The organism is Streptomyces sp. NPDC001507 (assembly GCF_042894765.1).
Taxonomy (GTDB): domain Bacteria; phylum Actinomycetota; class Actinomycetes; order Streptomycetales; family Streptomycetaceae; genus Streptomyces.
Window position 1 is genome coordinate 328,893 of sequence record NZ_JBIAVV010000008.1, and the last position, 56,706, is coordinate 385,598.

Sequence of the window (56,706 nt, forward strand, 5' to 3'; positions counted from 1 at the left end):
GCGAGCCAGTGCATGGGGCGGGTGTCGGTGTGAGCGAGCTCCGGGACCACGGATTGCTGCACTAGGAGTGTCTCCTGTGAGGCCTGTGCCGGTGGGGGTGGCCTGCATCGTGCCACACGTCACAGCGGGCAGGGAACGGCGGGGTGGGCTTTCGTGGCCGGTGGGGTGCCGCACTGTGACGGGTGGCGTCAACGGGTGAGCGCCGCCGCCGAGTTCCGTGGTGTCGGGGAACTCGGTGGCGGCGCTCGTACGTTGAAGGGGGTGCGGGGCCGGGCTCAGCGGCCGGCGCCGCCGTCGGCGTTGGGGCCCTCGTAGTCCTCGCCGTAGGCGCCCTTGGCGGGGCGGCGGCGGCGCATGGGCGGCTCGACGCCGTCGGCGAGGCGGCGGGCGGTGAGCAGGAAGCCGGTGTGGCCGATCATCCGGTGGTCGGGGCGGACGGCGAGGCCTTCCACGTGCCAGTTGCGGATCATCGTCTCCCAGGAGGTCGGCTCGTTGAAGCAGCCGATCTCGCGGATGGACTCGACGGTCCGGGCGAGCTGGGTGGTGGTGGCGACGTAGCAGCACAGGATGCCGCCGGGGACGAGCGCCTTGGAGACGGCCTCCAGGCACTCCCAGGGGGCGAGCATGTCGAGGATGACGCGGTCGACGTCGGTGTCCGAGAGGTTGTCCTGGAGGTCGCCGACGGTGAGCTGCCAGGCCGGGTGCGGGCCGCCGAAGTAGCGCTCGACGTTCTGCTGGGCGATCTCGGCGAAGTCCGCGCGGCGCTCGTAGCTGTGCAGCATGCCCTGGTCGCCGATGGCGCGCAGCAGGAAGCTGCTGAGCGAGCCGGAGCCGACGCCGGCCTCGACGACGCGGGCGCCGGGGAAGATGTCGGCGAAGGAGAGGATCTGCCCCGCGTCCTTGGGGTAGACGACGGCTGCCCCGCGGGGCATGGACAGGACGTAGTCGGGGAGCAGGGGGCGCAGCGCGAGGTAGGCGACGTTGCCGGTGGTGCGGACAACGCTGCCCTCGGGAGCGCCGATCAGTTCGTCGTGCGGGAAGGAGCCCTTGTGGGTGTGGAAGTTCTTCCCGGCTTCGAGCGTGAACGTGTAGTGGCGACCCTTGGGGTCGGTCAGCTGTACCTGGTCCCCGACCTTGAAGGGCCCGCGCCTGCGGGCGGCACCGGTCGGTTCGGACATGTGAACAGCCTACCGGTTCCCTGCGGGGGGCCTGACCGACAGGGGGGCGGGGGTGGGTGCGTCGGGTGCGGGCCGTCTGTGGTTGCTCGCGCAGTTCCTCCCCCAGCCTTCGGCCGGGGGCACCCCCAGCGCCCCTTCGGGTCGCGGGGTGCTGTCAGGCGGGCCTTGCCATTGCTTTGACGAAGGCGCGTTCTACGTCCGCCGCCGACAGGACGCCGTAGATTTCGCCGGTCTCCTCGACGACCAGGTACTCGGTCGCCGGGGTGGCGCGCAGGACGTCCAGGAGGTCCTCTCCGGCCAGCTCTGCGGAGATGCGCATGCCGTCGGTGAGGTCCTGGGCGAGGCCGCTGACGGCGACCCAGGGGCGGCGGTGTTCGGGTACGCCGACGATGGCGGCCTCGCGGACGAGGGAGAGCGGGTTGCCGTCGGCGTCGACGACGACCAGGGCGCGGGCGCCGGCGGCGTTGGCGCGGCGCAGGGCCTCGGAGAGGGGGGTGTCGGTCTCGACGGGGACGGCGCGGCGGGTGAGGGTGCGGGCGCGCAGTTCCGGGAGGTGTTCGCGGAGCCGGGCCATGCGCAGGCTGTTGCCGGCGCCGGTCCAGATGATCGCGGCGAGGATGGCGGCGAGCAGGGCGTCGGTGACGGCGTCCATGCCGCTGCTGTCGTCGGTGCTGCCGCCGAAGGCGCCCCAGTGGTTGAGCAGCGGGAGGCCGATGAGGACGGAGACGGCGAGGGCGCGGCCGACCCAGGCGGCGGCGACGGTGCCGCTCATGGGTTTGCCGGTGATCTTCCAGACGACGGCGCGGAGCATCCGGCCGCCGTCGAGGGGCAGGCCGGGCAGCAAATTGAAGGCGGCGACGATGAGGTTGGAGACCATCAGGCCGGCCAGCAGGACGCCGGGGACGGTGCCGGGCTCGACGGGCTGCATGGCGAGGTAGAAGAGGCCGGAGAGGACGAGGGAGAGCAGCGGGCCGACGAAGGCCAGCACGAATTCCCGGCCGGGGGTCTCCGCTTCCTTCTCGATCTCCGAGACACCGCCGAAGAACTGGAGCTGGATGCGGCGGACGGGGAGTTTGAAGCGGATCGCGGCGACCGTGTGGGCGAGTTCGTGGATCAGGACGGAGGCGTAGAAGGCGATGGCGAAGAAGAGGGAGACGAGGTAGCGGGCGGCGCCGAGTTCGGGCAGTACGCGGTCGAGCTGGCCGCCGAAGACCCAGGTGATCAGTGCGGCGACGACGAACCAGCTGGGGGCGACGTACACGGGGACGCCGAAGGGCCGGCCCATGAGCAGTCCGCCGCCGGGTTCCTTGGGCCGCTGCGGCGGCTGTCCCTTGGCCATGCCGGACTGCGCGGGGGCCGGCCCGTCGCCCGGGTCGGGGGCGCCGGTGGGTGGGTCGGGTGCGTCCTGGCGGGCCGGTGCCCCGGCCGTCTCCGGTTTCTCCGGGGCCGGCGTGGTCTGCGGCTGCTCCTGCTGTTCGGGGTGGTCCGGTGTCTGCGGGGCCGGGGCCGGGGGCGCGGGCTCCTCGCCGGTCGTCTGCTGCGCCGGTTCGGCGTTGTCCGACCGGGGCTGCCCGCTGCCGCCGCTCACGTCCACGGTGTCCCCTCGTTAGATGCGTCGTCTCCGGTCGATGGTATGCGGCCGTCGCGGTGCGTTCTGCCCCGGCACCCCCTGTGTTGGCCGGGGCGTCGTGCGGGTTGGGTGACTGTCAGTGGCGGGCCGTATGGTCTGTGGTCATGGACAGCAGCATCGAGGACGCCGCGCAGGATCGGGGCGCGGTCGTCGCGCAGGGGGACGGGCCGGTCACGGCGGTGGCGGGCAGGGCGGCCGGGCCGCCCGCGTCGCTGTCGCCGTCGCGGGCCAGTGACTTCATGCAGTGTCCGTTGCTGTACCGGTTCCGGGTGATCGACCGGCTGCCGGAGAAGCCGAGCGAGGCGGCGACGCGGGGGACCCTGGTGCACGCGGTCCTGGAGCGGCTCTTCGACGCGCCCGCCGCGGAGCGGACGGCGCCGCGGGCCAAGGCACTGATCCCGGGGCAGTGGGACCGGCTGCGGGAGTCCAGGCCGGAGCTCGGTGAGCTGTTCGCGGAGGACCCGGAGGGCGAGCGGCTGGCGCGCTGGCTGGGTGAGGCGGAGCAGCTGGTCGAGCGCTGGTTCACGCTGGAGGATCCGGTCCGTCTCGAGCCCGTGGAGCGGGAGCTGTTCGTGGAGACGGAGCTGGAGTCGGGGCTGCGGCTGCGCGGGATCATCGACCGGGTGGACGTGGCCGCGACGGGTGAGGTGCGGATCGTCGACTACAAGACGGGCAAGGCGCCGCGGCCGGAGTACGCCGAGGGTGCGCTGTTCCAGATGAAGTTCTACGCGCTGGTGGTGTGGCGGCTGAAGAACGTGGTGCCGAGGCGGTTGCAGCTGGTCTATCTCGGCAGCGGTGACGTGTTGACGTACGACCCGGTCCTCGCCGATCTGCAGCGGGTGGAGCGCAAGCTGCTCGCGCTGTGGGAGGCGATCCGGCAGGCGACGGAGTCGGGCGAGTGGCGGCCGCGGCCGACGAAGCTGTGCGGGTGGTGCGACCACCAGGCGCACTGCCCGGAGTTCGGCGGCACTCCCCCGCCGTATCCGCTGCCGGTGAGGTCGGCGGCGTCCGGGGACGTGGCGCAGGGCAGAATGAGCGCGGACTAGCAGAAGGAGACTCATCGTGGCCATCCGCGTCCTACTGGTCGACGACCAGCCGCTGCTGCGTACCGGGTTCCGGATGATTCTGGAGGCCGAGCAGGACATCGCGGTCGTGGGCGAGGCCGGAGACGGCCTGCAGGCACTCGACCAGGTGCGCGCCCTCCAGCCCGACGTCGTGCTGATGGACATCCGGATGCCGCGGATGGACGGTGTGGAGGCGACCCGGCAGATCACCGGTCCGGGCCGGGACGGTCCGGCGAAGGTGCTGGTCCTGACCACGTTCGATCTGGACGAGTACGTGGTGGAGGCGCTGCGCGCGGGGGCCAGCGGCTTTCTGCTGAAGGACGCGCCGGCCAACGAGCTGGTGCAGGCGATCCGGGTGGTGGCGAACGGCGAGGCGATGCTGGCGCCGAGCATCACGCGCCGGCTGCTGGACAAGTACGCGACGCATCTGCCGTCCGGTGAGGAGCCGGTGCCGGACACCCTGCACACGCTCACCGACCGTGAGGTGGAGGTGCTGAAGCTGGTGGCGCGCGGGCTGTCGAACGCGGAGATCGCCGCGGACCTGTTCGTCAGCGAGACCACGGTGAAGACGCATGTGGGGCATGTGCTGACCAAGCTGGGGCTGCGGGACCGGGTGCAGGCGGCGGTGTACGCGTACGAGAGCGGCCTGGTGCGCCCCGGCGCGCAGTAGCCGACGGCCGCCGGGCGTATACGACAGGAGGGGCGCCCCGCTTCACGAGCGGGGCGCCCCTCCTGTCGTATGACCGGGCGTCAGCTGCTGGAGCCGCGGCCCAGCTCCCACAGCTGGAGGCTGGCGGAGGAGTTGAGGGCGTAGGCGACGCCGGTGATGTCGTCGCGGGCGGCGACGTACTGCTTGCCCTGCCACAGGGGCAGCACCGGGACGTCCGTGGCGACGTCGTCCTGGATCTCGGTCAGGCTGCCGGTGGCGCTGGCCCGGTCGGCCTCGCGGCGGGACTCGGGGATCAGCGTGTTGATGATCCGGGTGTTGGCGTAGGGCGACTTGAGGAAGTTGTCCTTGTCGAGGAACGGCGCGAGGAAGTTGTCGGCGTCCGGGAAGTCGGGGAACCAGCCCATGCCGTAGACGTCGTAGTCGCCCTTGCGCTCGGACGTCTGGTAGGTCGACCAGGGGGTGCCCTCGATGCTGACGTCGAACAGCCCGCTGCCGTTGAGCTGCTGCTTGAGGACCTCGAACTCCTGCTTGGTGGCCGGACCGTAGTGGTCGGTCGTGTAGTGCAGGGTGAGCTTCACCGGGGTGGTGATGTTCGCCGCGGTCAGCAGGCTCTTGGCCTTGGAGACGCTGGGGTTGCCGTACTTGTTGAAGAAGGAGTTTGAGTGGCCGGTGACGGAGGCCGGGACCAGCGAGTACAGCGGCTCGGCCTGCTGCCCGTACACCTTGGCGACGAGTTCGTCGCGGTTGATGAGCTGAGCCATGGCCTGGCGGACGGCCTTGGCCTTGACGGAGGGCGCGTCGGTGTTGAAGCCGAGGTAGCGGATCTCCAGGCCGGACATGTCGACGAGGCTGACGTTCTTGTCGGTGCCGGCGTCGAGCTTGTTGATCTGGGCCGGCGACATGGAGCGGGTCATGACGTCGATGTCGCCCTTGTCGATCGCCTCGCCCATGGCGTCGGCGTCCTTGAAGGAGCGCAGGACGACCTGCTCGTTGTTCACCTTCACGCTGCCCTTGTAGTTCGGGTTCTTGGTGAAGGTGGCGGAGACGAACTCGTCGTTCTTGACGTCGGCCTTGAAGGTGTAGGGGCCGGAGCCGTCGATGTCGAAGCCGTCGCGGAGCTTGTCCTTCTCGTAGTCCTTGGGGTTCAGGATGCCCGCGACCGGGGTGGACAGCTTGTACGGGAAGGTGGCGTCGGCGGTCTTGAGGTGGAAGATGACCTCGCGGTCGCCCTGGGTCTCGACGGTGTCGATGTTCGTGAGCAGGCCGTAGACGCCACTGTCCGACTTGATGCGCAGGGCGCGCTCGATGGACCACTTGACGTCCTGGGCGGTGACGGCGTTGCCGTCGGAGAACTTCAGGCCGTCGCGCAGCTTGCACGCGTAGCGCTCGCTGCCGCTGTCGGTGAAGGAGCAGCTCTCGGCCGCGTCCGGGACCGGGTCGCCCTCGCCCTTGGGCTGGGACATGAGGGTCTGCACGGTCTGGCGCAGGATGTTCCAGCCGCCGACGTCGTAGGAGTAGGCCGGGTCGAGGGGCGCCGGGGCGTCCTTCGTGGCAGTGAACCCGTCGGTGGTGCCTACGACGATCGCGTCGCTGCTGCTGCTCCCGCTGTTGGATCCACCGCAGGCGGCGAGCACCGGAGTGAGCAGGCCGACCACGGCCGGCAGCACCAAAGTCTTACGGTTCATGCTCGAAGTTCTCCAGAGCTGTTCGTGTCCGTGTATCCCGCATACATGGGGTGTCGAAGCGGATCACGGGGGTTACGGCGATGTTCTCGCGACGAGATTAGTCGGCGCCCGCAGGACGGTTGGCAGCGGCGTGAGTTGAGGGCCCATCACGCAGGGGAACCGGTCGTGGACGGACCGAAAACCCGACAGCGGCAGGATTAGTGCAGCGTCTCCCCAATCGGGACACAAGGTAGCCCGGTTTCCCCCCGAACGGGGGTGGGCGGCACAATCGGGCAACGTTGTCGAGCATCCTCACACGTGGGGAACGTCACACGCGCATTCCGGTGATGCGGTATCGGAATTCAGCCGGTTGAACAGTTGCGAATTCCGTTGAATGACCACTGCCGGGATTTCGACCAATGGACTTTGCACGCTGGGTGAACGGCTAGACCATTTCCGTCATCAGGCCGCGCAGAAAAGCGAGGTCGACCTCTTCCAGGGAGGTCACCACGGTACGCCGTGCGGCCGGGGCGATCGGTGCGACCGACGGGACGGCGACCACCTGGCAGCCGGCCGCCTCGGCGGCGGCGACCCCGGTCGCGGTGTCCTCGACCACCGCGCATCTGGCCGGATCCACCCCCAGTCCGGCGGCCGCGAGCAGGTACGGGTCCGGGTAAGGCTTGGTGCGCGAGACCTCGTCGCCGGCGATGGACAGGCTGAAGTGCCGGGGGCCCAGCGAGGTCAGGACGCGGTCGATGATGCGCCGGTGCGAGGCGGAGACCAGGGCGGTGGGGATCTGCTGCTCGTACAGCTCGGCGAGCAGCCGCTGTGCGCCCGGCATCAGCGGCAGGGCGGTGCCGATCCGCTCCTCGAAGCCCGCGTTGAGCAGCACGCTGAGCTCGGCGAGGGTGATGGCGGCGCCGGTGGCCTCGATGAGGAATCCGGCGCTGCGGGTCATGGGGCCGCCGACCACGACATGGCGCCAGGAGTCGTCGAGGGTGTGGCCGAGGCGGGCGAAGACCTCGACCTCGACGTCCCACCAGAAGCCCTCGGTGTCCACCAGGGTGCCGTCCATGTCGAGGAGCACCGCCTGGAGGGCCGAGCCTTCCGCCGTACGGGTTCCGAGCGCGGGGACCGTGCTGGTCAATCCACACACCTCCTTGAGGGACGACCAGGCCGGTTCCCATGCGGGGAACCGGCCTGCTGTGGACCGACCAGTGTACGACTTATCCGATCAGTGTGCCGTGTGGGACACGTCTCGGCGCCGGCGCACCGCTCAGCGGGCGTTGAAGTACTTCGCCTCCGGGTGGTGGATCACGATGGCGTCGGTGGACTGCTCGGGGTGCAGCTGGAACTCCTCGGACAGGTGGACGCCGATCCGCTCGGGCCGGAGCAGGTCGGCGATCTTGGCGCGGTCCTCCAGGTTGGGGCAGGCGCCGTAGCCGAGGGAGAAGCGGGCGCCCCGGTACTTCAGGGCGAACATGTCCTCGATGTCGCTGGGGTCCTCGCCGGCGAAGCCCAGTTCGGAGCGGACGCGCGCGTGCCAGTACTCGGCGAGGGCCTCGGCCAGCTGGACGGACAGGCCGTGCAGTTCGAGGTAGTCACGGTAGGAGTTGGCCTCGAACAGTTTGGCGGTCTGCTCGCCGATGCGGGAGCCGACGGTGACGACCTGGAGGCCGACCACGTCCGTCTCGCCGGACTCCTCCGGACGGAAGAAGTCGGCGAGGCAGAGCCGGCGGCCACGGCGCTGGCGGGGGAAGGTGAAGCGGGTGCGTTCGTTGCCGCGTTCGTCCAGGATGATCAGGTCGTCGTCCTTGGAGACGCACGGGAAGTAGCCGTAGACCACGGCCGCTTCCAGCAGGTTCTCCGTCTGGAGCTGGTCGAGGAGGCCGCGCAGCCGGGGGCGGCCCTCGGTCTCGACGAGTTCCTCGTACGACGGTCCCTCGCCGGTGCGGGCCTGCTTGAGGCCCCACTGGCCCTTGAAGAGGGCGCCTTCGTCGAGCCAGCTCGCGTACTCCTTGAGCTGGATGCCCTTGATGACGCGGGTGTCCCAGAACGGCGGGGTGGGCACCGGGTTGTCGACGGCGACGTCGGAGCGGACGTGGCCCTCCTCGGGCCGCTCCTCGGCCTCGACGGCGGCGGTCTGCCGGACCCGGCGCTGCTTCAGCTCGGGCAGTACTGCGCCGGGCACCCCGCGCTTGACGCCGATGAGCGCGTCCATCAGGCGCAGGCCCTCGAAGGCGTCGCGGGCGTAGCGGACCTCGCCCTCGTAGAGCTCGTGCAGGTCCTGCTCGACGTAGGCGCGGGTGAGGGCGGCGCCGCCGAGGATGACCGGGTAGGTGGCCGCGAGGCCGCGCTGGTTGAGCTCCTCCAGGTTCTCCTTCATGATCACCGTGGACTTGACGAGCAGTCCGGACATGCCGATGACGTCGGCCCGGTGCTCGTCGGCGGCTTCCAGGATCGCGGAGACGGGCTGCTTGATGCCGAGGTTGACGACGTTGTAGCCGTTGTTGGACAGGATGATGTCGACGAGGTTCTTGCCGATGTCGTGGACGTCGCCGCGCACGGTGGCAAGGACGATGGTGCCCTTTCCTTCCGCGTCCGACTTCTCCATGTGCGGTTCGAGGTGGGCGACCGCGGCCTTCATGACCTCGGCGGACTGCAGGACGAACGGCAGCTGCATCTGGCCGGAGCCGAACAGCTCGCCGACGACCTTCATGCCGTCCAGCAGGGTCTCGTTGACGATGTCCAGGGCGGGGCGGGTCTGCAGGGCCTCGTCGAGGTCGGCCTCCAGGCCGTTGCGCTCGCCGTCGATGATGCGGCGCTTGAGGCGCTCGTCCAGCGGGAGGGCGGCCAGTTCCTCGGCCTTGCCGGCCTTGAGGGACTTGGCGGTGGCTCCCTCGAAGAGCTGCATGAGCTTCTGGAGCGGGTCGTAGCCCTCGGCGCGGCGGTCGTGGATGAGGTCGAGGGCGGTCTGTACCTCCTCCTCGCTGAAGCGGGCGATCGGCAGGATCTTGCTCGCGTGCACGATCGCCGAGTCCAGGCCCGCCTTGACGCATTCGTCGAGGAAGACGGAGTTCAGCAGGATGCGGGCGGCCGGGTTGAGGCCGAAGGAGATGTTGGACAGGCCGAGGGTGGTCTGGACGTCCGGGTGGCGGCGCTTGAGTTCGCGGATGGCCTCGATGGTGGCGATGCCGTCCTTGCGGGACTCCTCCTGACCGGTGCAGATGGTGAAGGTCAGGGTGTCGATGAGGATGTCCGACTCGTGGATGCCCCAGTTCCCGGTCAGGTCGTCGATCAGCCGCTCGGCGATCTCGACCTTCTTCTCGGGGGTGCGGGCCTGGCCCTCCTCGTCGATGGTCAGCGCGATCAGCGCGGCGCCGTGCTCCCGCGCCAGCTTGGTGACCTTCGCGAAGCGGGACTCCGGGCCGTCGCCGTCCTCGTAGTTGACGGAGTTGATGACCGCGCGCCCGCCGAGCTTCTCCAGACCGGCCTGGATGACGTCGACCTCGGTGGAGTCGAGGACGATCGGCAGGGTGGAGGCGGTGGCGAAGCGGCCGGCCAGCTCCTCCATGTCGGCGACGCCGTCCCGGCCGACGTAGTCCACGCAGAGGTCCAGCATGTGGGCGCCCTCGCGGATCTGCTCGCGGGCCATCTCCACGCAGTCGTCCCAGCGGGCCGCCAGCATGGCCTCGCGGAACTTCTTCGAGCCGTTGGCGTTGGTGCGCTCGCCGATGGCCAGGTACGCGGTGTCCTGGCGGAACGGGACCGTCTGGTAGAGGGAGGCGGCGCCGGGCTCGGGGCGCGGGCTGCGCTCGGGCGGGGTGACCCCGCGGACCCGCTCGACGACCTGGCGCAGGTGCTCGGGGGTGGTGCCGCAGCAGCCGCCGATGAGGGAGAGGCCGTAGTCGCGGACGAAGTTGTCCTGGGCCTCGGCCAGGCCCTCGGGGCCGAGCGGGAAGTGGGCGCCGTCCTTGGTGAGGACCGGCAGACCGGCGTTCGGCATGCACAGCAGCGGGATGCGGGAGTGCCGGGTGAGGTAGCGCAGGTGCTCGCTCATCTCGGCGGGGCCGGTCGAGCAGTTCAGGCCGATCATGTCGATGCCGAGCGGCTCCAGGGCGGTGAGCGCGGCGCCGATCTCGGAGCCCAGCAGCATGGTGCCGGTGGTCTCGAAGGCCATGGAGACCAGGAGCGGGACCTCGGTGCCCAGGGCATCCATGGCGCGGCGGGCGCCGAGGACGGAGGCCTTGGTCTGCAGGAGGTCCTGGGTGGTCTCGACGATCAGGGCGTCGGCGCCGCCGGCGAGCAGGCCCTCGGCGTTCTGCTGGAAGCCGTCCCGGATGGTGACGTACGGCACGTGGCCGAGGGTGGGCAGCTTGGTGCCGGGGCCGATGGAGCCGAGGACCCAGCGCTGCCGGCCGTCCCGGGCGGTGAAGTCGTCGGCCGTCTCGCGGGCGATGCGGGCACCGGCCTCGGACAGTTCGTGGACGCGGTCGGCGATGTCGTACTCGGCCATGGCCGCGTGGTTCGCCCCGAACGTGTTCGTCTCCACGCAGTCCACGCCCACGGAGAAGTACGCCTCGTGGACGGAGCGGACGATGTCGGGGCGGGTGAGGTTGAGGATCTCGTTGCAGCCCTCGAGCTGCTCGAAGTCCTCCAGGGTGGGGTCCTGCGCCTGGAGCATGGTGCCCATGGCTCCGTCGGCGACCACCACGCGTGTGGCGAGCGCCTCCCGGAGCGCGGACACCCGGGTCCGGCTGTCGGCGGAAGGGGACGGCGGCGACGAGGCCATGAAGGGCTCCCTTGGATGCGACGGCTGTCGGCTATGCGGTTTCCCCGGGCGGACCCGGCTATGGACGCACGGCGCCAGCGTAACCGGGAGTGGGCTTGGATGGGCAGGGCGTCCATGTGGCGGACGAGTGAGCGGCGGGGCGGGCAGTATGACGCCGGCCATGGTGTTCTGGCCGCTCACGGGCCATGGTGCGGGGCGAAGGTGTGTGGCGGGACACCGAAGGGCGGGCCACGCGTGAAGTAACGGATGTCGACCGCCCATTAGCGGAGAGTCGGCATGGACCGGTAGTGTTCGGCATTGCCGAACGATGGTTACGGCGCCGTGACGGTGAGGGTCACAGGGGACGGAGGCAGAACGGCGATGGCACGGAACATCCAGTCGCTCGAACGGGCGGCCGCGATGCTGCGGCTGCTCGCGGGCGGCGAGCGACGGCTCGGCCTGTCGGACATCGCCTCGTCGCTGGGCCTCGCCAAGGGCACCGCCCACGGCATACTGCGCACCCTCCAGCAGGAGGGGTTCGTCGAGCAGGACGACGTCTCGGGCCGCTACCAGCTGGGCGCCGAGCTGCTCCGGCTCGGCACCACCTACCTGGACATCCACGAACTGCGGGCGCGGGCGCTGGTGTGGACGGACGACCTGGCCCGCTCCAGCGGGGAGAGCGTCTACCTGGGCGTGTTCCACCAGCAGGGCGTGCTGATCGTGCACCACGTCTTCCGGCCCGACGACAGCCGGCAGGTGCTGGAGATCGGCGCCATGCAGCCGCTGCACTCGACGGCTCTCGGCAAGGTGCTGTCGGCCTACGACCCGGTGGCGCACAGCGAGGCGCTGGAGGCCGACCGCAAGCCCTTCACCGACCGCACCACCTGCGACCTGGACGCCTTCGAGCACATCCTCGACATCACCCGGGCCCGCGGCTACGCGGCCGACGTGGAGGAGACCTGGGAGGGCGTGGCCTCGGTCGCGGCGCCGATCCACGACCGCCGCCGGATGCCGGTGGGCGCGGTGGGCATCACGGGCGCGGTGGAGCGGCTCTGCACGGACGGGGAGCTGCGGCCCGACCTGGTCGCGGCGGTGCGGGACTGCGCCCGCGCGGTCTCCCGGGACCTGGGCGCGGGCCGGTTCTGACGGCGGGCCCCTGATCGACGACCGAGGCCGGTTCGCGTGTGGCGGACCGGCCTCAGCCGTACCCTGAGATGGACATAACAGGGCAAATGCGCAGATCAGTGGAGTTACCGCTGGACACCCGGCGGACGACCCGACTCACCGATAACCCGCAGCAATCAATAACGATCGCGCTTTCGATAACAGAACTCTTGACGCACGCGTAACGCCGGAGCAAGACTCCCGTCCATCGGTCGGCATTGTCGAACACCTACCGGCAATACGCGCTAGAGTGTGACAACGCCAAAGGCCGACATCGCTCTCACCCCCGAGGGCGCCAACACCCCGAAGGGACTCGGGGTTCGGCTTCCCTGGACGAAGGACAAAGGAGTCGCGGGTGTCCAGCTCCGACATCTTCATCGGCGAGACCATCGGTACCGCCATACTCATCCTGCTCGGCGGTGGCGTCTGCGCCGCCGTGACCCTCAAGGCCTCCAAGGCCCGCAACGCCGGCTGGCTCGCCATCGCCTTCGGTTGGGGCTTCGCCGTCCTGACGGCCGTCTACATCTCCGGACCGCTGTCCGGTGCCCACCTCAACCCGGCCGTCACCGTCGCTCTCGCCATCAAGAACAGCGACTGGAGCAACGTCCCGGTCTACTTCGCCGGACAGCTGCTCGGCGCGATGATCGGCGCCTCCCTGGTGTGGGTCGCCTACTACGGCCAGTTCCACGCGCACCTCACCGACAAGGAGATCGTCGGCGGCCCGGGCGCGCAGGCCACCACGGCCAAGGCCGTCGAGGCCCAGGAGAAGGGCGCGGGCCCGGTCCTCGGCATCTTCTCCACCGGTCCCGAGATCCGGAACGCGGTCCAGAACCTCGCCACGGAGATCATCGGCACCGTCGTGCTGATCCTCGCGGTCCTCACCCAGGGCCTCAACGACAAGGGCAACGGCCTCGGCGTGCTCGGCGGCCTCATCACCGCCCTGGTGGTCGTCTCGATCGGTCTGTCGCTCGGCGGCCCGACGGGCTACGCCATCAACCCGGCCCGTGACCTCGGCCCGCGCATCGTGCACGCGCTCCTCCCCCTGCCCAACAAGGGTGGTTCCGACTGGAGCTACGCCTGGATCCCGGTCGTCGGCCCGCTGATCGGCGGAGCCATAGCCGCGGGTATCTACAACGTCGCCTTCGCTTAGAGCAGCAGGCCTCGCCGAAGTACAGACGTAACAGACGTACCGCCACACACCACGGACCTCTGAGGAGCAGACAGTGACCGACGCCCACACCGCAGGCCCCTTCATCGCCGCGATCGACCAGGGCACGACCTCCAGCCGCTGCATCGTCTTCGACAAGGACGGCCGCATCGTCGCGGTCGACCAGAAGGAGCACGAGCAGATCTTCCCGAAGCCGGGCTGGGTCGAGCACAACGCCAACGAGATCTGGACCAACGTCCAGGAAGTCGTCGCCGGGGCCATCCAGAAGGCCGGCATCACCCGCGACGACATCAAGGCCATCGGCATCACCAACCAGCGCGAGACCACCGTGCTGTGGGACAAGAACACCGGTGAGCCCGTCCACAACGCCATCGTCTGGCAGGACACCCGCACCGACGCCCTCTGCCGCGAGCTCGGCCGCAACGTCGGCCAGGACCGCTTCCGCCGCGAGACCGGCCTGCCGCTGGCCTCCTACTTCGCCGGTCCCAAGGCCCGCTGGCTGCTCGACCACGTCGACGGCCTCAAGGAGCGCGCCGAGGCGGGCGACATCCTCTTCGGCACCATGGACACCTGGGTCATCTGGAACCTGACCGGCGGTGTCAACGGCGGCAAGCACGTCACCGACGTGACCAACGCCTCCCGCACCCTGCTCATGAACCTGCACACCATGCAGTGGGACGAGAAGATCGCCGAGTCCATCGGTGTGCCGCTGCAGATCCTGCCCGAGATCCGCTCCTCCGCCGAGGTCTACGGCGAGGTCACCGGCGGCAAGCTCGGCGACCTGCTCGGCGGCATCCCGGTCGCCTCGGCGCTCGGCGACCAGCAGGCGGCCCTGTTCGGCCAGTGCTGCTTCTCCGAGGGCGAGGTCAAGTCCACCTACGGCACCGGCACCTTCATGGTGATGAACACCGGTGACAAGATCATCAACTCCTACGCGGGTCTGCTGACCACGGTCGGCTACAAGATCGGCGACCAGCCGACCCAGTACGCGCTGGAGGGCTCGATCGCCGTCACCGGCTCGCTGGTGCAGTGGATGCGCGACCAGATGGGCCTGATCTCCACCGCGGCCGAGATCGAGACGCTCGCGCTCTCGGTCGAGGACAACGGCGGCGCCTACTTCGTACCGGCCTTCTCCGGCCTGTTCGCCCCGCACTGGCGCTCCGACGCCCGCGGTGTGATCGCCGGCCTGACCCGGTACGTCACCAAGGCGCACCTGGCCCGCGCCGTCCTGGAGGCCACCGCCTGGCAGACCCGCGAGATCGCGGACGCCATGGTGAAGGACTCCGGCGACGAGCTGGTGGCCCTCAAGGTCGACGGTGGCATGACCGCCAACAACCTGCTGATGCAGACCCTCGCCGACGTCCTGGACGCACCCGTGGTGCGCCCGATGGTCGCCGAGACCACCTGCCTCGGCGCCGCCTACGCCGCCGGCCTCGCCGTCGGCTTCTGGGCCGGCACCGACGAACTGCGCGCCAACTGGCGCCGGGCCGCCGAGTGGACCCCCCGCATGGACGCGGAGACCCGCGACCGTGAGTACAAGAACTGGCTCAAGGCCGTCGAGCGGACCATGGGCTGGATCGACGACGAGAGCTGACGAGAGCGCGCACCGCTCTCACGATCGAGCTCTGACGAGGAGTAAGAACCCGACATGACCAGTCAGTCCACCCTGCAGTCCGTACCTGCCCTGGGGACGCACCCGGCCTCCGGCTCGAACCCGAGCCGGGCCGAGACCAGGGAGCAGCTCTCCAAGGCGTCGTACGACCTTCTCGTGATCGGCGGCGGCATCCTGGGCATCTCCACCGCCTGGCACGCCGCGCAGTCCGGGCTCAGGGTGGCACTGGTCGACGCCGGCGACTTCGCCGGCGCCACCTCCTCCGCCTCCTCCAAGCTTCTCCACGGCGGTCTGCGCTACCTGCAGACCGGCGCGGTGAAGCTGGTGGCGGAGAACCACTTCGAGCGCCGTGCGGTCTCCCGCCAGGTGGCCCCCCACCTGGCGAACCCGCTCACGTTCTACCTCCCCGTGTACAAGGGCGGTCCGCACGGCGCCGCGAAGCTCGGGGCGGGCGTGTTCGCCTACTCCGCGCTCTCCGCGTTCGGTGACGGCGTCGGCCACCTGCTCTCCCCCGCGCGGGCCCAGCGGGACGTGCCGGAGCTGCGCACCGAGAACCTCAAGGCCGTGGCCGTGTACGGCGACGACCAGATGAACGACGCGCGCATGGCGCTGATGACGGTCCGCGCGGCCGTCGAGTCGGGCGCGGTCGTCCTCAACCACGCCCAGGTCACCGGGCTGCGCTTCACCCGGGGCCGGGTGACCGGCGCCGACCTGAAGGACGCGGTCTCCGGCGAGGAGTTCGGCGTCAACGCCCGTCTGGTGCTCAACGCGACCGGCCCCTGGGTCGACCACCTGCGCCGGATGGAGGACCCGAACGCGGCCCCGTCCATCCGCCTCTCCAAGGGCGCCCACCTGGTCCTGAAGCGCACCTCCCCGTGGAAGGCCGCGCTCGCCACCCCCATCGACAAGTACCGGATCACCTTCGCCCTCCCCTGGGAGGACATGCTGCTGCTCGGCACCACCGACGAGGAGTACGAGGGCGACCCGGCGGACGTCTCCGTCACCGAGAAGGACATAGCCCAGATCCTGGACGAGGCCGCGTTCTCCGTCCGGGACCAGCAGCTCCAGCGGGACCTGATCACCTACGCCTTCGCCGGCCTGCGGGTGCTGCCGGGCGGCCCCGGCGACACCGCCAAGGCCAAGCGGGAGACCGTGGTCACCGAGGGCCGGGGCGGCATGCTGTCCGTCGCGGGCGGCAAGTGGACCACCTTCCGGCACATCGGCCGCACCGTGATGGAGAAGCTGGAGGCGCTGCCGGGCCACCCGCTCGGCGACGACTTCGAGCCCATCGCCTCGCTGCCGAAGAAGCTGCCGCTGCCCGGCGTCGCCAACCCGCGTGCCGTCGCCCACCGCCTGCTGGTGGACAACCCGGCCCCGGGCCCGCGGATGGCCGCCGACACGGCCAAGCACCTGGCCACCCACTACGGTTCGCTGGCCTTCGACATCGCGCGGCTCGCGAACGAGGACCCGCTGCTCGCCGAGCGCGTCCACCCGGACGCCCCGGAGATCTGGGCGCAGGTCGTCTGGGCCCGCGACCACGAGTGGGCCGAGACCGCGGACGACGTGCTGCGCCGCCGTACCACCCTGACCATCCGGGGCCTCGCCACGGACGACGTCCGGGCCAGGGTCCAGGACCTGCTCGACAAGAAGTGAGCCGTTGAGGGGCGGCTCTCCCTCTCAGGGGAGCCGCCCCTCCGGCATGCCCGCCGCGCGGCCTGACCAGGCCGCATAATGGGGCCGAGACATCGGATGTCTGGGCGACAGGGAGGCCGGTATGGCAGTCACCGATGAGGCGATCGAGAAGATCAAGGACATGATCGTCTCCGGTGCGCTGCGCCCCGGAGAACGGTTGCCCAAGGAGAGCGAGCTCGCCGCCGAACTGGGCCTGTCCCGCAACTCGTTGCGGGAGGCGGTACGGGCCCTGTCGCTGATCCGGATCCTGGACGTCCGGCAGGGCGACGGCACGTATGTCACGAGCCTGGACCCGCAGTTGCTTCTCGAGGCGATGAGCTTCGTCGTCGACTTCCACCGCGACGACACGGTCCTGGAGTTCCTCGCGGTGCGCCGCATCCTGGAGCCGGCCGCGACCGCGATGGCCGCCTCCCGGATTAGCGAGCAGCAACTGGACGCGCTGGACGCCCAGTTGGACGCGCTCGGCGCCGAGCCCTCGGTGGAGGAACTGGTCGCCTGCGACCTGGAGTTCCACCGGGGCATCGTGCAGAGCTCGGGAAACTCGGTGCTGTGCTCGCTCCTTGACGGGCTGTCGGGACCGACCACCAGGGCGCGGATCTGGCGCGGTCTGACCCAGGAGGACGCGGTCGCCCGGACCCTGCGGGAGCACCGGGCGATCCTGGCCGCGCTGCGCGACCGGGACGCCGAAGCGGCCCGGTCCTGGGCGACCGTGCACATCGCGAGCGTGGAGCAGTGGCTGCGCAGCAGCCTGTGAAGCGCTTACCGGCTTCCTGGAACCAGTGGTGTTCGAGGGTGGCGAACGGGGCAGTGATCCGTTCACTCCCCCGTGCAAGGGGGCTGCGGGCGCCCCCGCCTCACGCCGTAAGGTTGGGGCGTACGCGAGGGCACGTCGGAAGGAGGCACTGGGTGATCGAGCTGGAGGGGGTTCCCGAGCTGATCGACCCAGTCATGGTGGCCGCGTTCGAAGGCTGGAACGATGCCGGCGACGCCGCTTCCACCGCGGTCGCGCACCTGGAGCGGGAGTGGAAGGGCGAGGTGTTCGCGGCGCTCGACGCCGAGGACTACTACGACTTCCAGGTGAACCGCCCCACGGTGTGGATGGACGCGGGCGTGCGCAAGATCACCTGGCCGACGACACGGCTGTCGGTGGTCCGGGTCGGCGGCGACAAGCCGCGGGACCTGGTGCTGGTCAGAGGCATCGAGCCGTCCATGCGCTGGCGCTCGTTCTGCAACGAGCTGCTGGGCTTCGCCCACGAGCTGGGCGTCGAGCTGGTGGTCGTGCTCGGCGCGCTGCTCGGCGACACCCCGCACACGCGTCCGGTGCCGGTCAGCGGGGTCACCTCGGACGCGGACCTGGCGCAGCGGATGGACCTGGAGGAGACCAAGTACGAGGGCCCGACGGGCATCGTCGGGGTCCTCCAGGAGGCGTGCACGCATGCCGGTGTGCCGGCGGTCTCGCTCTGGGCGGCCGTCCCGCACTACGTCTCCCAGCCGCCCAACCCGAAGGCCACGCTGGCGCTGCTCAACCGCCTGGAGGACCTGCTCGACCTGCGGATCCCGCTGGGCGAGCTGCCCGAGGACGCGCGCGCCTGGCAGGTCGGGGTGGACCAGCTGGCCGCGGAGGACAGCGAGGTCGCCGAGTACGTGCAGACGCTGGAGGAGGCCCGGGACACCGCCGAGCTGCCGGAGGCCTCCGGCGAGGCGATCGCCCGCGAGTTCGAGCGCTACCTGCGGCGCCGGGACGTGAACCCGCCCGGCGGGCACGCCACCGCGGACGGCAGCGACAGCGCGTCGTACCTGCGGGACAACCCGGGGAACCCGGGTGGCAAGGCACGGCCGCCGCGGCCGGCGAAGCCCGACACGCCCGGGAATGCCGGCAATACCGGGGAGGACGCAGACACCGGCGGGGACTCCGGAACGGACGGCGAGGACACCTCCGAGGACTGAGACAGGGGCGGTACGCGTAGTGCGTACCGCCCCTGTTCGTCCGGTGCCGGCCGTCGGGTGTCGGCCGTCGGGTGCCGGCCTCGCGCCGGTGGGGGCCGAGCGCGCAGTTTCCCCGCGCCCCTGGAAAACGGGGCGCGGGTGGCGGCGCTTCTTTAGAGGGCTACGCCCAGCAGGGCGTCCACCGCTCGGGACACGACACCGGGGGCGCCGGTGTCCGTGCCGCCCTGTTGCTGCTGGAGGGCCGCCCAGCGGTCCACCGCGGCCAGGGCGGCCGGGGCGTCCAGGTCGTTGCTCAGGGCCTCGCGGATCTCCTCCACGAGGGACTCGGCGGGCGGGCCGTCCGGGCGGGAGACCGCCGCGCGCCAGCGGTCCAGGCGGGCCACCGCGTCGGCCAGTACCTGGTCGGTCCACTCCCAGTCGGAGCGGTAGTGGTGGGAGAGCAGGGCGAGGCGGATGGCGGCCGGGTCGACGCCGTCCCGGCGGAGCCGGGAGACGAAGACCAGGTTGCCCTTGGACTTGGACATCTTCTCGCCGTCGAGGGCGACCATGCCGGCGTGCACGTACGCCTTGGCCATCGGGAACTCGCCGGTGAGCACCTGGGCGTGCGAGGCGCCCATCTCGTGGTGCGGGAAGGCGAGGTCGGAGCCGCCGCCCTGGACGTCGAAGGTCATGCCGAGGTGGTCGAGGGCGATCGCCACGCACTCGATGTGCCAGCCGGGGCGGCCGCGGCCCAGGGAGCCGCCGTCCCAGCTGGGTTCGCCCTCGCGGGCGGCCATCCACAGCATCGGGTCGAGCGGGTTCTTCTTGCCGGGACGGTCGGGGTCGCCGCCGCGCTCGGCGGAGAGCAGCCGCATGGCGGCCGCGTCGAGGTTCGAGACCTTGCCGAAGTTCGGGTCGGACTCGACGGAGAAGTAGATGTCGCCTTCGAGTTCGTAGGCGGCGCCGAGGTCGCGGAGCCGCTCGACCAGCGGCACGATGCCGGGTATGGCCTCGACCGCGCCTATGTAGTCCTGCGGCGGCAGCATCCTGAGGGCGGTCATGTCCTCCCGGAAGAGGGCCGTCTCCTGCTCGGCGAGGGCGACCCAGTCGACGCCGTCGCGCTCGGCGCGCTCCAGGAGCGGGTCGTCGACGTCCGTGACGTTCTGGACGTAGTGCACCTGCCGCTTGGTGTCGAGCCACACGCGCTGAACGAGGTCGAACGCGTTGTAGGTCGCCGCGTGCCCCATGTGGGTCGCGTCGTACGGCGTGATGCCGCAGACGTAGATGCGGGCGACGGGACCGGGGTCGAGGGCGACCAAACCGCCGGTCGCGGTGTCGTGGATCCTCAGGTCGCGGCCCTGACCAGGCAGGGCGGGGACCTCGGAAGCGGGCCAGGCATGCATGTACATGAGCGTAACCGGACCCGAGTTCGGTATACGAACCGGACGGCCGGGAAGGCAGTCTTGATCTCGGGGCCGGAATGTGCTGGTGGGGGCTATACGGGCGGCCAGGGGATGGCCGGCCACTCGCCGCTGGGTTCCGGGTGCTTGCCGGCGGTGAGCAACGTCTCCACACGCGCGCGCGTGGCGTCCAGTTCCGCTGGGGTGATCAGTTCGGCCAGCCGGGTCCCCAGCGGTCCGCCGAGGGCCTCGCGCAGGCCCCTGAGGACCTCGACGGCCTCGCCGGTCAGGTCCTCCCCCGCCCAGCCCCACAGCAGGGTGCGGAGCTTGTTGTCGACGTTGAAGGTGACGCCGTGGTCGATGCCGTAGAGGCGGCCGTCGGCGGTGGGCAGCAGGTGTCCGCCCTTGCGGTCGGCGTTGTTGATGACCGCGTCGAGGACGGCGAGCCGGCGCAGCCGTTCGTCGTCCGCGTGCACCAACAGCGCGGTCCTGCCCTCGCCGACCTCGGCGAGCCCGATCGCCTTCCAGCCGGGCTCGGGCTCCTCCGCGTCCACCAGGGCGAGCAGTTCGGCGCCCTCGGGGTCGACGTCGATCCACAGCTGGACCATGCCCTCGCCGTACGGGCCGTCGCGCAGCACGGTGGGCGGGACCAGGTCCCAGCCGGTGGCCGCGGCGACCTCGTAGGCGGCCACCTCGCGCTGGGCGAGGGTGCCGTCGGGGAAGTCCCACAGCGGGCGCTCCCCCGCGACCGGCTTGTAGACGCAGGACGCCTCCCGGCCGTCGTGCGCGACCGTGCAGAACAGTGCCGCGTTGGAGGCGTCGCGGATGCGGCCGCGTACCTTCAGCTCACCGTGGGCGAGCAGCTCGGCGGCGGTCACGCTCCGCGGCGGTATCCGTTCTGGCGCGGACATACGTGTCCTTCCGGGTCGAGCGGGAGGCTGCACAGCGGGCACGGCGGCCGCCCGGCGTTGACGACGTCCAGGGCGCGCTTGGCGAAGGCCCTGGCCTGCGCGCCGGTCAGCCGGACCCGCAGCATCGGGGGCCCGTTCTCCTCGTCCTGCAGGAGCCGCTCCTCGGCCTCGGCGAGGTCCTCCTCGGAGTCGGCCTCCAGCTCCACGAGGGCCTGCGCCTCGACGATCATGCGTTCTTCCTCGCCGTCCCAGGCGAGCGCCATGGTGCCGACGCGGAACTCCTCCTCGATGGGGGTGTCGAGGGGGGCGCTGTCGCTGATCTCGGTGGGCGCGACGGCGGGCACGGCCGCGTTGCCGCCGCTGCGGCGCACGACCTCGTCGAGGAGTTCGTCCATGCGCTCGGCGAGTGCGGCGACCTGGGTCTTCTCCAGGGCCACGCTGGTCGTCCGGGGGCCGGCCGTGGCCTGGAGGAAGAACGTACGGCGTCCGGGCATTCCGACCGTGCCCGCGACGAAGCGGTCCGGCGGATCGTAGAGGAACACCTGACGGGACACGTCCTGTCTCCATGAGTCGAGAGTGCGTGGGTTTCGGGCGGGCGACGACGCGGCCGGGGGGCCGCTTACGTGGATCGCTTCACCCTACTGCGGCTGACGATCACGGCGCGCCGGCGCCGCCACCGACCGGGGCGTCTTCCCCGGGGGGTTCCTCGCGGGGGGCAAGGGAGGCGAAATCGCCGGTGTCCCCGAGACGAACAAGAAACGGCCTGAGGCGGGTGTAACGGATCGCGGTGATGGAACACGGTTCGACGGAGATCCGCTGGAAGAGGTCGAGATGCAGACCGAGCGCGTCCGCGACGAGGGACTTGATGATGTCACCGTGCGAGCACATGAGAAAGACGGCGTCGGGGCCGTGGTCGCGCTCCACGCGCGCGTTCCATTCGCGGACCGCCTCGGCGGCGCGGGTCTGCATGGCGCGCATGGACTCGCCGCCGGGGAAGGCGGCCGCCGACGGGTGGGCCTGGACGACCTCCATCAGCGGCTCGTCCTTGAGTTCGGCGAGCTTGCGGCCGGACCAGTCGCCGTAGTGGGCCTCCCCGATCCGCTCGTCGGTGTGGGCGGTGAGCCCGGGGCGGGCGTCGAGCAGCGGGCGGACCGTCTCCTGGCAGCGCTGCAGCGGGCTGGTGACGAGCTCGGAGATGGGCAGCCCGGCGAGCCGGCCGGGCAGCGCGGCGGCCTGGGCGGCCCCCCGCTCGTCGAGGGCGACGCCCGGCGTCCACCCGGCGAGCACACCCGAGGTGTTGGCGGTGGACCGTCCGTGCCTTACGAGGATCAGCGTGGGCATGCGGCCCAGGGTAGGCGCACCCCGAAGTGCGCAGTCGGGCCGGCGACGGGAGAATACGCTCCGTGATCGTCGATTGCGCCATCTACCGGGACGGGGAGCGGACGGAGACGCCGCAGGACTTCTCCGACGCCCTCGCCGAGGCACGCGCGCGTGGCGACAGCTTCCTGTGGATCGGCCTGTACGAGCCGACGGAGCGCGAGTTCGACCTGGTCACCGACGAGTTCGGGCTGCATCCGCTGGCTGTGGAGGACGCCCTGACCGCGCACCAGCGGCCGAAGCTGGAGGTGTACGACGACTCGCTGTTCGTCGTCCTGAAGCCGGTGACGTACGAGCCGAAGAGCGACACGGTGACCTCCGGCGAGCTGATGATCTTCATCGGGGACTCCTTCGTGGTCACCGTGCGCCACGGGACGCCGTCGCCGCTCGGCGACATCCGGCGGCACCTGGAGGAGCAGCACGAACTGCTGAAGCACGGGCCGACAGGGGTGCTGTACTCGATCTCCGACGCGGTCGTGGACCACTACCTGGAGGTCGCGACCGAGTTGCAGACCGACCTGGAGGAGCTGGAGGCCGAGGTGTTCTCACCGAGCGGCGGCGGTTCCCGGCACACCGCGTCGCGGATCTACACCTTCAAGCGGCAGATCCTGGAGTTCCGGCGGGCGACGGTGCCGCTGGCGCTGCCCATGAGCAAGCTGGCGGGGGTGGGCCAGTACGGCAGCGGCGTGACCGTGCCCTTCGTGCCCGCGGAGGCCCGGCCGTTCTTCCGCGACGTCAGCGACCACCTGACGCGGGTGAACGAGAGCGTGGAGGGCCTGGACCGGCTGGTGTCGGACGTCCTCAGCGCCCATCTCGCACAGATGAGCGTGCGGCAGAACGACGACATGCGGAAGATCTCCGCGTGGGCGGCCATGGCCGCGGTCCCCACGATGATCGCCGGGATCTACGGCATGAACTTCGACCACATGCCCGAGCTGCACTGGATCTGGTCGTACCCGGCGGTGATCCTGGTCATGGGTGTCCTGGAGACGCTGCTGTACCGGCTGTTCAAGCGCCGCGGGTGGATGTGAGGGAGGCGTGCGGCCCGCGGGCTCAGGCGAACTCGGGAGCGTGCGTCGCGGGGCCGCCCAGGGCGTTCCTGTGCTCCGGCATCCGCAGGGAGACCATGCGGCGCCAGCCGGCGGCGCGTTCGTAGGCGTAGACGGAGCGGATGCCGGACGCGAGGAGCGCGGACCTGGCCCTCGGCCAGCCGAGGATGCGGCCCATGTGGGCCATGACGGCCAGGCTGACGTCCCGGTAGATGCGGATCTCGGCGAGGGCGCACGCGCGGAGCGTGCGCTGGATGGTGCGGCCGTGTCCGTCGGCGGCGAACCGGAGCAGTTCCTCGTGGCAGTAGGCGAGGTGGTTGTCCTCGTCGGCGGAGATCATGCGCACCGCGCGGCCCACGTCCGGGTGGCCGGCGAAGTACCGGCGCAGCAGGTCCATCTGCTCGGAGGCGCGCTGCTCGGTGACCCGGCTGTGAGCCAGGTAGGCGACGATGTCCGGCACCGTGAGCGGCCGGTCGGCCCGGAGCCGGTCGTGGGCGAGCCCGATGCCGTGCCGTTCCAGGATCATCGTGTAGTCGGTGTCGGTCGGCACCGGGACGGGCGCCAGCCCGCGCTTCCTCAGCAGGGCGTGGAAGATGCGCCCGTGCTTGTCCTCGTCGGCGCCGTGGCGGGCGATCTTGGGGGCGAGGCCGCGTTCGCTCGGCGGTACCAGCGCGGCGATCCGCGCGTTCTCCCAGCCGCCCTGGGTCTCCCCGCTGGCCGCGATGGAGCAGAAGAGCCGGAAGGACTCGTCGTTGTCGAGGATCTCCTGGAACAGACTCCTGGCCGAAAGCATCGTGGGCACCTCTCCGCAGGACTCACCAGACCCGCAAAGAACGAGTCAAATGCCGCGTCGGAGTGGCTGCAACAGGTGTGCGGGCGCACTCGGCCGAAAGGAGGAGCAGCGGGGGCACGCCGGGGGCGTAACCGCACGGGCCCGGGCGCGTTGTTCTGCGTGACGGCCGTGGCGGGGAGGACCCCCCGAGCCCCCACCACGGCCGTGGACTTCTCTCACCTCTCAGGTGTTCACGCGAGCCCGGCGCGCTCCAGGGCCTCGGCGCCGGCCCGCAGCGAGGCGAGCCGCTCGTCCAGCGCGAAGCCGGCGGGCGCGAGCGAGAGGGTGGTGACCCCGGCGGCCGCGTAGGCCTTCATCCGGTCGGCGATCCGGTCCACGGAGCCGAGCAGCGTGGTCTGGTCGATCAGCTCCTGCGGTACGGCGGCCGCGGCCCCGTTCTTGTCCCCGGACAGGTACTTGTCCTGGATCTCGGCGGCCTCCCGCTCGTAGCCCATGCGCTGGGCGAGCTGGTTGTAGAAGTTCTGCTTGCGGCTGCCCATGCCGCCGACGTAGAGCGCGGTGTAGGGCCGGAAGGTGTCGGCGAGCGTGGCCACGTCATTGTCGTCGCCGACGGCGAGCGGCAGCGTCGGGCAGATGTCGAACCCGTCGAGGGTCAGGCCCGCCTTCTCCCGGCCCGCGCGCAGGTACTTCACGGCCGTCTCTTCCAGGTGCTCGGCGGAGGGGAAGATCAGCAGCGCGCCGTCGGCGATCTCGCCGGTCTGCTCGAGGTTCTTCGGGCCGATGGCGGCGATGTAGACCGGGATGTGCTCGCGCTCCGGGTGCACGGTCAGCTTGATCGGCTTGCCGGGGCCGCCCGGCAGCGGCAGCGTCCAGTGCTCGCCCTCGTACGACAGCCGTTCCCGGGTCATCGCCTTCCGCACGATCTCCACGTACTCGCGGGTGCGGGAGAGCGGCTTGTCGAACTTGACGCCGTACCAGCCCTCGGAGACCTGCGGTCCGGAGACGCCGAGGCCGAGGCGGAAGCGGCCGCCGGAGAGGGAGTCGAGGGTGGCGGCGGTCATCGCTGTCATGGCGGGCTGCCGGGCCGGGATCTGGAAGATGGCCGAGCCGACGTCGATGCGCTCGGTCTGGGCGGCGACCCAGCTGAGCACCGTGGCGGCGTCGGAGCCGTAGGCCTCGGCGGCCCAGCACACGGCGTACCCGAGCCGCTCGGCCTCCTGGGCCACGGCCAGATTGTCCCCGTCCATCCCGGCGCCCCAGTAGCCGAGGTTGATCCCGAGCTGCATGGCCGTTCCCCTTACCGATCAGTAACGTCGCTGTTGCGAGAGACCTTAGCGCGGAGGATTTCTGAGCGGGGGGAGCGGTTCGCGTTCGGCTGCGGGTCGTGGGGGCTGATCGCGCAGTTCCCCGCGCCCCTGGGTGGGTCGGCTCCCGCCTCCCGCAAACGCACCGCTGCCTTGTGAAATCGGTTATCCACAGGCAACCCAACGCACCAGCTCTGGCCAGTAATCTCGCGGGCATGGAGCAGAGGCATCTCGGCCGTACCGGCCTGCGTGTGTCCAGAATCGGACTCGGCACCCTCACGTGGGGCCGGGACGTCGACGAGCACGACGCCGCGGACATGCTGAAGGCGTTCTGGGAGGCCGGCGGGACCCTCGTCGACACCGCGGACGTGTACGGCGACGGTGAGGCCGAGTACCTGCTCGGGCGGCTCATAGAAGGGCTGGTGCCGCGCCGGGACCTGGTCATCTCGACGAAGGCGGGCAGCGTCCCCGACCCGGACCGGCGTTTCGACGGCTCGCGCGGCCACCTGCTCGCCGCGCTGGACGCCTCCCTGGCCCGCCTCGGTACCGACCACGTCGACGTCTGGCACGTGCACGCCTACGACCCGGACACCCCACTTGAGGAGACCCTGCAAACCCTCGACCTGGCGGTGAGCAGCGGTCGCGCGCGGTACGCCGGGGTCTCCAACTTCTGCGGCTGGCAGCTGGCGAAGGCGGCGACCTGGCAGCTCGCGGCGCCGGGCAACCGCACCCGGCTGGCCAGCACCCAGCTGGAGTACTCGCTGCTGCAGCGGGGCGTGGAGCGCGAGGTACTGCCTGCCGCCCTCGACCTCGGCATCGGCCTGCTGCCGTCCTCCCCGCTGGGCCGGGGCGTGCTGACCGCGAAGTACCGGCACTCCACTCCCCCGGACTCGCGGGGCGCCTCCGAGCACCTGGCGCCGTTCGTCGAGCCCTACCTCGACGACACCGCGAGCCGGATCGTGGACGCGGTGCAGACGGCGGCGGACGGGCTCGCGGTCACCCCGCTCCAGGTGGCGCTCGCGTGGGTGCGGGACCGGCCGGGCGTGACCGCGCCGATCGTCGGCGCGCGCAACGCGCAGCAGCTCGCGGGGGCGTTGTCAGTGGAGGCGCTTACGCTTCCTGACGAGATCTGCCGGGCTCTCGACGACGTGTCGGCGCCCGTGCACCGCTATCCCGATCACGACTGGAGCACGCTGTGAGCACGGAGCCGGGGCTGGGCGCCGAGCCCGAGGCCGACGAGGGCACGACGGCCGGGGGGACGACGGAGACCGGCCACCTCACCGACAGAGCGAACGACGCCGGCAGCGACGGGGCCGAGGACGACGGGCGATCCGCCGGGACGACCGGGAGCGGCGACGCGGGTGCCGGGTCCGTCTCCGGGGCGGCGGCCGACGGTGACGCGGCGAGCGGTGAAGGCGCGGGCGAGCAGTCCGAGGCCGCGGCCGAGCTGGCCGCTCAGCGGGTCGAGCGGGAGCGGATCGCGCGGCGGAAGGCCGAGAAGTCCGCGCCGATCGAGAGCGGGACCAAGCTCAGCGGCAAGGCGGCCGACCTGCTCGCGGCGGTCCGGGCCGTGGAGAGCGGCGGGCAGCCTGCGACGACCGTGTTCGCCGCCCCGGAGCCGTCCCCGCGCCCGGCGGCCCCCGCTCCGGAGCCGGTCCGGCGGCCCCAGCCCGCGCCGGCCGCCGCCGTGCCCGCCACGGAGACGATCGAGGCGGTACGACGGGTCCTGACCGACGGCGGAGCGCCCGAGTCGGTCGCGCCCCAGGTCGCCGCCGCTCTCGGCGAGGGCGCGGCGACGCTGCTGCGGGAGGACCCCTGGCAGCTGCTCCGGGTCAGCGGGGTGCGGCCGGACCAGGCGGACGGGTTCGCGCGGGCGCTGCTCGGCGCGGAGTGCGGTCCGGACGACGAGCGGCGCGGCCGGGCGGTGACCGGCTGGCTCCTGGAGCAGGCGGCCGTGGCCGGGCACACCGCGCTGGAGATGCCGGCCCTCACCGCCGCGCTGGCCCGGGGCGCGGTGCCCGACCCGGAGGCGGCCGTGCAGGGCGCGCTGGCGGAGGGTGACGCGCTGGTCTTCCGGGACCCGCTGGATCCGGGCGCCCCGGAGCCCGAGGACGACGAGGAGGAGCGGCCGGTCCGGGTCCTGGTCGCCCTGGAGCGGTACGCGCTGGCCGAGGAGAGTCTCGCCGACGGACTGGCCCGGCTGGTCAACTCCCTGGCCAAGGACGCCTCGGACCCGTGGGAGGCGGCCGCGGCGGCGGCCGCCGGGGGCGCGGCGGAGCTGGCGCGGGCGGTCGCCGGGCACGGCCTGGTGCTGCACACCGGCGGCGAGGCGGCCCGCGCCGAGCCCGCGGCCCTGCTCGGCGCCGCCCGTGCGGCCGGACTGCGCGCCTTCGCGGCCACCCACACCCCTGACGGCAGCCGGCGCCTGGCGGGCGGCGAGGGAGCCGTGGGCACCGTAGCCGACCTGCTCTCCGGCGCCGCGGGGCCCGGCCGGGACACGGACGGCGCCCTGGCCCTGGACCTGCTGATCGTGCTGGACGCGCCCCAGCTGGACGTGGAGGGTGCGGCGATGCTCGTGGAGGCGCTGCCCGACGGCGCCAGGCTGGTGCTGAGCGGGGATCCGGCGGTGTTGTGGTCCGCGGGCCCCGGGCGGGTCTTCGCCGACCTGCTGGCGGCCCGGGTGTGCCCGCAGATCGCCTCCCGCACGCCCGACCCCGGCCCGCTCGGCGAGCTGGTCTCCGGGATCGGCGTGGGCGAGCTCGCCCAGGTCGAGGCGCCCGGCAAGGAGGTCGTGATCGTGCCGGTGCGGGACGCGGGCGAGGCGGTGCACCGTACGGTGCAGCTGGTCGCCGACTCCGTTCCGCGCGCTTTCGGCGTCCCCGCCGGGCAGACCGTGGTGATCACCCCGGGCCACGGCGGGGCGGCCGGCACCCGCGCCCTCAACGCCGCCCTCAAGGAACGGCTCAATCCGGGCCCCGGCCGCTTCGGCGGCTTCGACCCCGGTGACCTGATCGTCCACTCCCCCACGCCGGGCCGTACGGTGCCGGGCGAGGTGGTGACGGCCGATGCCGACGGGCTGCACCTGTCGTGCGCGGGCGCGCCCGTGGTCGTACCGAGGGAGCGGGTGGAGCAGTCCGTCCGTCACGGCTGGGCCCTGACCGCCCACCAGGCGGCGGGCAGCCGCTGGCCCGCGGCGGTCGTGGTGCTGCCGGGAGACGCGGTCCAGTCCCTCAGCCGCCCTTGGGTGTACACGGCGTTCAGCCGGGCGGAGCGCCACCTGTCGGTGGTCCACGGCGTGGAGCAGGCCCTGCCGAAGGCGGTGGCCGAGACCCTGCCGAAGCCGCGGACGACCCGCCTTCCGCTGCTGCTGAAGACACAGGTTCCCGCGGCGGACTGACCGGGTCCGCCACCGGTTCCGCCCTCACGGCGGCGGCGACGGCGATCGGCCGCGACGGCGATCGGCCGCGACGGCGCCGGGCGGCGGTGCCCGTCCGGACTCGACCTCCGGAGGGCACCGCCGCCCGGCGGATCAGCGCTCGGCGTCCAGCGGCTCCAGATCCTCGTCCTCGTCCAGGCCGAGGTCGTCCAGTTCGTCGGTCTCCGCCGCGTCGTCGCCGTCCTCGTCGTCGCCGTCCTCGTCGTCGAAGACCGCGCTGACGTCGAAGCGGCACACCACCCGCTGCGGGTCGACGCCCTCGAAGGGCGCCTCCAGCCACTCGCCGGGCTCGGCCGGCTCGTCCGCGGCGGTCACCCAGAGCGTGGAGTCGCCCTCCTCCAGGCCGAACTCCTTGTGCCGGGAGGCGATCTCGTCCGGCTCGAACTCGCCGAACAGGACGCCCAGCGCCCCGTGGATCGTGCCCGCCGCGTCCCCGTCCGCGCCGGGGCCGTCGTCGTACTCCGCCGCCTCGACCCGCTGGGCCTGCGCCAGCAGCCGCTGTGGTTCCGCCACGGCGTAGTCGCGGCGGATCAGCACGCTGATCGCGTTCGGCTCCTCGGGGCCCGCGTACGGCGGCAGCGAGTCGTCCGTACCGGGGATCTCGAAGGGTGTGACCTCGTCGTAGCGGTCGTACAGGAGCTCGTCGTAGACCTCGGCGGCCGCGGCCAGCTGGTTGAACGCCTCGTAGACAGCCGGGTCGTCCTCCCCCGACCTGCGTTCGACCGCGGCCAGATGGCGGTCGAGCGCGGTCTTGACCGCCTCGGCGGCGGCGCGTACCTCGGCAGCGGTGGGCTGCGCAGCATCAGACATAGTGCAGACGCTATCCGTACCGGGCACCAGCCCGCACAATAGATGCGATGCCGGAATACGAATTTGTCGACGTGTACGTACCTCGCGGGGTGTCCCGCAAGGAGGCCACACGTCTGCTGACGGACCATGCCGAGTACGGACACTGGGAGTTGGACCGACTGAGCCTCATGCGCGACGGCAGCCGCAGGGTGCGGTTGCGCCGGCGGATCATCCGCCAGGTGCGTGCCACATGGTGAGACTGGCCGACTGACGGAAAGGGCCCCGCGTCGACGGGGCCCGCTCCGTTCCACGCACCGCTGCCGGTGCGTCACCGTCCGTGCGCTACGCCGCGGCGCGCGCCCTGCGGTACAGCACCGCGCCCGCGAGCAGCGCGCCCGCGCCCGCCGGGAGCGCGAGACCCAGCGGCAGGTCACTGCCCGTGTGCGCGAGTTGCGCCGCGGTGATTGGCTGGCTCACCGAGGCGCTGCCCAGCGGCTGGACGTGGCTGGAGCCGTGGGAACCGGTGGGGACGGTGTGGTTTCCGGAGTGAGCGGGGGGCGTGCCCGGGTGCTGGCCCGGAGTGCCCGGGTGTCCCGGCTGACCCGGAGTTCCGGGGTTCCCCGGCTTCCCGGGCGGGTTGCTCCCGTCTCCCCCGTGTCCAGGGGGCGTGCCGTGGCCGCCATGGCCCCCGTGCCCACCGTGGCCCCCGTGCCCCCCGTGCCCACCGTGGCCCCCGTGTCCGGGCGGCTGCGTGGGGTGACCGCCACCCGGATGTCCGGGAGTTCCGGGGTGCCCTGGGTGGCCGGGGTGCCCCGTGTGTCCGGAACCCCCGCCGTTGGCGCACTCGTTGCCCACCGCGGCGTTGCCGATGCCGATGACGTTGACGCTGTTGCCGCAGACGTTGACCGGGACGTCGATCGGCGCCTGCACGGTGTTGCCCGAACCGACGCCGGGCGAGCCCGAGGTGTGTCCTCCGGCGTGCGAGCCGCCGTGGCCGGCGTGGCCGCCGTGATCGCCGTACCCTCCGGTGTCGCCGTAGCCCGTCGAAGCGCCGCCCCCGCCGCCGGGGTTGGCACACTTGTTCCCCATTGACGGGTTGAGGGCGCCGACGACGTTCACGGTGTTGCCGCAGACGTTCACCGGCACGTGTACGGGCGCCTGCACCGTGTTGCCGGAGAGCACACCGGGTGAGCCGGTGGCGGAGCCGACGGCTCCCGAGTCGGCGTGGGCGTAACCGCCCGCCGCGGCGATCACGCCGGTCGCCGCGGCCACTGTCATGAGGCCCTTGCGGGTACCCTGTCGCATTTTATGAATTCCCCCTGCCTTGGATCCTGACCTAGCATTCACCGCAGGGAAAAACCCTGCGGAAAAACCGGTCGGCCCCGGAGCGCATGGCGCGCGCTCCAGGGCCGACGGAAAGACGACGCCCCTCAGGGAGTCGGCGTCACTTGTTGATGCAGGTGTTGCCGAAGGCGGGGTTCAGCAGCCCGATCACGGAGATCGTGTTGCCGCAGACGTTCACCGGGACGTGCACGGGAACCTGGATCACGTTGCCGGAGACGACACCCGGGGAACCCACGGCAGCGCCCTGGGCACCCGAGTCGGCGACGGCCAGGCCCGCACCCGCGAGAACCAGACCACCAGTGGCAGCCGCAGCAGCGACGACCTTCTTGAGCATTATTCCTCCTTGTTGGCAATGCGATTCCAAGTAGCGGATCGCATTAGATGTAACGAGGAGGGAGTAATGGGGCTACGAGCTTATCGTCGCATTCACTCTTCTCAGTCGGCTTCGCACAGCCGCCCGATTACCTGAAGCCATTGCTTCACGACGCGTCGATGAAGCGGTCGAGGACGCGGACACCGAACTGCAGGCCGTCCACCGGCACCCGCTCGTCCACGCCGTGGAACATGCCCGCGAAGTCCAGCTCCGGCGGCAGCTTGAGCGGCGCGAAGCCGAAGCCGCGGATACCGAGGTCGTCGAAGGACTTGGCGTCGGTGCCGCCGGAGAGCATGTAGGGGATCGCCTTGGCGGTCGGGTCCTCGGCGAGCAGCGAGGACTGCATGGCCTCCACCAGAGCCCCGTCGAAGCTGGTCTCCAGGGCTTTGTCGGAGTGCACGTCCGAGCGGACCACGTTCGGGCCGAGGATCCGGTCGAGGTCGGCGAGGAACTCCTCCTCGTGACCGGGCAGGAAGCGGCCGTCCACGTGTGCGGTGGCCTCGCCGGGGATGACGTTGACCTTGTACCCGGCGTTCAGCTGGGTGGGGTTGGCGGTGTTGCTGAGGGTCGCGCCGATCAGCTTGGCGATGCCGCCGAGCCGGGCCAGCGTCGACTCCATGTCCTCGGGGTCCAGCTCGGTGCCGAGCGCGTCGCCCAGCTCGTCGAGGAAGGCCCGGGTCGTCTTGGTGACCCGCACCGGGAACGTGTGCCGGCCGAGCCGGGCCACGGCCTCCGAGAGCTCGGTGATCGCGTTGTCGCGGTGGATCATCGAGCCGTGCCCGGCGGTGCCGGCCACCTTCAGCTTCATCCAGTGCATGCCCTTCTCGGCCGTCTGGATGAGGTAGAGCCGGCGCTGCTCGTTCACCGTGAAGGAGAACCCGCCGACCTCGCTGATCGCCTCGGTGACGCCCTCGAAGAGGTCCGGGTGGTTGTCGACCAGGTGCCGGGCGCCCCAGGTGCCGCCGGCCTCCTCGTCGGCGAGGAAGGCCAGCACGATGTCCCGGGGCGGCTTGCGGCCGCTGCGCAGCCGGTCCCGTACGACCGCCAGGGTCATCGCGTCCATGTCCTTCATGTCGACGGCGCCCCGGCCCCACACGCACCCGTCCGCGATCTCGCCGGAGAAGGGGTGGTGGGTCCAGTCGTCGGCGTTGGCCGGTACGACGTCGAGGTGGCCGTGGATGAGGAGAGCGGGCCTGGTCGGGTCCGCGCCCTCGATGCGGGCCACCGTCGAGGCGCGGCCCGGGTGGGACTCGAAGATCTTCGGCTCCAGGCCGACCTCGGCGAGCTTCTCGGCGACCCACTCCGCGGCCTTGCGCTCACCGGGGCCGGAGTGGTCGCCGTAGTTGCTGGTGTCGAACCGGATCAGCTCGCGGCAGAGGTCCACGACCTCGTCCTCGCCGGTGACGCCCCTGGCCGTGTCCGTCTCGCTCACGCTGCTTCCTTCCGCTGTCACTGCCGCCCGGTCCCCGCCATCCTCTCTCCCTTCCCGCTCCGGACCCAAGGCCGGTCCCGGCCCGTCACACGCCGTTCACGCCCGCGGGTCCGGGAACGGGGTGTGATCGGCCACCCTCGAAAGCCTGGTAGTGTTTCCTCCGTCGCCGCGAGGGAAACCCGCACGGAACATCTCGCACGACAGACACCTTGTCCGGGTGGCGGAATGGCAGACGCGCTAGCTTGAGGTGCTAGTGCCCTTTATCGGGCGTGGGGGTTCAAGTCCCCCCTCGGACACCACGAAGAAACCCCTGCCGAGCAGGGGTTTCTTGGTTTTGAGCGGTTTTGGAGCGGAGCGCGGGCGACCACCTCGCGGTGGGCGCCGCTGTCTCAGCCGAGGCCGTCCAGGCCGCCTATTCGGCCGTCACGCAGGGCGACGGCGGAGGTGAAGGCACGGAGCGTGGCGCGGTCCAGCAGGAGCGCGGGCCCGTCGGGCCGCTTGCTGTCGCGGACGGCGACCGTAGCCTCGTCGACGATCCCGCATTCCACGCAGTCGGACTGTGATGCGGACGCCGAGGACTTCCACCAGGTCACCGGCAGAGTCGACGCGTCGTCAACGTGCTTCATTCGCTATTCGTTCTTCCTTATCTGGGTGATCAGTTCCACCGACGCCTCGACGGACTCGGCGGCAGACGTGAGGCGTTGCCACGCGGCCCGGTGCGTGGAGACCCGATCACGTTCCTCGATGTACAGGGCGGAGGTCAGCCCTTCCTGGTGGACGACGTCCAGGTCCGTGTGCGGACCGAAGCCCAGGATGCTGAAGGTGCCGGTGAGCCCGGCGTGCAGGGGAGCGTCCGATCTCAACACCTGGATGTTGATGTTCGGGCGCCGCCCCATCGTAAGCAGGCGCCCCAACTGGTCGTACATCAGGGCGGGATCCTCGGTGGTGGAGCGCAGGGCCTGTTCGGAGATGATCGCCCAGAGCGCCAGCGGGTCGCTGTCCCGGGTGAGGACGGCCTGGCGTGCCAGCCGCACCTCGACGAGCGCGTCGACCCGTGCCTCGACCGCCTCGGACATGGCGGTCGCCCGGATGATCTCGCGGGCGTACTCGGCGGTCTGGAGCAGTCCGGGGACCATGCCCAGCTGCCAGGTGGAGACCGTCTCGGCCTCCGCCTCCAGGCTGATCAGGTCCTCGTACACCGGGGTGAGGACACCCCGGTACGAGTGCCACCAGCCGCGCCGGCCGCCCTCCTTGGTGAGCGTGATCAGGGCCGCGCGCAGTTCGTCGCTGACGTCGCGGCCGAGTTCGCCGTACAGGTGGAGCAGGGCCTCGATGTCCGCTGCCTTGGGGGCGGTCTTGCCGGTCTCCATCCGGGACAGCTTGGAGGAGACGAAGGCGCCCTCGGAGTGCTCGGCGACCTCGTCGAGGGTGAGTTCGCCGCGCAGTTCGCGCAACTTCGCACCGAGCCGTCGCCGGCGCACCGTGGGCGTGCTCACGGGTTCCCCCTTCTCTCCGGTGAACTGCCCGACAGTCTGCCCGTGCCGCCCCGACCCCCGCCACCGACTGACGACTTGTGCCGCAAGTCTCTCAACGCGATGCGCAATATTTCACATCTCGTGGGACGTATTGCGATCGACTGTGTCGTGAAGGCACCATGAATCCGGGAAATACGACAGTGACCGCACTCGCATGGCGAACCACTGTGCCTGCGTTGGGACATGCCCGTGAGGGGATGCACATGATCGAACGCCAGCGGAGCACCACGACCGAACCCCGCCCCCCGCAAGTCGCCCCGCCGCCGGTCCTGTTACTGGCCAGCGAGCCTCAGTCGGCCAAAGCCGCCCGGCTGTTCGTGAGCGACTTCATCGCGCACCACACCCCCGACGCCTCCCGCGACCACATCGACGCGGTCGCCCTGGTCACCTGCGAGCTGGTCACCAACTCCCTGCGCTACGAGACCGACCCGGACGACCCGGTCCGTCTCCTCATCGACACCGACGGCTCCCGGACCCGGGTCGAGGTGCACGATCCGCTGGGCCGCCATCCCCGGCTGCGGCCCATCTCGGTCGAACGGGACCGCGGGCGCGGCCTGCTGATCCTCGACGCGCTGTGCTCGGGCCGCTGGGGTGTGGGCAACCTGCCCTGGGGCAAGTCCATCTGGGCCGAGGTCAGCGCCGCGTGACGTCCGGCGCCCTGTGACGTTTCCTCCGCCCCCCACGGCGACGGCCGGTTCCGCGGCGTTCTCTCCCCCCTCCTCGCCGCAGGGCCGGCCGTTGTCGTACCGACCGTCGGACACATGGAGTTGGCCTGCCTCACGCTGTGTGTCCCATCTCTCGTCGTGCGCGGAGAATCCCAGGTCAGAAGTTGCTTAACCTTCAAGGGACTGCTCCGAACGGCCGTCTCCAGGTGGCCGCGGGATGAACGGGAACCTAGCGTCGTACTAATATTTCCGGCTTGTTACCCAGCCGGAGCCGGACAACCCCAGGCAGACCTGCGGGCCCGCCGGCACCCCGGAGGTTCCGGGAACGAGACGCGAGGACCGGATGGCAGCGATTGACGAGAGCAGTGCTCTCGGCCTGCTCGACGAAGAGATCCGCGAGGAGTTCGGGAACACGGCACGGTTCTCGGCCGGGGCGGCGGCATCGCCGCGCACGCTCGTGGACGTGTTCGAAGCAACGGTACGGGCACATCCCGACGAGCTCGCACTGGACGACGGCACCGCCCAGCTCACCTACCGCGCGCTCGCCACGGAGGTGGCACGGCTGCGGCTGCGGCTCGCCGAGGCCGGGATCGGGCTCGGGGACCGCGTGGGCGTGCGGGTGCCGTCCGGAACCAACGATCTGTACGTCGCCGTTCTCGGCGTGCTCGCGGCCGGCGCCGCCTACGTCCCGGTGGACGCCGAGGACCCGGACGAGCGGGCCGCACTGGTGTTCGGCGAGGCGGAGGTGGCGGCCGTCCTCGGCGAGGGGCTGCACATCGACGTGCGCCGCGAGTCCGGGCGGCCCTCCGGCCGCCCCGGCGACGGGCACGACGCCTGGATCATCTTCACCTCGGGGTCCACCGGCAAGCCCAAGGGCGTCGCCGTCACCCACCGCAGCGCCGCCGCCTTCGTGGACGCCGAGGCCGCGCTGTTCCTCACCGACGAGCCGGTCGGGCCCGGCGACCGGGTCATGGCGGGCCTCTCGGTGGCCTTCGACGCCTCCTGCGAGGAGATGTGGCTCGCCTGGCGCTACGGCGCCTGCCTGGTGCCCGTGCCCCGCTCCCAGGTCCGCTCAGGCGCCGACCTCGGCCCCTGGCTGGTCGAGCAGGAGATCACCGTGGTCTCGACCGTGCCCACCCTGGCCGCCCTCTGGGAGCCCGAGACCCTCAACGACGTCCGCCTCCTCATCTTCGGCGGCGAGGCCTGCCCGCCCGAGCTGGCCCAGCGCCTGGTGACCGAGGGCCGCGAGGTCTGGAACACCTACGGCCCCACCGAGGCCACCGTCGTCGCCTGCGCGGCTCTGATGACCGGCGAGGAGCCGATCCGCATCGGGCTGCCGCTGAACGGCTGGGAGCTCGCCGTCGTGGACGACGCGGGCGTGCCCGTGGCCATGGGCGAGAGCGGCCAGCTGGTGATCGGCGGGGTGGGCCTGGCCCGGTACCTGGACGCCGACAAGGACGCGGAGAAGTACGCACCCCTGGAGTCGCTGGGCTGGGAGCGGGCGTACCGCAGCGGTGACCTGGTGCGCGCCGACCGGGAGGGGCTGGTCTTCCTCGGGCGCGCGGACGAGCAGATCAAGCTCGGCGGCCGCCGGATCGAGCTGGGCGAGGTCGACGCGGCCCTGCAGGCGCTCCCCGGCGTCGCGGGCGCGGCGGCGGCCGTGCGGACCGCGCGCAGCGGCAACCAGCTGCTGGTCGGCTATGTCGTCACCCAGGACGGCTGGGACCACGCGGCCGCCGTCGAGAAGCTGCGCACCGAGCTGCCCGCGGCCCTGGTGCCGCTCCTCGCGCCCGTCGCCGAGCTGCCCACCCGCACCTCAGGCAAGGTCGACCGCAACGCCCTGCCCTGGCCCCTGGAGGGCCTGGAGACCGGCGGCCCGGCCGAGCGGCTGTACGGCACCGAGGCCTGGCTCGCCGAGCAGTGGACCGAGGTCCTCGGCATCCCGGTGACCGGCGCCGCCGACGACTTCTTCGCGATCGGCGGCGGCAGCCTGTCCGCCGCCCAGCTCACCACCCGGCTGCGCACCCGCTACCCGAGCGCGGCCGTCCTCGACATCTACCAGCAGCCGGTGCTGCGCAAGCTGGCGCGCCGGCTGGAGGAGTCCGTGCAGGACGACGGCGCCGAGCGCTCGATCGCGCCGGTGCCGCGCAGTGCCCAGTTCGTACAGGTGCTGCTCCTGCTCCCCCTGTTCACCCTCCTCGGGCTGCGCTGGACGGTGGTCCTCGCCGCGCTCGGCAACGTGCTGGGCGGCTACGGCTGGCTGCCGACCGCGCCCTGGTGGCTGGTCGGCCTCGGGGCTCTGGTGCTGTTCACCCCGCCCGGCCGGATCGCGGTCGCGGCCGGTGGCGCGCGGCTGCTGCTGCGGGGCGTGAAGCCCGGCACCTACCCGCGCGGCGGCTCCGTCCATCTGCGGCTGTGGGCGGCGGAGCGGCTGGCCGAGTTCGCCGGGGCGACCACGCTGACCGGGTCCTGGCTCGAGCGGTACGCGCGGGCACTGGGCGCCAAGATCGGTCCCGAGGTGGACCTGCACTCGCTGCCGCCGGTCACCGGCCTGCTCAGGGTCGGGCGGGGCGCGGCCGTGGAGTCCGAGGTGGACCTGTCCGGCTCCTGGCTGGACGGCGACCGGCTGGTGATCGGCCAGGTCCGGATCGGCGCCCACGCGGTCGTCGGGACGCGCAGCATGCTCTTCCCGGGCGCCCGCGTCGGCAAGCGCGCCGAGGTGGCTCCCGGCTCGGCGGTCACCGGGCAGATCCCGACCGGCCAGCGCTGGGCCGGCGCCCCCGCGGTCAAGCTGGGCAAGGCCAAGCGGAACTGGCCCGAGCACCGGCCGCAGCGCGGGACCTACTGGCGGGTGATGTACGGCCTGACCGGGCTCGGGCTGAGCGCGCTCCCGGTGCTCTCCGGTGCCGCGGCGGTGCTGGTCGCCGGGCGGTTCGTGGCCCCCGGCGACGGCCTGGCCGAGGCCCTGCGGGGCGCGGCGGTCGCACTGGTCCCGGCCACCCTGGCCTTCGGGCTGGCGTACGCCCTGCTGATCCTGGTCTCCGTGCGGCTGCTGAGCCTGGGCCTGCGCACCGGCACCTACCCGACGCACAGCCGGACCGGCTGGCAGGCGTGGACGGTGTCGCAGCTGATGGACCGCTCCCGCGAGACGCTCTTCCCGCTGTACGCCGGGCTGGTCACGCCGGTGTGGCTGCGGCTGCTCGGGATGCGGATCGGGCGCGGGGCGGAGGTGTCGACCGTGCTCGCGCTGCCGAGCCTGACGACGGTCGGCGAGGGCGCGTTCCTGGCCGACGACACGCTGACCGCGCCGTACGAGCTGGGTGGCGGGTATGTGCGGATAGGGCGCGCGGAGATCGGGCGGCGGGCGTTCCTCGGGAACTCCGGGATGACCGCGCCGGGCCGCAGCGTGCCGGAGGGCGGGCTGGTGGGGGTGCTGTCGGCGACGCCGAAGAAGGCCAAGAAGGGCACCTCGTACCTGGGGCTGCCGCCGGTGAAGCTGCCGCGCAGCGCGGCCGACGGCGACCAGAGCCGGACCTACGAGCCGCCGGCCCGGCTGCTGTGGGCGCGGGCGCTGGTGGAGACATGCCGGATCGTGCCGGTGCTGTGCTCGGTGGCGCTGGCCGGGCTGACGGTGGCCGCCCTGTGCGCGCTGGGCGCCTGGGCGCCGCTCCTTTCGGGACTGGTGCTGCTCGGCGCCGGCACCGTCGCCGGTCTGGTCTCCGTGCTTGCCAAGTGGGCGCTGGTCGGGCGGCACCGTAGCGGGGAGCATCCGCTGTGGAGTTCGTTCGTGTGGCGCAACGAGCTGGCGGACACGTTCGTGGAGGTGCTTGCGGTGCCGTGGCTGGCCGGCTCGGTGCCGGGTACCCCGGTGCTGACGGCCTGGCTGCGCGGCCTCGGCGCCCGTATCGGCAGGGGTGTCTGGGTGGAGAGCTACTGGCTGCCGGAGACGGATCTGGTCACACTGGAGGACGCGGCCACCGTGAACCGCGGCTGTGTCCTGCAGACTCACCTCTTCCACGACCGGATCTTGCGGACGGATACTGTGGTTCTCCGTGAGGGCGCCACCCTGGGCCCTGGCGGGATCGTGCTGCCCGGCAGCACGATCGGGGCCCGCACCACCCTGGGTCCCGCGTCGCTCGTCATGGCGGCGGAGTCGGTCCCCGACGACACCCGCTGGCTCGGCAACCCGATCGAGGCATGGCGTCCCTGAGCGCGGGCCGTCCGGTGGTGGCCGCGGGCATCGGTGCACCGAGGGACGGTTCGAGCACAGCGCAGGGAGCGAACGCGGAAGTGGCAGTGCAGCAGTCGGCGGGTCCGGACCCGTACTTCCCGGACAACGGCGATCCCCGCTACCGGGTGCATCGCTATGAGCTCACGCTGGACTACCGGCCGGGACCCAACCGCCTGGCCGGGATGGCCCGGATCAACGCGATCGCGGGCCGGGCCGCGCTGCCCGAGTTCCAGCTGAACCTGGCCGACTTCAAGATCGGCCGGATCCGGGTGGACGGCCGCCAGCCGCACTGGACGCACCGCGGCGGCCGGCTGCGGATCAAGCCCGCGAAGCCGCTGCGCGCCGGGGCCGCCTTCACCGTGGAGATCCACTGGTCCGGCAACCCGAAGCCGGTGAACAGCCCCTGGGGCGGGATCGGCTGGGAGGAGCTGACGGACGGCGCGCTGGTGGCCAGCCAGCCGGTCGGCGCGCCCTCCTGGTTCCCGTGCAACGACCGGCCGGCCGACAAGGCGTCGTACCTGCTCTCGGTCACCTGCCCGTCGGCGTACTCGGTGGTGGCCGGCGGCCGGCTGCTGACCCGCACCACGAAGGCGTCCACGACGACCTGGGTGTACGAGCAGGCGGCGCCGACGTCGAGCTACCTGGTGAGCCTCGCGATCGGCAAGTTCCAGACGGTGCTGCTCGGCGACCCGGGCTTCGGCGGGGTACCGATGCACGGGCACATACCGGCGCAGCTGCTCCCGGAGTTCTCCCGGGACTTCGCGCGGCAGCCCGCGATGATGGACCTGTTCCAGCGGCTGTTCGGGCCGTACCCCTTCGACGAGTACGCCGTGGTCGTCGCCGACGAGGAGTTCGATGTCCCCGTCGAGGCCCAGGGGTTGTCGCTGTTCGGCGCCAACCACGTGGACGGGGCGCGGGGTTCGGAGCGGCTGGTGGCGCACGAACTCGCCCACCAGTGGTTCGGCAACAGCGTGTCCATCGCCGACTGGCGGCACATCTGGCTGAACGAGGGGCTCGCCAAGTACGCGGAGTGGCTCTGGTCGGAGCGGTCCGGCGGCCGCAGCGCGCAGCAACTGGCCGCCATCGCGCACCGGATGCTCTCCGGGCTGCCGCAGGACATCCGGATCGCCGCCCCGGGCAAGAAGTCGATGTTCGACGACCGGCTCTACGAGCGGGGCGGGGTCACGGTCCACGCGGTCCGCTGCGCGCTCGGCGACGAGCGGTTCTTCCACATGCTGCGCGCGTGGGCGGGGCTGCACCGGGGCGGGTCGGTGACGACCGCGATGTTCACGGCGCACGTCAACCGGTTCGCGGACGAGCCGCTGGACGGCCTCCTCGACGCCTGGGTGCACCGCACCGCACTGCCCGCGCTCCCCACCCTGGCCCTCCCGGCCCGCCCGGCCCAGCCGCCCACCAACGCCGAGTCGGCGTAGGGGGGCGGGCCCGTGACACCGAGGCGACCCCGGCAGCAGCCCGCCGCCTGTCCGTGCGGTCTGCCGGAGACGTACGAGAACTGCTGCGGCCGGTTCCACCGCGGTGCGGCGGCGGCGCCCACCGCCGAGGCGCTGATGCGCTCGCGCTACAGCGCCTTCGTCAGACGGGACGAGCCGTACCTGCTGCGCACCTGGCATCCCCGGACCCGCCCGGCCCGGCTCGACCTGGACCCCGGGATGCGGTGGACGGGTCTGGAGATCCTGGCGACGACCGACGGCTCCGCCTTCCACGCCACCGGCACCGTGACCTTCCGCGCCTCGTTCCGGAACGGCTCGCTGCTGGAGCGCAGCCGGTTCGAGCGGGTCGAGGGGGCCTGGGTGTATCTGGACGGGGAGTTCCCGGAGCAGTAGGGCGGCGGCAGCGCTACGGCGCGAGGATGTCCAGTTCCTGGAGGGCGCCCGCGGTGATCTCGCGGGTCAGCTGTTCCGCGCGCGGGGCGTCGCCCTCGCGGACCGCCTCCGCGAGCTGGACGTGGAGGGTGACGGCGGCCGGGTCGGGATCCTCGAACATGACCTCGTGCTCGGTACGGCCCGCGAGGACCTCGGCCACGACGTCGCCGAGCCGGGCGAACATCTCGTTGCCCGACGCCGCCAGGATCACCCGGTGGAAGGCCACGTCGTGGAAGAGGTAGTCCGCCAGCCTGTGGCCGCGCGAGTGGGCCACCATGCCGAGGGCGCACTCGGTGAGCTCGGCGCACTGCTCGGCCGTGGCGTGCCGCGCCGCAAGGCCCGCCGCCACCGGCTCGATCGCCGAGCGCAGCACGGTGAGCGAGCGCAGCTGGTGCGGGCGGTCGGCGCCGGCCAGGCGCCAGCGGATCACCTGCGGGTCGTAGACGTTCCACTCGGCCTTCGGGCGGACGGTCACGCCCACCCGGCGGCGGGACTCGACCAGGTGCATGGACTCGAGGACCCGGACCGCCTCGCGCATCACGGAGCGTGACACCTCGAAGCGCTGGGCCAGTTCGTCGGTGCGCAGGACACTGCCCGGCGGGTACTCGCCCGCGGTGATGGCGGGGCCCAGGGCGTCCAGTACTCGGCCGTGCAGGCCCCGGCCCGGTGTGCTCATGCACTCAGCGTACCGAGTGGATCACCGAGCCAAAAAGTCAGACTTATATGTCACAGACTCTTGAATTCGTCGTACCTAATGCGTTTCAGTGAGGCCGACACCGGATGTCGTACGCCGGTGCCGCTCGTCGAGGAAGGACAGCGAGGCAGTGATGCGGACCCCTCACGTCGTCGTGGTGATGGGCGTCGCCGGCACGGGCAAGACCACGATCGGTCCCCTGCTCGCCGCACGGCTCGGCGTCCCGTACGCCGAGGGCGACGACTTCCACCCGCCGGCCAACATCGCCAAGATGTCGGCCGGACACCCGCTCGACGACGCCGACCGGTGGCCGTGGCTGGACGCCATCGGCGCCTGGGCGCACGGCCGGGCGGGACTCGGCGGGGTGGTCAGCAGCTCCGCGCTGAAGCGGTCGTACCGCGACCGGCTCCGCGCCGCGGCCCCCGGCATCGTGTTCCTGCACCTGTCCGGCGACCGGCAGCTCATCGAGGACCGGATGTCGCACCGGCAGGGCCACTTCATGCCGACCGCGCTGCTCGACTCCCAGTTCGCCACGCTCCAGCCGCTGGAGCCGGACGAGGCCGGTGTCGCCGTGGAGGTCTCGGGCACCCCCGAGGAGATCACGGCACGGGCCGTGCGCGCACTCGAGGCGCTGCCCGACCTCACCCCGCAGTAAATCCCCCTACTCCCCGTCACTCACTGCAAGGAACCCCCGTGACCAGACTCAGCGTCGAGATGCTGGCAGCGGACACCGTCGCGCCCATCACCTCGGCCGGACACGCCCGGCTCGGCATCGCCGTCCTGCTGGGCTTCGCCGTCATCGTCCTGCTCATCACCAAGTTCAAGCTCCACGCCTTCCTGGCGCTGACCATCGGCTCGCTCGCGCTCGGCGCGTTCGCCGGGGCGCCGCTCGACAAGGTCATCACCAGCTTCACCACCGGACTCGGATCCACCGTCGCCGGCGTGGGTGTCCTGATCGCGCTCGGGGCGATCCTGGGCAAGCTGCTGGCCGACTCCGGCGGTGCCGACCAGATCGTCGACACGATCCTGGCCAAGGCCGGCGGCCGGGCGATGCCCTGGGCGATGGTGCTGATCGCCTCCGTGGTCGGGCTGCCGCTGTTCTTCGAGGTCGGCATCGTGCTGCTCATCCCGGTGGTCCTGATGGTCGCCAAGCGCGGCAACTACTCCCTGATGCGCATCGGCATCCCGGCCCTCGCGGGGCTGTCCGTGATGCACGGCCTGGTGCCCCCGCACCCCGGCCCGCTGGTCGCGATCGACGCGGTCCACGCGAACCTGGGCGTCACCCTGGCCCTCGGTGTCCTGGTCGCGATCCCGACCGTGATCATCGCCGGCCCGCTGTTCTCGAAGGTCGCCGCCCGCTGGGTGGACGTGCAGGCCCCCGACCGGATGCTCCCGCAGCGCCCGTCCGAGGAACTGGAGAACCGCCCCGGCTTCGGCGCCACCCTTGCCACCGTCCTGCTGCCGGTCGCCCTGATGCTGTCCAAGGCGCTGGTGGACATCGTCGTCGACGACCCGGCGGACACCGTCCAGCGCGTCTTCGACGTCGTCGGCTCCCCGCTGATCGCGCTGCTCGCGGCCGTCCTCGTCGGCATGTTCACGCTGGGCCGGCCGGCCGGGTTCTCCCGGGAGCGGCTCTCGCAGACCGTGGAGAAGGGGCTCATGCCCATCGCGGGCATCCTCCTCATCGTCGGCGCGGGCGGCGGCTTCAAGCAGACGCTGATCGACTGCGGTGCCGGCCAGATGATCCTGGAGATCTCCAAGGACTGGTCGATCCCGGCGCTGCTGCTGGCCTGGCTGATCGCCGTCGCGATCCGTCTCGCGACCGGCTCCGCGACGGTCGCCACGGTCTCCGCGGCGGGCCTGGTGGCCCCGCTGGCAGCCGACATGTCGACGGCCCACACGGCCCTCCTGGTGCTGGCCATCGGCTCGGGCTCGCTGTTCTTCAGCCATGTCAACGACGCCGGGTTCTGGCTGGTGAAGGAGTACTTCGGCCTGTCCGTCGGCCAGACGCTCAAGACCTGGTCGGTGATGGAGACGATCATCTCGGTGGTCGCCGGCGGTCTGGTGCTGCTGCTGTCCCTGGTGATCTAGGGGCGGTACGAAACCGGAGTCCGGTGGTGCACGAGTCGCTCGGCACCACCGGACCCCGCCGTACCGGCCGATCGGCGTTGCGGCGGGATGGTGATCGGCAACGACGGCAGTGGTCGGCGGTGCCCGAGAGGCCTGCGGAGTGCGGCTACGGCCGCCACAGCCGGTGTTCGCGCTTGGCCCACTCCCTGCTCACCGTGCCCGTGCGCAGGCCCCGTCTGGCCTCCGGGTCGCCGAGGGCCATGCCGATGTGGCCGGCCAGGACGACGCCGATGGTCAGGGCAAGCCAGTCGTGGACGAAGGTGGCCGAGGTGCGCCACATCAGCGGGGCGAGGTGGGTGAACCACATCAGGAGACCCGTGGCGAGCATGACGAGGGTCGCGCCGGCGATCCAGTTCGCGTAGATCTTCTGGCCGGCGTTGAACTTCCCGGCCGGCCGGGAGGACGGGCGCTTGTCGCGGCTCAGGACGGCGGCCAGCCACAGTTTGTCGTGCGGACCGAAGCGGTTCAGGAAGCCGAGGTCCCTGCGGAAGGCGCGGGAGGCGAGGCCCAGGACGACCGGGACGGGAAGGGCGAGGCCCGCGCACTCGTGGATGCGGACGACCAGCTCGCGGCGGCCGACGAGGATCGCCAGCTGCGGGATGTAGAGGCAGGCGGCCGTCGCGACGCAGAGGCCCATCAGCAGTGCCGTCGTGCGGTGGATCCAGCGCTCGGCCGGGGTGAAGCGGTGCAGTCGGTCGGTGGCGGCCGGGGCCTCAGCTCGTAGGCTCATCGTCACGTCCGTTCGAGCGGCCGACCCAGGCGTCGACGTCGTAGCCCAGGTTCTCCCAGTACCCCGGTTCGACCTTGTCGGTGACCGTGATGCCGGAGAGCCACTTGGCCGACTTGTAGAAGTACATGGGGGCGACGTAGAGGCGGACCGGGCCTCCGTGGTCGTGGGTGATGGCCTTGTTCTGCATGCGCAGCGCGACCAGGACGTCCGGCCGGCGCGCCTGGTCGAGGGTGAGGCTCTCGGTGTAGGCGCCGTCGAAGCAGGTGAAGTGGATCGCCTTCGCGGTGTCCCGGACGCCGGCCAGGTCCAGCAGGTGGGAGAGGCGGACGCCCTCGAAGGGCGTGTCGGGGACCCGCCAGCCGGTCACGCACTGGACGTCCTTGACCAGCTTGGTCTGCGGCAGGGCCCGCAGGTCGGCCAGGGTGTACGTCTGCGGCTTGTCGACCAGGCCGTCGATCTTCAGCTGGTAGTTCGCGGCGGTCTTGTCCGGCACGGACCCGGTCACCGAGTAGTACCGGAAGCCGCCGCCGTTCGGGAGGAGTCCGGTCAGGCCCGTGGGGTCCTTGCCGGAGAAGGCGCCGAGGACCGTCTCGGTCATGCGTTGCAGCACCGGCGCGCTCACCAGGCCGAGCGCGCCGAGGCCGATGGTGCCGAGGAACACCCGGCGGCCGACCGGGGTGCCCTCCTCGGTGCGCCGCGGCTCCTCGGATTGTTCAGAGTTCACGCACTCATTCGAACACCATCGGGGCGTGTCCGGCCACGGAATCCGGCGGCCGTAAGGAATCCACAACCTCTTCTCATGAAGCTCCCCTCAACCTCCCAGCGTCCGCTCCCGGGCCGCCCGGAACGCGGCACACGGGTCGCGGTCCGGGTACGACCAGGGTGCAGGGGTGGCATGGCGGCCGATCCGCTGGAAGAGGGCCGCGGACTCGGCGTACCGGCCGGCGCCGAAGGTGGCGTGGGCGAGGTGGTTGAGGTCGACGTACCGGCGGGGATGCTCCTCGATCCCCCACTCCAGCCACCAGTCGAACGCGGCGCCGAGGGCGCGCAGCGCGGACGGCTCGGTCCAGTGCCCGGCGGCGGCCGGGTCGGCGGGGGCCCGGCCGGTGGCGGCGAGCACCCGGTGGCGTTCGGTGTACGCGACGACCGGCAGGACGGCGAGCGGGGAGTCGGCCGGGGCCTCGGCCGCGGCACGCTCCGCGAAGGTGTACAGCTCGTACGTCCCCCGGGCCTCGGTCTCCGCGATCCGGGCCGCCATCAGGTGGTGGGCGTGATGGTGCTCGGGATGGCGGCGGCGCACCTCGCCGAAGACGCGGCGCGTCTCCTCGTCGGTGCCCAGGTGACGGGCGAGCAGCAGGAGGCCGAGCCAGGGGGTGGGGTCCGCTGGGGCGAGCGCGGCGGCGCCGGCGCAGGCCTCGCGGGCCCGCTCGGGCTCCTCCTTGCCGCGCAGGGCGCGCCGGACCAGGGTCAGGGCGTACAGGGTGGCGGCGCCTGCGGAGCCGGGCTCGGCGAGCAGCCACTCGCGGGCCCAGGCGCCGGCGTAGGGCTCGCCTGCGAGGACGGTCGCCCGGTGGCCGCGGCGGTCCCAGTCGTCACCCGTGTGGAGCAACAGGGAGCGGGCGGACTGCCAGCGGCCCTGGGCCAACGCGGCTCGCGCGGAGATGAGTTCCACGTCGTCGAGGGCGTCGTCGGGACAGTGCTCGCACCGGGGATGCGCCGGCGCGCGGCTCGCACGGGGACCGTCGGCGACGGCCGGGCCGGGGCCTGCGACGGCCGGCCCTGGGCCTAAGAGGGGCGGGGTTGGGGGCACCGCGGGACTTCCTGGTTGTCGGGCTGCCATCGGCCGATCACGCACAGCAAACCCCCAGCCAAGAGTTTGCGTCAAGCCGAACAGGGCTGGTATCCCGTTCAACTACCTTGCGCGAAGCGGAACTTGACGCGCGTCTGGGCCCGGTTGGCGTACGGTGACCGTGGGGCTCCGGGTTCCGGCTGTGGTGTACGCCATGGCGCGGGCGGCCCGGGCGTCGGACCATGGCCGTAGGGGTCCCGCCGCCGCTCCGACCGCCCACCGTGCTCGACCCGGGCGGCGTGACCGAGTCAACCGCCCGGTTCCGGGTACTCCCGGAGCAATCCCCTTCCGGGAGCGCTACAGTCGGCCACTACGCACTCCGTAACCCGGCCGCAGATCGAGGTACGCAGCGTGTCCGTTCTGGTTCTGATTCTCGCCGTGAGCGCGGCCTGTTGCCTGGGCTTCGGGTTCGTGCTCCAGCAGAACGTCGCCCAGAAGGCACCGCTCAGCGACTTCCTCTCGCCCCGGCTGCTGCTCGACCTGATGCGGGTGCCGCGCTGGCTCGGCGGTATCGGCCTGATGGTGGCCGGCATGGTCCTCGGCGCGATCGCCCTCGGCAAGGGAGAGATCTCCCTGGTCGAACCGCTGCTCGCGACGAACCTGCTGTTCGCCCTCGCGCTCTCCCGGCACCAGACCAAGCACCCCCTCAGCCACCAGGGCTGGGCGGGCCTCGCCCTGCTGGCGGGCGGGGTGACCTCGTTCATCCTGGCGGGCCAGCCGCGCGGCGGCGACGCGGTCACCAACCCGCTGCGCCACTGGCTGATCATCGGCGTGATGGTCGGCACGGCCCTGCTGCTCACGACCTACGCCAAGCGGTCCCGCCTGAGCGCGGGCCCCACCCTCCTCGCCCTCGCCGCCGGCCTGCTCTACGGCGTCCAGGACGCCCTGACCCGGGTCACCAGCACCCGCTTCTCCGAGGGCGGCATCATGGAGGTGCTGACCGGCTGGCAGCCGTACGGCGTGCTGGTCCTCGGGGTCACCGGGCTGATCCTCGTGCAGAGCGCGTTCGAGACGGCGGAGCTGCGCAACTCGCTGCCCGCGCTCACCGCGGCCCAGCCGCTCGCCGGGATCCTGTGCGGGGTCGGCTTCCTCGGGGACCGGCTGCGCACCGACACCGGGGCGCTGGCCTGGGAGGCGGCGGGGCTCGCGGCGATCGTGGCCGGCATCGTGCTGCTCGGGCTGCACCCTGCGATGCCGCGCGGTACGGCACCGAGGGAGCCGTCGCTGGACCTCCAGCCGCGCTGACGCCTACGGCCTTCCGCCTGCTTGGATGGCGGCATGAGCGCTGCTGACGAAATCCTCGACATCGTCGACGAGAACGACCAGGTGATCGGCATCTCCCCGCGCGGCGAGGCGTACGCCCGGGGGCTGCGCCACCGCTGCGTCTTCATCCAGGCCCGCGACGCCGCCGGCCGCGTGTTCGTCCACCGCCGCACCCCGACCAAGCTGGTCTTCCCCTCCCTCTACGACATGTTCGTCGGCGGTGTGGTCGGCGCGGGCGAGTCTTACGACGACGCGGCGCTGCGGGAGGCCGAGGAGGAGCTGGGCGTGAGCGGGCTCCCCCGGCCGGCGTTCCTCTTCAAGTTCCTGTACGACGACGGTGCCGGGCAGAGCTGGTGGTCGGCGGTGTACGAGGTGCGCTGCGAGCTGCCGGTACGGCCGCAGGTGGAGGAGGTGGCCTGGCACGGCTTCCTCACGGAGGAGGAACTGGCGTCGCGGCTCGGGGAGTGGGAGTGGGTGCCGGACGGGCTGGCGGCGTGGGGTCGGCTGCAGGAGTGGCGGGGCTGAGGCAGGGGACGCTCACCGGCACCGGCAGGGTGCCTCCCCCAGCCTTCGGCCAGCCCCCACGCCCCCGCAGCCGAACGACCACGACGCCCCCGGTAGGCTTCTGGCACGTGATCGAATTCGCACGGAACGTCCGTTTGTGGTTCGCCCCTGAAGAGGTGAGGCAGGAGGGCACGACCCCCGACTACCGTTTCTCCCTCGCCAACGAGCGGACCTTCCTCGCCTGGCTGCGTACCGCCCTCGCCCTCATCGGCGGCGGATTCGCCGTGGACCAGTTCCTGCCCGACCTCGGCCGCGGCTGGCGCGTCGGCCTCGCCCTCGCGCTCCTCGCCGCAGGCGTCCTGTGCTCGCTGCGCGCCGTGAACCACTGGGTGCGCTGCGAGCGCGCGATGCGGCGCGGCGAGGACCTCCCGGTGTCCCGGTTCCCGGCACTGCTCGGCGTGGTCATCGCGGTGGTCGCCGTCGCGATGGTCGTCGTCGTGCTCGTCGGGTGGGAGGGATGACGGAGCCGGCCCGCGACCCCGGGCTGCAGCCAGAGCGGACCCGGCTGGCCTGGCGCCGTACGACCCTGTCGGCGACCGTCGCCGCCATACTCGCGGCGAAGACCGCCCTGCACGGCGGTGCCTCGGCCCCCGGGGTCGTCGCCTGCGCCGCCTGCTGCGTGTTCTGGCTGGGCTTCCTGCTGGTCGCCCACCGCCGAATCCGCGCCCTCGCGGTCACCGGCCGCCCCGCGACGCTGACGCCCCGGCAGGCGACCGGAGCGGTGCTGTGCACCGCGGCCATCGCCCTGTGCGCCGCCGCACTGGTCGTGTAGACCCCCCTCTCAGCCCCTCCCGGCCCCCCGTTTCAGCCTTCCTCACCCTCCTCCGGCCAGTCCACGGTGACGACCAGCTTGCCCCGGGTCCGCCCCTCCTGGCTGCGGCGCTGTGCGTCGGCCGCCGCCTTCAGCGGAAACGTCTCGGCGACATGGACGGTGACCGCGCCCTGCTCCGCGAGCGCGGTGAGCCGGTTCAGGTCCCCGGCATCGGGGCGCGCCCAGCAGTAGCGGCCGCCGAAGTCGACGACGTCCGGGTCGGCGATCGAGGCCATCCGGCCCTCGGGGGCGAGCAGGTTCGCCGAGACGGTCAGGGTCTCCCCGCCGACGGTGTCGAAGACGGCGGCGACGCCCTCGGGGGCCAGTCCCCGTACGCGTTCGGCCAGGCCCGCGCCGTAGCTCACCGGCTCGCCCCCGAGGCCGCGGACGAAGTCGTGGTTGCGTTCGCTCGCCGTGCCGATGACCCGGGCGCCGAGGTGGGCCGCGATCTGGACGGCGAGCGAGCCGACCCCGCCGGCGGCGGCGTGCACCAGGACCGTCTCGCCGCGCTTGACCTCCAGGGCGTGGACCAGCACCTGGTAGGCGGTGAGGCCGGCCAGCGGCAGCCCGGAGGCCTGTTCGAAGGTGAGGTTGCGCGGCTTGCGGGCGAGGGTGCGCACCGGGGCGGCCACGTACTCGGCGAGCGTGCCCCGGGAGAGGAAGTCCTCGCGGACGTAGCCGATCACCTCGTCGCCGACCGCGAACTCGGTGACGGCGGGGCCCGGCTGGACGACGACGCCGGAGACGTCCCAGCCGGGGATCACCGGGAAGACGGCGTCCAAGATGCCGTGCAGCTGGCCCTCGCGGCACTTCCAGTCGACCGGGTTGACGGCCGCCGCCCGGACCTTCACCAGCACCGAGTCGGGGCCGACCTTCGGGTCCTTGACCTCGCCGTACTCCAGCACCTCGGGGCCGCCGTACCGGCTGTAACTGATGCCTTTCATGCAACCGACCCTCAGGGGTACTCGGACGCCACGCAAGCGGGATGCCCGCATATGTGCCGTTTGCGTGGCAGCCTGTCCGTCGGCATCAGGCCACGCTCCTGAACGCCTCACCCTGCCCCCTGCACTCCTGAAGGCGAGCACCATGACCATCCTTCACCAGGAACACGCCGCGCACGGCCACAGCCACGGCCCGGACTGCGGGCACGACCAGGTGCCGCACGGCGACCACGTCGACTACGCGCACAACGGGCATCTGCACCGCGAGCACGGCGGTCACTGGGACGAGTGCGAGCCGGAGGGTCACGTCACCCACGAGGCGCACGAGCACCGGCACGGCGACGGCTGCGGGCACACCGGCGTGCTGCACGGCGACCACATCGACTACCTGCACGACGGTCACCGGCACGCCGAGCACGACGGCCACTGGGACGACCACTGACCCGCCCCCGCCCGTGACGGCGCCCCGCCTGTGCGCGTGGGGAGCCGTCACGCGCCGTTCGGGCCGTAGGGTGGTCCCGGTCACGTTTGGCTCACGCGCTGGACGACATACCGACTGGTCGGCATCATGAGTCGGGTCCTGTTCGTTCGTTCGTAGGAGCGATGCATGAGCCCCGACCACCCGCCCGGACTCGACCTTGACCGGCTGCGCGGCGTGCTGGACCGCGAGCACCCCGGTCTGGTGACCGGTCCGCTGACCGGAAGGCTGATCGAGGGCGGACGGTCGAACCTCACCTACGCGGTCTCCGACGCCACCTCGAAGTGGGTCGTGCGACGGCCGCCGCTCGGCCATGTCCTGGCCACCGCACACGACATGCGGCGCGAGCACCGGGTGATCAGCGCGCTGTACCCGACCGAGGTCCCGGTGCCGCGCCCGGTGCTGCTGTGCGAGGACGAGGACGTCCTCGGCGCGCCGTTCTACGTGATGGAGTTCGTGGACGGCACCCCGTACCGCACCTCCGACCAGCTCGTCCCGCTCGGCCCCGAGCGCACCCGCAACGCCGTGCTCTCCCTGGTGGACACGCTCGTCGAACTGCACGCGGTGGACCCCTCGGCGGTCGGCCTCGCCGACTTCGGCCGCCCGGAGGGCTTCCTGGACCGCCAGCTCCGCCGCTGGGGCAAGCAGCTGGACGCCTCCCGCAACCGTGAGCTGGCCGGCATCGACGAGCTGCACGCGACCCTGGGCCGCCGCCTGCCTGACTCCCCCGCGCCCACGGTGATCCATGGCGACTACCGCCTCGACAACGTCCTGATCGGCGACGACGACAGGATCAGGGCGATCCTCGACTGGGAGATGTCCACGCTCGGCGACCCGCTGACCGACCTGGGCCTGCTGGTGATGTACAGCCTGCCGCTCGGCGCGCCGGACTCGCCGGTGTCGACGACCGCCGAGGCGCCGGGCCACCCGGAGCCGCGGGAACTGGTCGAGCGGTACGCGGCCCGCTCGGGGCGGGACGTCTCGAACATCTCCTGGTACACGGCGTTCGCCTGGTTCAAGCTCGCCGTGATCCTGGAGGGCATCCACTACCGGTACACGCAGGGCCAGACGCTCGGGCAGGGCTTCGACCGGATCGGCGACCTCGTCCCCGTCTTCATCGACCACGGACTGACCACTCTTCAGGAAGGCTGACCGGCCATGGACTTCGCGTTCGACGCGCGCACCGAGGAACTGCGCGCCAAGCTTCTCGCCTTCATGGACGAGTACGTCTACCCGGCCGAGCCGGTCGCCGAGGAGCAGCGGGCCGCGCTGGCCTCGCCGTGGGACACCCCGGCCGTGGTCGAGGAGCTGAAGGCGGAGGCGCGCAGGCAGGGCCTGTGGAACCTCTTCCTGCCCGACGCCGAGTACGGTGCAGGGCTCACCAACCTCCAGTACGCGCCGCTCGCCGAGATCACCGGCCGCTCCCCGCACCTGGCGCCCACCGCGCTGAACTGCGCGGCTCCGGACACCGGGAACATGGAGGTGCTGGCCCAGTTCGCCGACGACGCGCAGAAGAAGCAGTGGCTGGAGCCGCTGCTCGCCGGTGAGATCCGCTCGGCGTTCGCCATGACCGAGCCGGAGGTGGCCTCCTCCGACGCCACCAACATCACCACGTACATCGAGCGGGACGGCGACGACTACGTCATCACCGGCCGCAAGTGGTACATCTCCGGGGCGATGAACCCGGACTGCAAGATCTTCATCGTGATGGGCAAGACCGACCCGGACGGCGGCGACATCCGGCGTCAGCAGTCCATGGTGCTGGTCCCGCGCGACACCCCGGGCGTCACCGTGAAGCGCGCGATGAAGGTCTTCGGCTACGAGGACCACTACCACGGCGGCCACGCCGAGGTGGTCTTCGACCACGCGCGCGTGCCGGTGACGAACCTGGTCGGCGAGGAGGGCGGCGGCTTCGCGATCGCCCAGGCCCGGCTGGGTCCGGGCCGGATCCACCACTGCATGCGGCTGATCGGGATGGCCGAACGGGCCATCGAGCTGATGTGCCGCCGGGCCGTCTCCCGCCAGGCCTTCGGCAAGGCGCTCGCCCAGCAGGGCGTGGTGCACAACTGGATCGCCGACGCCCGGGTGACGGTCGAGCAGCTGCGGCTGCTGGTGCTCAAGACCGCCTGGCTGATGGACACCGTCGGCAACCGGGGCGCCCACACCGAGATCCAGGCCATCAAGATCGCCACGCCGCGTGCGGTCGTCGGCATCATCGACCGCGCGATCCAGCTGCACGGCGCGGGCGGCGTCAGCCAGGACTTCCCGCTGGCCGACCTGTACGCCGGGGCCCGCACGCTGATGATCGCCGACGGCCCGGACGAGGTGCACCAGCGGTCGCTGGCTCGGCGGGAGCTGAAGAAGTACCTCTGAAGCCCTCTCCCAACTGAAGCCGGGAGATTCCTGTGCCGGGCGTGGGCGCGCTTGCAGATGTCGCCGCACCGGTGGTCGCCGGTGCCGCGCCGGTGCCGGTCTTCGGGTCGTAGCCGACTGTTGCTCGTGCTTGCTGAGTCTCCACGTCGTACTGGCAGGAGTGGGGCTTGGTGCCGATCTCCGTGCCCGCCGGGTCGGAGTACCTCAGCGGGTCGCTGCCGGCGTGGGTGCATCCGTGCATCTGCTGCGGGTCGCCCACCGTGAAGACCGGGTCGACCGACAGGAAGCGGCCCGTCGCCGGGTCGTACTCACGCCCACGTGGGTCGGGCCGGTGGCCGTGTCCGTGGTGCCGCCGACGAACAGGACCGCGGGCAAACCGAGCAGGCCCCGGCTGCGACGCCGGGGCCTGCTCGGTTCTGCGGAGCAGCCTATTCCGGGCTCTCCCACTGCGCCCTGTTCACTCCGTCCGGGTCCGGCACCACGGCGCACCATCGGCCCATGGCAGCGTCCGCCAGCAGCAGGGAGAGACCCGCACTCACTACGTCGGACAGGCTGTCGGCCCCGCCGGGATACTCCTTGTGGACCAGCTCACCGGGCGACAGCGGGGACGCGAACGCGGTGAAGTCGTCGTCCAGCACCTCGGCGTCGGCCCGCAGGTCCGGCTCGGCGACCACACGCAGCAGAGCACGCGGTGACACCAGTCGGGCCACTTCGGCCGCGTTCTCCCGGTTCACCCGGAACCATCTGCAACCGTAGGCGCCGTGTGCCCAGCGCTCACAGAGCAGCGTGGTTCCGCCGGAGACCTTCCGCACCGCGTCCCAGAAGCCCTCGTCCGCGACGGCCTTGACCGGATTCGACACGTCCGCGGGTTCCGGAAAGGTGTTACGGAATGCGAGACTCGCCTCCCCGCCATGGAATCCCACCAGCCCGCCGGACACCTCCGGCGTGACCCAGAGGTGTACGGCCCCGTCCCACCCGGACTGGATGTGAAGCCGTCCAGTCGCGGAGAGACGACAGTAGGGCCCGTCCCCGGCCACCATGCGCAGGACGAGGTCGATCGCCTCCGCGGGCGGGACCCCGACTCCGTTGCGCAGACCGGAGTACCTGTCCGGGAGGGGTTGGTTCACCAGCAGCTCGCTGACCTCCAGGAGATCGGCGGCACTCCTCTCGATGACCGTCTCGAGTATGCCGCCCAGTTCCGACGCATACGCACTCCAGTCGGGCGCGTCCGCCAGCTCGGCTCGCACGAGCTCGCTGAACGGGCTGACAACCACTTCGGTGCTCACTTCGCCAGCCATTTGAGCCCCAGCACGTCTCCCGTCGGGGATATGTCCAGTCCGTATGTCCCGTCCCGCGCCGAGTCCTTTGTCGACTGGAAGGGGTTCTTGAAACTGGCTCCCTTGAATATCGCCTGCTTGTTATGGCCGGTCCGGTCGTAGGTGATGTACCGCGGCTGGCCCCCCGCCGCCTTCTTGTTCTCCCAGATCGGGGCCCCGCCCGCGGACCGCATCTTGGTCTTCTTGTACCCCAGGTAGTTCGCGACGTCGTCGGCCTGCGCCCGGGTGAGCGAGTTGCAGTTGTCGTTGTGAACGAGGACCGAAGCGGACCCGGCCCGCACATAGTACGTGTGCAGATCGGCGATGGTGAGGTTGTGGACGGTGGCCTGCTGGGTCCATCGCTGGATCGTGGTGATCCGCACCTCGGTACCCGTGGCGGTGCGCAAGTACTCGCCCGTGGTGAGGTCGGTGGCGTCGATCCACTTGTGCAGTTCCGTTACCCAGAACGGGTGGCCGTCCGTCGCGGTGATCGAGACGGCGTGCTGATCGCCCTTCTTGTCCTTGACGGTCAGGGTGACCTTGACCAGGTGTTTCTTGCCCTGGCCCAGGATCTCCGCGGTGACCGTCTTGACTTCGGTGCGGCCCGTCTCCGGGTCGGTGGCGAGAACCTTGTCACCGGTCCTCACGTCCTCGATCGGCTTGGTCGTGCCGTCGGCCATGAGGATCTCGGTGCCGGGCACGAAGCTGTTGCAGGGGCGTGGGCGTTCCGCGCCCGCCGCGCCGCCGATGTACGCGAGCAGGGCGTCGTTGACCATGCCCTCGATGACCTTGCCGCGCGCCACCTCCTTGGCCTCGTCCGCGCACTGGTCGGCGTTGTAGACGCAGTAGGTGGCCGCGATCTCCTTCGCCGTCGCCACGTCGGCGTCGTCGCCGTTGTGGAGGACGTAGAGGTAGGCCTGACGGCAGCCTTCCCGCCCGTAGCAGGCCGAGCCGGCCTTCTTGGACTCGTAGACGGGGTTGTCCCAGAAGTCGTCCGTGAACTCCCCGTCCATCATGCTCGCCCAGTAGTTCTGGAGCTTGTCGATGTCGTTGGTGACGGGGGTGTTGTCGGCCGTCCACGCCTTCTGCCGGGCGTGGGCGCGCTTGTAGATGTTGCCGCGGTGGTAGTCGCTGGTGCCGGTCTTCGGGTCGTAGCCGACTTCCTGCTGCTGATGCTTGCTGCAGTACTTGATGTCGTACTGGCAGGAGTTGGGCCTGGAGCCGATCTCCGTGCCCGTCGGGTCGGAGTAGGTGAGCGGGTTGTTGTTCGCGTAGGTGTAGCCGTGCATCTGCTGCGGGTCGGTGGCCGTGAAGACGGGGTCGACCGACAGGAAGCGGCCGGTGGCCGGGTCGAACTCGCGCGCGCCGAGGTGGGTCAGGCCGGTCGCCTTGTCCGTCGTGCCGCCGACAAAGCCCTTGGTGCCGGGCCAGTTGTCCGGTCCGGTGCCACGCGTGTCGCCGAAGGGCTCGGTGCGGCGCTGGGTGAGGGCCTGGGTGTCGGCGTTGACGGAGAGCTGGGCCGTGCCGTGGTGGTCGGCCAGGGTGAAGGAGATCGTCCCGTCGTCCTGCTGGACGGCCTGGTGGCCGCCGCCGAGGTCGAAGTAACGGGTGCCCTTCGCCGCGCTCGCGCCCTTGGGCAGGGTGATCTCGGTCGCGCCGAGGTAGAGCGTGGTCTCGGTCGGGGTGCGGCCGATCAGCCGGTCGCCGTCGGCGTCGTACAGGTACTCGGTGACCTTGTCGCTGCCGCCCGCCACCGGCTGGGTCACCTTGGCCAGATGACCCTCCGCGTCCCAGTCCAGGGTCTGGGAGGTGCCGTCACCGAGCAGCCGGGTGTGGGTGTCACCGATGTCGTCGTAGGTGAAGCTGTCGGTGGACTTGACCGTCCCGGCCGTGGTGTCCACCGAGTCCAGCTTGTGGGAGCCGGGTTTCGGGTAGTGGTAGACGCGCTGGGTGTCCGAAGCCCCCGAGGCGGTGGCGTGCTGGGTCTCGGTGAGCCGGTTGCCGACGACGTCGTAGGAGTACGACGACCAGTACGGCGCCGGACCGCCCAGGACGCCGGAGGACGGGTCGGTGGCGCAGTCGGTGGTCGGCTGGGTCCATGCCTCGGTCAGCCGACCCAGGTAGTCGTAGTCGAAGCACTGGTTGTCGGTGCCTGAGCGTGAGGTGTCCGAGACCGAGAGGACGTTGCCCGCCTCGTCGTACGTGTACGTGTTGTGCTGATCGACACCGGCCACGTCCTGGCGGCTCACCTCCGAGGTGGCCAGCCGCTGCGTGCCCCACTGGTAGGTGTTGGTCTCGATCGTCTCCTTGCCGCCGTTCGCGGAGAAGGCGTACTGCAGAGGCTTGCCCGTGTCGCTGTAGGCCGTAGAGCCCTTCAGGTTCTTCGGACCGCTCACGGTGATCGGCCGCTGGGTGCCGTCCTCATAGGTGTAAGTGACGGTCCCGGCCGCCAGACTGCCGGCCTTGGGGTAGCCGACGCCCTGCACCGTGCCGGAC

Annotated in this window: 50 protein-coding genes and 1 tRNA gene (2 of these 51 running past the window's edge); 26 read left to right on the forward strand and 25 right to left on the reverse strand. The window is 71.4% G+C overall.

Annotation, left to right across the window (positions count from 1 at the left end; translation table 11 throughout):
* The 3 genes from ACFY0K_RS26585 to ACFY0K_RS26595 form a co-directional block, all read right to left on the reverse strand.
* Positions 1–62 carry the 5' end (the start) of a hypothetical protein gene (locus ACFY0K_RS26585; protein WP_390641944.1) on the reverse strand. Its footprint begins 520 nt before the window's first position, so only the first 62 of its 582 coding nucleotides appear in the window; it begins with the start codon at positions 60–62; its stop codon lies off the left edge, out of view.
* A 213-nt stretch (positions 63–275) separates the two neighbouring features.
* Positions 276–1,178 carry a tRNA (adenine-N1)-methyltransferase gene (locus tag ACFY0K_RS26590; protein ID WP_352220032.1) on the reverse strand — a complete coding sequence of 301 codons (903 nt, stop codon included), beginning with the start codon at positions 1,176–1,178 and terminating at the stop codon, positions 276–278.
* A gap of 154 nt (positions 1,179–1,332) precedes the next feature.
* Positions 1,333–2,772 carry a site-2 protease family protein gene (locus ACFY0K_RS26595; RefSeq protein ID WP_390641945.1) on the reverse strand — a complete coding sequence of 480 codons (1,440 nt, stop codon included), beginning with the start codon at positions 2,770–2,772 and terminating at the stop codon, positions 1,333–1,335.
* Between the two features lie 140 nt (positions 2,773–2,912).
* Between ACFY0K_RS26595 and ACFY0K_RS26600 the strand changes: the two genes are divergently transcribed.
* Both ACFY0K_RS26600 and ACFY0K_RS26605 read left to right on the forward strand, forming a co-directional pair.
* Complete coding sequence (locus tag ACFY0K_RS26600; protein ID WP_390641946.1) at positions 2,913–3,854, forward strand: RecB family exonuclease; 942 nt, start codon at positions 2,913–2,915, stop codon at positions 3,852–3,854.
* A 16-nt stretch (positions 3,855–3,870) separates the two neighbouring features.
* A complete protein-coding gene (locus ACFY0K_RS26605) occupies positions 3,871–4,542 on the forward strand; it encodes a response regulator transcription factor (protein WP_030608351.1) in 672 nt (223 codons plus the stop codon).
* A gap of 80 nt (positions 4,543–4,622) precedes the next feature.
* On the opposite strand, the gene ACFY0K_RS26610 is transcribed toward ACFY0K_RS26605, so the two are convergent.
* The 3 genes from ACFY0K_RS26610 to metH form a co-directional block, all read right to left on the reverse strand.
* Positions 4,623–6,227, reverse strand: a complete 1,605-nt coding sequence (locus ACFY0K_RS26610) for an ABC transporter substrate-binding protein (RefSeq protein WP_390641947.1) — start codon at positions 6,225–6,227, stop codon at positions 4,623–4,625.
* A gap of 424 nt (positions 6,228–6,651) precedes the next feature.
* Positions 6,652–7,353, reverse strand: coding sequence for an HAD family hydrolase (locus ACFY0K_RS26615; protein ID WP_390641948.1), 702 nt, complete (start codon positions 7,351–7,353; stop codon positions 6,652–6,654).
* Between the two features lie 129 nt (positions 7,354–7,482).
* Entirely contained in the window at positions 7,483–10,998 is a 3,516-nt protein-coding gene (gene metH, locus ACFY0K_RS26620) for a methionine synthase (protein WP_390641949.1), read from the reverse strand.
* A 360-nt stretch (positions 10,999–11,358) separates the two neighbouring features.
* Between metH and ACFY0K_RS26625 the strand changes: the two genes are divergently transcribed.
* From ACFY0K_RS26625 to ACFY0K_RS26650, 6 genes are all read left to right on the forward strand, one after another.
* Positions 11,359–12,123 (forward strand): IclR family transcriptional regulator, encoded by a 765-nt coding sequence (locus ACFY0K_RS26625; protein ID WP_390641950.1) that lies wholly within the window; start codon positions 11,359–11,361, stop codon positions 12,121–12,123.
* Between the two features lie 373 nt (positions 12,124–12,496).
* Positions 12,497–13,291, forward strand: a complete 795-nt coding sequence (locus ACFY0K_RS26630; protein WP_093505060.1) for an MIP/aquaporin family protein — start codon at positions 12,497–12,499, stop codon at positions 13,289–13,291.
* A gap of 73 nt (positions 13,292–13,364) precedes the next feature.
* Positions 13,365–14,903, forward strand: a complete 1,539-nt coding sequence (glpK, locus tag ACFY0K_RS26635) for a glycerol kinase GlpK (protein WP_390641951.1) — start codon at positions 13,365–13,367, stop codon at positions 14,901–14,903.
* A gap of 54 nt (positions 14,904–14,957) precedes the next feature.
* A complete protein-coding gene (locus tag ACFY0K_RS26640) occupies positions 14,958–16,574 on the forward strand; it encodes an FAD-dependent oxidoreductase (RefSeq protein WP_390641952.1) in 1,617 nt (538 codons plus the stop codon).
* 121 nt (positions 16,575–16,695) lie between these two features.
* A complete protein-coding gene (locus ACFY0K_RS26645; protein WP_351958931.1) occupies positions 16,696–17,367 on the forward strand; it encodes a FadR/GntR family transcriptional regulator in 672 nt (223 codons plus the stop codon).
* Positions 17,368–17,519: 152 nt separating this feature from the next.
* Positions 17,520–18,560: a PAC2 family protein gene (locus tag ACFY0K_RS26650; RefSeq protein WP_390641953.1), complete on the forward strand. Its 1,041-nt coding sequence runs from the start codon at positions 17,520–17,522 to the stop codon at positions 18,558–18,560.
* Positions 18,561–18,712: 152 nt separating this feature from the next.
* Here the strand turns inward: ACFY0K_RS26650 and mshC are convergent, their stop codons facing one another.
* From mshC to ACFY0K_RS26670, 4 genes are all read right to left on the reverse strand, one after another.
* Complete coding sequence (mshC, locus tag ACFY0K_RS26655; protein WP_390641954.1) at positions 18,713–19,942, reverse strand: cysteine--1-D-myo-inosityl 2-amino-2-deoxy-alpha-D-glucopyranoside ligase; 1,230 nt, start codon at positions 19,940–19,942, stop codon at positions 18,713–18,715.
* Between the two features lie 92 nt (positions 19,943–20,034).
* Positions 20,035–20,850, reverse strand: coding sequence for an SCO1664 family protein (locus tag ACFY0K_RS26660; protein ID WP_390641955.1), 816 nt, complete (start codon positions 20,848–20,850; stop codon positions 20,035–20,037).
* Positions 20,814–21,404 (reverse strand): DUF3090 domain-containing protein, encoded by a 591-nt coding sequence (locus tag ACFY0K_RS26665; RefSeq protein ID WP_351958935.1) that lies wholly within the window; start codon positions 21,402–21,404, stop codon positions 20,814–20,816. Before ACFY0K_RS26665 ends, ACFY0K_RS26660 begins: the two co-directional genes overlap by 37 nt.
* 100 nt (positions 21,405–21,504) lie before the next feature.
* Complete coding sequence (locus tag ACFY0K_RS26670; RefSeq protein WP_351958936.1) at positions 21,505–22,191, reverse strand: histidine phosphatase family protein; 687 nt, start codon at positions 22,189–22,191, stop codon at positions 21,505–21,507.
* A 62-nt stretch (positions 22,192–22,253) separates the two neighbouring features.
* On the opposite strand from ACFY0K_RS26670, the gene corA reads away from it, so the two are divergent.
* Positions 22,254–23,258, forward strand: coding sequence for a magnesium/cobalt transporter CorA (gene corA, locus ACFY0K_RS26675; protein WP_390641956.1), 1,005 nt, complete (start codon positions 22,254–22,256; stop codon positions 23,256–23,258).
* 22 nt (positions 23,259–23,280) lie between these two features.
* Here corA and ACFY0K_RS26680 read toward each other — a convergent pair whose 3' ends face one another.
* Together ACFY0K_RS26680 and ACFY0K_RS26685 are read right to left on the reverse strand one after the other, a co-directional pair.
* A complete protein-coding gene (locus tag ACFY0K_RS26680) occupies positions 23,281–24,069 on the reverse strand; it encodes a ferritin-like domain-containing protein (protein WP_390641957.1) in 789 nt (262 codons plus the stop codon).
* Between the two features lie 230 nt (positions 24,070–24,299).
* Positions 24,300–25,355, reverse strand: coding sequence for an LLM class F420-dependent oxidoreductase (locus ACFY0K_RS26685; RefSeq protein WP_390641958.1), 1,056 nt, complete (start codon positions 25,353–25,355; stop codon positions 24,300–24,302).
* Between the two features lie 233 nt (positions 25,356–25,588).
* Here ACFY0K_RS26685 and ACFY0K_RS26690 point away from each other — a divergent pair, with 233 nt between their 5' ends.
* Together ACFY0K_RS26690 and ACFY0K_RS26695 are read left to right on the forward strand one after the other, a co-directional pair.
* On the forward strand, positions 25,589–26,572 hold the full coding sequence (locus ACFY0K_RS26690; RefSeq protein ID WP_390641959.1) for an aldo/keto reductase: 984 nt from the start codon (positions 25,589–25,591) through the stop codon (positions 26,570–26,572).
* Positions 26,569–28,770, forward strand: a complete 2,202-nt coding sequence (locus tag ACFY0K_RS26695) for a helix-hairpin-helix domain-containing protein (protein ID WP_390641960.1) — start codon at positions 26,569–26,571, stop codon at positions 28,768–28,770. The genes ACFY0K_RS26690 and ACFY0K_RS26695 overlap by 4 nt, the downstream gene beginning before the upstream one ends.
* A gap of 132 nt (positions 28,771–28,902) precedes the next feature.
* Here ACFY0K_RS26695 and ACFY0K_RS26700 read toward each other — a convergent pair whose 3' ends face one another.
* Entirely contained in the window at positions 28,903–29,619 is a 717-nt protein-coding gene (locus tag ACFY0K_RS26700) for a hypothetical protein (protein ID WP_390641961.1), read from the reverse strand.
* Positions 29,620–29,666: 47 nt separating this feature from the next.
* Between ACFY0K_RS26700 and ACFY0K_RS26705 the strand changes: the two genes are divergently transcribed.
* Entirely contained in the window at positions 29,667–29,855 is a 189-nt protein-coding gene (locus ACFY0K_RS26705; RefSeq protein WP_046732800.1) for a DUF5703 family protein, read from the forward strand.
* An 85-nt stretch (positions 29,856–29,940) separates the two neighbouring features.
* On the opposite strand, the gene ACFY0K_RS26710 is transcribed toward ACFY0K_RS26705, so the two are convergent.
* The 3 genes from ACFY0K_RS26710 to ACFY0K_RS26720 all read right to left on the reverse strand — a co-directional run bounded on the left by ACFY0K_RS26710 (position 29,941) and on the right by ACFY0K_RS26720 (position 32,747).
* Complete coding sequence (locus ACFY0K_RS26710) at positions 29,941–30,903, reverse strand: chaplin (protein ID WP_390641962.1); 963 nt, start codon at positions 30,901–30,903, stop codon at positions 29,941–29,943.
* 139 nt (positions 30,904–31,042) lie between these two features.
* Positions 31,043–31,276 (reverse strand): chaplin ChpH, encoded by a 234-nt coding sequence (chpH, locus tag ACFY0K_RS26715; protein ID WP_123978334.1) that lies wholly within the window; start codon positions 31,274–31,276, stop codon positions 31,043–31,045.
* Positions 31,277–31,421: 145 nt separating this feature from the next.
* Positions 31,422–32,747, reverse strand: coding sequence for a M20/M25/M40 family metallo-hydrolase (locus tag ACFY0K_RS26720; RefSeq protein WP_351958943.1), 1,326 nt, complete (start codon positions 32,745–32,747; stop codon positions 31,422–31,424).
* 211 nt (positions 32,748–32,958) lie between these two features.
* Here ACFY0K_RS26720 and ACFY0K_RS26725 point away from each other — a divergent pair.
* A tRNA-Leu gene (locus ACFY0K_RS26725) sits at positions 32,959–33,046 on the forward strand.
* A gap of 90 nt (positions 33,047–33,136) precedes the next feature.
* On the opposite strand, the gene ACFY0K_RS26730 is transcribed toward ACFY0K_RS26725, so the two are convergent.
* The gene (locus ACFY0K_RS26730) at positions 33,137–33,373 is read right to left on the reverse strand and encodes a DUF397 domain-containing protein (protein ID WP_351958944.1); all 237 of its coding nucleotides are present in this window, start codon (positions 33,371–33,373) and stop codon (positions 33,137–33,139) included.
* Between the two features lie 3 nt (positions 33,374–33,376).
* Positions 33,377–34,243 carry a helix-turn-helix transcriptional regulator gene (locus ACFY0K_RS26735; protein ID WP_352362282.1) on the reverse strand — a complete coding sequence of 289 codons (867 nt, stop codon included), beginning with the start codon at positions 34,241–34,243 and terminating at the stop codon, positions 33,377–33,379.
* A gap of 242 nt (positions 34,244–34,485) precedes the next feature.
* On the opposite strand from ACFY0K_RS26735, the gene ACFY0K_RS26740 reads away from it, so the two are divergent.
* The 4 genes from ACFY0K_RS26740 to ACFY0K_RS26755 all read left to right on the forward strand — a co-directional run bounded on the left by ACFY0K_RS26740 (position 34,486) and on the right by ACFY0K_RS26755 (position 41,022).
* A complete protein-coding gene (locus tag ACFY0K_RS26740; protein WP_382732230.1) occupies positions 34,486–34,929 on the forward strand; it encodes an ATP-binding protein in 444 nt (147 codons plus the stop codon).
* A gap of 361 nt (positions 34,930–35,290) precedes the next feature.
* Positions 35,291–39,157, forward strand: a complete 3,867-nt coding sequence (locus ACFY0K_RS26745; RefSeq protein ID WP_390641963.1) for a Pls/PosA family non-ribosomal peptide synthetase — start codon at positions 35,291–35,293, stop codon at positions 39,155–39,157.
* Between the two features lie 80 nt (positions 39,158–39,237).
* Positions 39,238–40,611 (forward strand): M1 family metallopeptidase, encoded by a 1,374-nt coding sequence (locus ACFY0K_RS26750; protein ID WP_390641964.1) that lies wholly within the window; start codon positions 39,238–39,240, stop codon positions 40,609–40,611.
* Positions 40,612–40,623: 12 nt separating this feature from the next.
* Positions 40,624–41,022, forward strand: coding sequence for a YchJ family protein (locus ACFY0K_RS26755; RefSeq protein ID WP_390641965.1), 399 nt, complete (start codon positions 40,624–40,626; stop codon positions 41,020–41,022).
* 13 nt (positions 41,023–41,035) lie between these two features.
* On the opposite strand, the gene ACFY0K_RS26760 is transcribed toward ACFY0K_RS26755, so the two are convergent.
* A complete protein-coding gene (locus ACFY0K_RS26760; RefSeq protein WP_351958950.1) occupies positions 41,036–41,737 on the reverse strand; it encodes a FadR/GntR family transcriptional regulator in 702 nt (233 codons plus the stop codon).
* Positions 41,738–41,888: 151 nt separating this feature from the next.
* On the opposite strand from ACFY0K_RS26760, the gene ACFY0K_RS26765 reads away from it, so the two are divergent.
* Positions 41,889–42,410, forward strand: a complete 522-nt coding sequence (locus ACFY0K_RS26765; protein WP_390641966.1) for a gluconokinase — start codon at positions 41,889–41,891, stop codon at positions 42,408–42,410.
* 38 nt (positions 42,411–42,448) lie between these two features.
* Entirely contained in the window at positions 42,449–43,846 is a 1,398-nt protein-coding gene (locus tag ACFY0K_RS26770; RefSeq protein ID WP_390641967.1) for a gluconate:H+ symporter, read from the forward strand.
* 145 nt (positions 43,847–43,991) lie between these two features.
* Here the strand turns inward: ACFY0K_RS26770 and ACFY0K_RS26775 are convergent, their stop codons facing one another.
* The 3 genes from ACFY0K_RS26775 to ACFY0K_RS26785 form a co-directional block, all read right to left on the reverse strand.
* Positions 43,992–44,615, reverse strand: coding sequence for a cytochrome b/b6 domain-containing protein (locus tag ACFY0K_RS26775; RefSeq protein WP_351958953.1), 624 nt, complete (start codon positions 44,613–44,615; stop codon positions 43,992–43,994).
* Positions 44,599–45,339, reverse strand: coding sequence for a molybdopterin-dependent oxidoreductase (locus ACFY0K_RS26780; RefSeq protein ID WP_390641968.1), 741 nt, complete (start codon positions 45,337–45,339; stop codon positions 44,599–44,601). Before ACFY0K_RS26780 ends, ACFY0K_RS26775 begins: the two co-directional genes overlap by 17 nt.
* An 87-nt stretch (positions 45,340–45,426) precedes the next feature.
* Positions 45,427–46,425, reverse strand: coding sequence for a hypothetical protein (locus tag ACFY0K_RS26785; protein WP_390641969.1), 999 nt, complete (start codon positions 46,423–46,425; stop codon positions 45,427–45,429).
* Positions 46,426–46,815: 390 nt separating this feature from the next.
* Between ACFY0K_RS26785 and ACFY0K_RS26790 the strand changes: the two genes are divergently transcribed.
* The 4 genes from ACFY0K_RS26790 (at position 46,816) to ACFY0K_RS26805 (ending at position 49,063) form a co-directional block, all read left to right on the forward strand.
* A complete protein-coding gene (locus ACFY0K_RS26790; protein WP_390641970.1) occupies positions 46,816–47,709 on the forward strand; it encodes a DMT family transporter in 894 nt (297 codons plus the stop codon).
* 33 nt (positions 47,710–47,742) lie between these two features.
* On the forward strand, positions 47,743–48,252 hold the full coding sequence (locus ACFY0K_RS26795; protein ID WP_390641971.1) for an NUDIX hydrolase: 510 nt from the start codon (positions 47,743–47,745) through the stop codon (positions 48,250–48,252).
* Between the two features lie 107 nt (positions 48,253–48,359).
* Positions 48,360–48,752, forward strand: a complete 393-nt coding sequence (locus ACFY0K_RS26800; protein WP_390641972.1) for a YidH family protein — start codon at positions 48,360–48,362, stop codon at positions 48,750–48,752.
* Positions 48,749–49,063 carry a DUF202 domain-containing protein gene (locus ACFY0K_RS26805; protein WP_390641973.1) on the forward strand — a complete coding sequence of 105 codons (315 nt, stop codon included), beginning with the start codon at positions 48,749–48,751 and terminating at the stop codon, positions 49,061–49,063. The genes ACFY0K_RS26800 and ACFY0K_RS26805 overlap by 4 nt, the downstream gene beginning before the upstream one ends.
* Positions 49,064–49,095: 32 nt before the next feature.
* Here the strand turns inward: ACFY0K_RS26805 and ACFY0K_RS26810 are convergent, their stop codons facing one another.
* On the reverse strand, positions 49,096–50,046 hold the full coding sequence (locus ACFY0K_RS26810) for an NADP-dependent oxidoreductase (protein WP_390641974.1): 951 nt from the start codon (positions 50,044–50,046) through the stop codon (positions 49,096–49,098).
* Between the two features lie 142 nt (positions 50,047–50,188).
* On the opposite strand from ACFY0K_RS26810, the gene ACFY0K_RS26815 reads away from it, so the two are divergent.
* The 3 genes from ACFY0K_RS26815 to ACFY0K_RS26825 all read left to right on the forward strand — a co-directional run bounded on the left by ACFY0K_RS26815 (position 50,189) and on the right by ACFY0K_RS26825 (position 52,894).
* Positions 50,189–50,485, forward strand: coding sequence for a hypothetical protein (locus ACFY0K_RS26815; RefSeq protein WP_351958961.1), 297 nt, complete (start codon positions 50,189–50,191; stop codon positions 50,483–50,485).
* Positions 50,486–50,650: 165 nt separating this feature from the next.
* On the forward strand, positions 50,651–51,673 hold the full coding sequence (locus tag ACFY0K_RS26820) for a phosphotransferase family protein (RefSeq protein WP_390641975.1): 1,023 nt from the start codon (positions 50,651–50,653) through the stop codon (positions 51,671–51,673).
* A gap of 6 nt (positions 51,674–51,679) precedes the next feature.
* Positions 51,680–52,894, forward strand: a complete 1,215-nt coding sequence (locus tag ACFY0K_RS26825; RefSeq protein WP_390641976.1) for an acyl-CoA dehydrogenase family protein — start codon at positions 51,680–51,682, stop codon at positions 52,892–52,894.
* A gap of 428 nt (positions 52,895–53,322) precedes the next feature.
* Here the strand turns inward: ACFY0K_RS26825 and ACFY0K_RS26830 are convergent, their stop codons facing one another.
* Positions 53,323–54,180: a hypothetical protein gene (locus ACFY0K_RS26830; RefSeq protein ID WP_390641977.1), complete on the reverse strand. Its 858-nt coding sequence runs from the start codon at positions 54,178–54,180 to the stop codon at positions 53,323–53,325.
* Positions 54,177–56,706: the final stretch of a polymorphic toxin-type HINT domain-containing protein gene (locus ACFY0K_RS26835; protein ID WP_390641978.1), read on the reverse strand. Its footprint extends 4,316 nt past the window's final position; the window shows 2,530 of its 6,846 coding nt (coding positions 4,317–6,846); the start codon falls outside the window, past its right edge — the gene reads right to left on this strand; the stop codon is at positions 54,177–54,179. The genes ACFY0K_RS26830 and ACFY0K_RS26835 overlap by 4 nt, the downstream gene beginning before the upstream one ends.

Bases quoted from the DNA above. Each gene is read 5' to 3' on its own strand.
- chpH (WP_123978334.1), bottom strand. From the start codon at position 31,276: ATGCTCAAGAAGGTCGTCGCTGCTGCGGCTGCCACTGGTGGTCTGGTT.
- ACFY0K_RS26795 (WP_390641971.1), top strand. From the start codon at position 47,743: ATGAGCGCTGCTGACGAAATCCTCGACATCGTCGACGAGAACGACCAG.
- ACFY0K_RS26815 (WP_351958961.1), top strand. From the start codon at position 50,189: ATGACCATCCTTCACCAGGAACACGCCGCGCACGGCCACAGCCACGGC.
- ACFY0K_RS26660 (WP_390641955.1), bottom strand. From the start codon at position 20,850: ATGTCCGCGCCAGAACGGATACCGCCGCGGAGCGTGACCGCCGCCGAG.
- ACFY0K_RS26730 (WP_351958944.1), bottom strand. From the start codon at position 33,373: ATGAAGCACGTTGACGACGCGTCGACTCTGCCGGTGACCTGGTGGAAG.
- ACFY0K_RS26670 (WP_351958936.1), bottom strand. From the start codon at position 22,191: ATGCCCACGCTGATCCTCGTAAGGCACGGACGGTCCACCGCCAACACC.
- ACFY0K_RS26775 (WP_351958953.1), bottom strand. From the start codon at position 44,615: ATGAGCCTACGAGCTGAGGCCCCGGCCGCCACCGACCGACTGCACCGC.
- ACFY0K_RS26600 (WP_390641946.1), top strand. From the start codon at position 2,913: ATGGACAGCAGCATCGAGGACGCCGCGCAGGATCGGGGCGCGGTCGTC.
- ACFY0K_RS26810 (WP_390641974.1), bottom strand. From the start codon at position 50,046: ATGAAAGGCATCAGTTACAGCCGGTACGGCGGCCCCGAGGTGCTGGAG.
- ACFY0K_RS26805 (WP_390641973.1), top strand. From the start codon at position 48,749: ATGACGGAGCCGGCCCGCGACCCCGGGCTGCAGCCAGAGCGGACCCGG.
- ACFY0K_RS26745 (WP_390641963.1), top strand. From the start codon at position 35,291: ATGGCAGCGATTGACGAGAGCAGTGCTCTCGGCCTGCTCGACGAAGAG.
- ACFY0K_RS26645 (WP_351958931.1), top strand. From the start codon at position 16,696: ATGGCAGTCACCGATGAGGCGATCGAGAAGATCAAGGACATGATCGTC.
- ACFY0K_RS26705 (WP_046732800.1), top strand. From the start codon at position 29,667: ATGCCGGAATACGAATTTGTCGACGTGTACGTACCTCGCGGGGTGTCC.
- mshC (WP_390641954.1), bottom strand. From the start codon at position 19,942: ATGCATGCCTGGCCCGCTTCCGAGGTCCCCGCCCTGCCTGGTCAGGGC.
- ACFY0K_RS26820 (WP_390641975.1), top strand. From the start codon at position 50,651: ATGAGCCCCGACCACCCGCCCGGACTCGACCTTGACCGGCTGCGCGGC.
- ACFY0K_RS26610 (WP_390641947.1), bottom strand. From the start codon at position 6,227: ATGAACCGTAAGACTTTGGTGCTGCCGGCCGTGGTCGGCCTGCTCACT.
- ACFY0K_RS26625 (WP_390641950.1), top strand. From the start codon at position 11,359: ATGGCACGGAACATCCAGTCGCTCGAACGGGCGGCCGCGATGCTGCGG.
- ACFY0K_RS26700 (WP_390641961.1), bottom strand. From the start codon at position 29,619: ATGTCTGATGCTGCGCAGCCCACCGCTGCCGAGGTACGCGCCGCCGCC.
- ACFY0K_RS26765 (WP_390641966.1), top strand. From the start codon at position 41,889: ATGCGGACCCCTCACGTCGTCGTGGTGATGGGCGTCGCCGGCACGGGC.
- ACFY0K_RS26590 (WP_352220032.1), bottom strand. From the start codon at position 1,178: ATGTCCGAACCGACCGGTGCCGCCCGCAGGCGCGGGCCCTTCAAGGTC.
- ACFY0K_RS26760 (WP_351958950.1), bottom strand. From the start codon at position 41,737: ATGAGCACACCGGGCCGGGGCCTGCACGGCCGAGTACTGGACGCCCTG.
- ACFY0K_RS26640 (WP_390641952.1), top strand. From the start codon at position 14,958: ATGACCAGTCAGTCCACCCTGCAGTCCGTACCTGCCCTGGGGACGCAC.
- ACFY0K_RS26740 (WP_382732230.1), top strand. From the start codon at position 34,486: ATGATCGAACGCCAGCGGAGCACCACGACCGAACCCCGCCCCCCGCAA.
- ACFY0K_RS26710 (WP_390641962.1), bottom strand. From the start codon at position 30,903: ATGCGACAGGGTACCCGCAAGGGCCTCATGACAGTGGCCGCGGCGACC.
- ACFY0K_RS26680 (WP_390641957.1), bottom strand. From the start codon at position 24,069: ATGCTTTCGGCCAGGAGTCTGTTCCAGGAGATCCTCGACAACGACGAG.
- metH (WP_390641949.1), bottom strand. From the start codon at position 10,998: ATGGCCTCGTCGCCGCCGTCCCCTTCCGCCGACAGCCGGACCCGGGTG.
- ACFY0K_RS26690 (WP_390641959.1), top strand. From the start codon at position 25,589: ATGGAGCAGAGGCATCTCGGCCGTACCGGCCTGCGTGTGTCCAGAATC.
- ACFY0K_RS26825 (WP_390641976.1), top strand. From the start codon at position 51,680: ATGGACTTCGCGTTCGACGCGCGCACCGAGGAACTGCGCGCCAAGCTT.
- ACFY0K_RS26685 (WP_390641958.1), bottom strand. From the start codon at position 25,355: ATGCAGCTCGGGATCAACCTCGGCTACTGGGGCGCCGGGATGGACGGG.